Annotated in this window: 33 protein-coding genes; 14 read left to right on the top strand and 19 right to left on the bottom strand. The window is 40.8% G+C overall.

Translation table 11 applies throughout. The features are described from left to right. Window positions 1–13: 13 nt before the first annotated feature. From RH40_RS05540 to RH40_RS05530, 3 genes are all read right to left on the bottom strand, one after another. Window positions 14–853, bottom strand: coding sequence for a hypothetical protein (locus RH40_RS05540; RefSeq protein ID WP_009600418.1), 840 nt, complete (start codon window positions 851–853; stop codon window positions 14–16). Between the two features lie 184 nt (window positions 854–1037). Next, entirely contained in the window at window positions 1038–1388 is a 351-nt protein-coding gene (locus tag RH40_RS05535) for a DUF3147 family protein (protein WP_009600417.1), read from the bottom strand. 68 nt (window positions 1389–1456) lie between these two features. After that, complete coding sequence (locus RH40_RS05530) at window positions 1457–1843, bottom strand: hypothetical protein (RefSeq protein WP_009600416.1); 387 nt, start codon at window positions 1841–1843, stop codon at window positions 1457–1459. Between the two features lie 284 nt (window positions 1844–2127). Between RH40_RS05530 and RH40_RS05525 the strand changes: the two genes are divergently transcribed. Further along, entirely contained in the window at window positions 2128–3303 is a 1176-nt protein-coding gene (locus tag RH40_RS05525) for a hypothetical protein (RefSeq protein ID WP_009600415.1), read from the top strand. Between the two features lie 187 nt (window positions 3304–3490). On the opposite strand, the gene RH40_RS05520 is transcribed toward RH40_RS05525, so the two are convergent. Further along, window positions 3491–10339 (bottom strand): TcdA/TcdB pore-forming domain-containing protein, encoded by a 6849-nt coding sequence (locus RH40_RS05520; protein WP_009600414.1) that lies wholly within the window; start codon window positions 10337–10339, stop codon window positions 3491–3493. A 145-nt stretch (window positions 10340–10484) separates the two neighbouring features. Between RH40_RS05520 and RH40_RS05515 the strand changes: the two genes are divergently transcribed. Together RH40_RS05515 and RH40_RS05510 are read left to right on the top strand one after the other, a co-directional pair. Then, a complete protein-coding gene (locus tag RH40_RS05515; RefSeq protein ID WP_009600413.1) occupies window positions 10485–11777 on the top strand; it encodes a sphingomyelin phosphodiesterase in 1293 nt (430 codons plus the stop codon). Window positions 11778–11916: 139 nt separating this feature from the next. Continuing rightward, window positions 11917–12447: a hypothetical protein gene (locus tag RH40_RS05510; RefSeq protein WP_009600412.1), complete on the top strand. Its 531-nt coding sequence runs from the start codon at window positions 11917–11919 to the stop codon at window positions 12445–12447. Between the two features lie 113 nt (window positions 12448–12560). Here the strand turns inward: RH40_RS05510 and RH40_RS05505 are convergent, their stop codons facing one another. Together RH40_RS05505 and RH40_RS05500 are read right to left on the bottom strand one after the other, a co-directional pair. After that, complete coding sequence (locus RH40_RS05505) at window positions 12561–13322, bottom strand: sulfite exporter TauE/SafE family protein (protein ID WP_009600411.1); 762 nt, start codon at window positions 13320–13322, stop codon at window positions 12561–12563. Window positions 13323–13411: 89 nt separating this feature from the next. After that, window positions 13412–14242: a DUF6279 family lipoprotein gene (locus RH40_RS05500; RefSeq protein ID WP_009600410.1), complete on the bottom strand. Its 831-nt coding sequence runs from the start codon at window positions 14240–14242 to the stop codon at window positions 13412–13414. Window positions 14243–15027: 785 nt separating this feature from the next. On the opposite strand from RH40_RS05500, the gene RH40_RS05495 reads away from it, so the two are divergent. From RH40_RS05495 to RH40_RS05485, 3 genes are all read left to right on the top strand, one after another. Beyond that, complete coding sequence (locus RH40_RS05495) at window positions 15028–15399, top strand: cystatin family protein (protein WP_009600409.1); 372 nt, start codon at window positions 15028–15030, stop codon at window positions 15397–15399. Between the two features lie 88 nt (window positions 15400–15487). After that, on the top strand, window positions 15488–15916 hold the full coding sequence (locus RH40_RS05490) for a DUF3010 family protein (RefSeq protein ID WP_009600407.1): 429 nt from the start codon (window positions 15488–15490) through the stop codon (window positions 15914–15916). A gap of 202 nt (window positions 15917–16118) precedes the next feature. Continuing rightward, window positions 16119–16679, top strand: coding sequence for a DapH/DapD/GlmU-related protein (locus RH40_RS05485; RefSeq protein ID WP_009600405.1), 561 nt, complete (start codon window positions 16119–16121; stop codon window positions 16677–16679). A 381-nt stretch (window positions 16680–17060) separates the two neighbouring features. Here RH40_RS05485 and choV read toward each other — a convergent pair whose 3' ends face one another. From choV to betI, 6 genes are read right to left on the bottom strand one after another with little or no spacing between them, the layout of a single operon-like run. After that, entirely contained in the window at window positions 17061–18245 is a 1185-nt protein-coding gene (gene choV, locus RH40_RS05480) for a choline ABC transporter ATP-binding protein (protein WP_009600403.1), read from the bottom strand. A 2-nt stretch (window positions 18246–18247) separates the two neighbouring features. Beyond that, window positions 18248–19090 carry a choline ABC transporter permease subunit gene (choW, locus tag RH40_RS05475; protein WP_009600401.1) on the bottom strand — a complete coding sequence of 281 codons (843 nt, stop codon included), beginning with the start codon at window positions 19088–19090 and terminating at the stop codon, window positions 18248–18250. A gap of 50 nt (window positions 19091–19140) precedes the next feature. Next, entirely contained in the window at window positions 19141–20079 is a 939-nt protein-coding gene (locus RH40_RS05470; protein ID WP_009600399.1) for a choline ABC transporter substrate-binding protein, read from the bottom strand. Between the two features lie 35 nt (window positions 20080–20114). Next, window positions 20115–21812, bottom strand: coding sequence for a choline dehydrogenase (betA, locus tag RH40_RS05465; protein WP_009600397.1), 1698 nt, complete (start codon window positions 21810–21812; stop codon window positions 20115–20117). Window positions 21813–21836: 24 nt separating this feature from the next. Beyond that, window positions 21837–23297 (bottom strand): betaine-aldehyde dehydrogenase, encoded by a 1461-nt coding sequence (gene betB, locus RH40_RS05460; protein WP_009600395.1) that lies wholly within the window; start codon window positions 23295–23297, stop codon window positions 21837–21839. A 6-nt stretch (window positions 23298–23303) separates the two neighbouring features. Then, complete coding sequence (betI, locus tag RH40_RS05455; protein ID WP_009600393.1) at window positions 23304–23915, bottom strand: transcriptional regulator BetI; 612 nt, start codon at window positions 23913–23915, stop codon at window positions 23304–23306. A gap of 542 nt (window positions 23916–24457) precedes the next feature. Here betI and RH40_RS05450 point away from each other — a divergent pair. After that, complete coding sequence (locus tag RH40_RS05450; protein WP_009600391.1) at window positions 24458–25828, top strand: sphingomyelin phosphodiesterase; 1371 nt, start codon at window positions 24458–24460, stop codon at window positions 25826–25828. Between the two features lie 118 nt (window positions 25829–25946). On the opposite strand, the gene RH40_RS05445 is transcribed toward RH40_RS05450, so the two are convergent. From RH40_RS05445 to RH40_RS05435, 3 genes are read right to left on the bottom strand one after another with little or no spacing between them, the layout of a single operon-like run. Beyond that, complete coding sequence (locus RH40_RS05445; protein ID WP_009600390.1) at window positions 25947–27029, bottom strand: lipocalin-like domain-containing protein; 1083 nt, start codon at window positions 27027–27029, stop codon at window positions 25947–25949. Further along, window positions 27030–29513, bottom strand: a complete 2484-nt coding sequence (locus tag RH40_RS05440) for an ABC transporter permease (protein ID WP_009600389.1) — start codon at window positions 29511–29513, stop codon at window positions 27030–27032. Then, complete coding sequence (locus RH40_RS05435) at window positions 29500–30204, bottom strand: ABC transporter ATP-binding protein (RefSeq protein WP_009600388.1); 705 nt, start codon at window positions 30202–30204, stop codon at window positions 29500–29502. The genes RH40_RS05440 and RH40_RS05435 overlap by 14 nt, the downstream gene beginning before the upstream one ends. Before the next feature lie 254 nt (window positions 30205–30458). On the opposite strand from RH40_RS05435, the gene RH40_RS05430 reads away from it, so the two are divergent. The 3 genes from RH40_RS05430 (at window position 30459) to katG (ending at window position 34726) form a co-directional block, all read left to right on the top strand. Further along, window positions 30459–31310, top strand: a complete 852-nt coding sequence (locus tag RH40_RS05430) for a hypothetical protein (protein ID WP_009600387.1) — start codon at window positions 30459–30461, stop codon at window positions 31308–31310. A gap of 85 nt (window positions 31311–31395) precedes the next feature. Further along, window positions 31396–32295 (top strand): hydrogen peroxide-inducible genes activator, encoded by a 900-nt coding sequence (locus tag RH40_RS05425; RefSeq protein ID WP_009600386.1) that lies wholly within the window; start codon window positions 31396–31398, stop codon window positions 32293–32295. 256 nt (window positions 32296–32551) lie between these two features. Beyond that, window positions 32552–34726, top strand: coding sequence for a catalase/peroxidase HPI (gene katG / locus RH40_RS05420; RefSeq protein WP_009600385.1), 2175 nt, complete (start codon window positions 32552–32554; stop codon window positions 34724–34726). 198 nt (window positions 34727–34924) lie between these two features. Here the strand turns inward: katG and RH40_RS05415 are convergent, their stop codons facing one another. Next, entirely contained in the window at window positions 34925–35407 is a 483-nt protein-coding gene (locus RH40_RS05415) for a hypothetical protein (protein WP_009600384.1), read from the bottom strand. A 23-nt stretch (window positions 35408–35430) separates the two neighbouring features. Beyond that, a complete protein-coding gene (locus RH40_RS05410; protein WP_009600382.1) occupies window positions 35431–36390 on the bottom strand; it encodes a DUF3187 family protein in 960 nt (319 codons plus the stop codon). Between the two features lie 253 nt (window positions 36391–36643). Between RH40_RS05410 and RH40_RS05405 the strand changes: the two genes are divergently transcribed. Further along, window positions 36644–37144 (top strand): hypothetical protein, encoded by a 501-nt coding sequence (locus tag RH40_RS05405; protein WP_206536088.1) that lies wholly within the window; start codon window positions 36644–36646, stop codon window positions 37142–37144. A gap of 16 nt (window positions 37145–37160) precedes the next feature. On the opposite strand, the gene RH40_RS05400 is transcribed toward RH40_RS05405, so the two are convergent. After that, window positions 37161–38333 (bottom strand): alginate lyase family protein, encoded by a 1173-nt coding sequence (locus tag RH40_RS05400; RefSeq protein WP_009600379.1) that lies wholly within the window; start codon window positions 38331–38333, stop codon window positions 37161–37163. A gap of 205 nt (window positions 38334–38538) precedes the next feature. On the opposite strand from RH40_RS05400, the gene RH40_RS05395 reads away from it, so the two are divergent. Together RH40_RS05395 and RH40_RS20270 are read left to right on the top strand one after the other, a co-directional pair. Further along, window positions 38539–39723 (top strand): hypothetical protein, encoded by a 1185-nt coding sequence (locus RH40_RS05395; RefSeq protein ID WP_009600377.1) that lies wholly within the window; start codon window positions 38539–38541, stop codon window positions 39721–39723. A gap of 169 nt (window positions 39724–39892) precedes the next feature. Next, window positions 39893–40084 carry a hypothetical protein gene (locus tag RH40_RS20270; protein WP_081454972.1) on the top strand — a complete coding sequence of 64 codons (192 nt, stop codon included), beginning with the start codon at window positions 39893–39895 and terminating at the stop codon, window positions 40082–40084. Here the strand turns inward: RH40_RS20270 and RH40_RS05390 are convergent. After that, window positions 40074–40628, bottom strand: a complete 555-nt coding sequence (locus tag RH40_RS05390; protein WP_009600376.1) for a hypothetical protein — start codon at window positions 40626–40628, stop codon at window positions 40074–40076. The genes RH40_RS20270 and RH40_RS05390 overlap by 11 nt on opposite strands. Before the next feature lie 468 nt (window positions 40629–41096). On the opposite strand from RH40_RS05390, the gene RH40_RS05385 reads away from it, so the two are divergent. Continuing rightward, window positions 41097–41493 (top strand): BspA family leucine-rich repeat surface protein (locus tag RH40_RS05385; RefSeq protein WP_009600375.1); only part of this gene is annotated, 397 nt, incomplete at its 3' end.

The following is a 41493-nucleotide window of genomic DNA, read 5'->3' as shown; positions in this document are numbered from 1 at the left end:
ACTTGGGTATATATCAGAGTTCTGCACTCATCGCTGCACGATTGATGACTTGATTGAAAATTTCATAAAACTCTTCCTCGTTGTTAAAAAAGTGTGCAATCTTTTCACTAGACATCAATCTAGTTTTGATACTGCTGATTTCACTCTCAGTAATTTCAGAAAAATTCAAACCAACACTGATTAGCTCTGCTTCAATCAAATTCTGAACAATATCTTTTAAAGTATGTTGCGGATAACGCCCTTGCCAATGCTCGGAAACTTTCACCTTGGATTGGTTTATTGAAGAAAGCTGTTTCTTCACGTCTTTAAGCTCTTCGATTATATAATCTTCTTTCGTTACTTCTTTGCTATCAAGCTTAGCGACGGTGAAAGTGCCAAAATGTTTTAGAAAAGCTGTATAGTTAACTTCCGTCTGTGATTTATGTAGGGTCGCCTGAATCTTCTTTGTCAATTCCCCCTTGAACTCTACGATTTTTGAAAAACGAAGGTCTCTGGGGTACTCAAGGTGCTCAATTGGAGATGTATCAAACGAATACGAAGTTTTATCGTCTTTCACAATAATTGTCGGTTTATCGAATGCCAACCTCATCCCCAGTTCAAACATAACATTTGGGTTTTTACCACTGACATCACAAACTACAATAGGATTGCAATATAGGTTTTGAATTATACGTTTTTGGATTATCCCGACATCATCAGCGTTACTCACAAGATTAGCCCAGCACCCTGCCCCCTCAACTGCTTCAGTAAGAATACTCTTTACGTCCAGCCAGTGTTGCTCATTACAGCCATCCAATGCTGAGATTGGCATCACTAATCCACAGCAAAGCTTATCTACTTTATTGTCACTCATTTTATTTCCCCTTGAAGTGCTGACACGAAAGTAATGCATCTAATGGTTCATCACTTTATATGCGTATTAGCAAACAACTAAGTTACAAATTACGAGCGTATGTACCAAGATACACGCAATACTGTATATGCATACAGTATTGCGTGTAAAGAAGATTTTTACGAAATAAATCTGTCAGATTAAGCTAAGCCAAGTTGATCCCAAAGTATTTCAACAACAAAGAAATTAACCAAAAACATGCCACGGAAATAAGTCCACTGCACAGTAGAGTAACCCAAAAAGAAAAACGGCCTAACAAGTATGGGAAAATCAGAAACATTGGAAGCGTTGGAAGCACATACCAAAATGTGTAGAAAGCATGACTGGCCAAACGTCGGTTCCCTTGCCCCTCTATATACATCCAAACTAAAGCAAGTATCGTCACTGTAGGAAGAGCCGCAACAAGTGCTCCAAGCCTATCGCTTCGTTTGGCAATTTCAGAAATGGTGACAATAATAGCTGCAGTCGTAAGGTATTTAATAATGATCCAAAGCATGATGACTCTCCTGTTTACTCAAGTAGTAAGATTCAACGTGAATAGCCTACCTTGTAAACAAAGTTTATTCAGTTCGTTACTCTCGTCACTTCATAGTTTCCATTCCGATAAATGACGGCGTAACTACTATAAGAAGTCCCGGTTGATACATAAGGCCTTGCCTCAACATTTCCATCATCAGTGGCAACCACAGCGGTAATTTTTGTTACAAGGCAGATACCCCGCTCATCATCAGTCCAAGTTTGTCCGACGTGAGTAACATAGGTACTTTGAAAGCAGGCGGCAAATTCAACTCTTCCTGAGACATTGTGTTGAGTTGAATTTGAGATGCTTACAAATGGGTATCCCCAACTTGAATCGCGTTCATTAAAAACTAGAGCTCCTTCTTCAGCAGCAGAAATACTAGAAGAAAATATAAAAATCAGCATGATGGGTAATATATTAAATTTAAACATAAAGCCTCTTATTAAGTTAATTTTTTGCGAACATATCATCAATTTAAAGTATTAAAAGACTTTATTTTTTACATATTTAAATTATTTCCAAAATAATGACAAGCATCAAAATAAAAATATATATTAGTGATGTAAAGTTCAGTTGAAAATTAAATGAACTGACAATATAAACTTTAAGTTGATTATTTTTTGAGACAATAGATAGAATGAAATAGTTTGTATTAAAAATTTCACATGTTAGATTCAATCTTCGACTTTAATTAATAAAACAGAGTGACTTAACAGTGATAAAATTTAATAAAGGTATTGTCTTTTCAATTATATTATCATCACCATTTGCACAAGCAGGAATAATAGCTACATATGGAACAGCAACTCAAAACGCATGTGTAAATCTTCTAGAGCCCGCAAATGATGATATGTTGGTTCAAGTAAAACAGACGATTTGGGACACTGTGGATGTTCTGACCAAAGACTCATTTTTCATCATAGATAAAGGGCAATCTGGCCTACATTGTGACAGTGAAACTATTTCTGATGACATTTATGTTAACGGAAAGGTCATTGTCAATTGGACAGTAAAGAACGTTCATAACGGTACAATTCTCGCCACTTTTAATACCGCTTCCGAGTTTAATGGAGAAGGAGCAAACAATGACTGGAATATTCAGGAAAAAGGTCAATGTGGCAGCGAAGAAACACCTGGGGTATATTTAATTGCCGAGAATACTCACTCATGCGGTCAGATCATAGATGTACCTGATGAAACAACTGTCTCTGCCGTTTTTGTTCCCACCTTAGAGAAGGCAGATAGTTCGACAAAACTTATCGATGTTTCTGGAGGACTTGTAGGCAGTGCTATCGAAGGAAGTGGAGGTGGTGTTATCAACGGTGTAGCCCACAAGTATTATGCTCGATTAGAAAGCGATAGCCAGGCCATTACTCCTTATTATTTCAGTGGCATAGGTCTTTCTCCCGATAAGCTCAGCCCTGGGACAGATTACAACATTAATGTTGCGACAGGCTTATGGTTAGGCAAAAAAACCAATAGATCGTGCCAACGACATAACAAAAGTGGCGTATGTGGAGAACAAGAGTTTAACATTGGCTTAATACCAGAAGCCAGTACCGTGAGATATTCAATTACCTATCTTGGGAGCTGCGCAAGTACACTAGAAAATGGTAAGCGATACGGGACACCACTCTTCAGTCAAGCAACACTCCTCTCGAACAACATGAACAATGGACTTCCGAGGGCAAGAAATGTGAGAGTAAATCGATATAACAGTCCAATCGCAAATAATTCCTTCCACGGAGATAAAGGAGACTGTGATATCAATGAAGAAGGTTACCCCGTTGATTTAGATGGTAATGCTATCATAGGTTGTGGAGAAATGAATCAACATCATAAATGGCCACAGTGTGTAAAAATGGTCGATTTAAATGACTGGTTTGAATAAGAGTTTAACACGATAAGTCTAGCAATATATTAGTGTAAGGGGCTGAAATATCCAATAAAGCCCCTCTACTTGAAAGTGAGTTGACGATTTTGGATTTAGGTGACTAGATCTTAAAATCGTTGTCTTACCGACGAGATTAGCCAATGTCACCTCAACCTAATATATTGAGGTGACTTGGGTATATTTGCTAGATACTTAAATGACTAATTTTGAAAACTCCATCTATTGATAGTCTATCCAATTCTTCCTGTATAAATAATATTTTTATTGCACTAGGCTTATCAGAAATTTTTACTGACATCTTTTTCTTTGATGCACTATCAATATCAGTAATTACTATTGATGTCTTACCATCAACAACAAATGTTAACTCGTCACCACTGTGTTGAACAACTATTTGCTCAGAGCTAAAAGTAGATAAGTCTATTACTGAAGAATAACTGCCTTCATCTACTATAATTTTTAAGTATTCACCTATTAGGTTATTAAAATTATAGTTATTTTCTCGGCCAAATGATGAAAGAACTAAACTGTCCGTATCTTTTATCCCTGAAAAATTCAAATCTTGCGATAACAGTTCGTCAGAAATTAAAGTCAACACACCTTTGGTTCTCACGACATCTTCATAATAGCCTAGTGCAGTAATAATATTACCATTGGCCCCCGAAATAAAAAGTTGTTTAGACCTTGGGCGATAAAATATCTGTTCAAAACCTTGCGATGATTCTCCAATCCAAATCATATTATCTTGAAAATCAAAGGAGAGTACCTGTCCTGTTTCAACAACAATCCAGCGTTGGTCAGTCTCACCGAATTGCACAACTTTTTGTGTGGCGTAGCGGTCTAATAAGCCATTAATATCTTGATGGTTATTTTCGAGCCAGCGATCCAAAACAGCGGTTAGCACTGGAGTCGAGCTCTGACCAAGATTAAAAACCAATCCTGACAAGGTCTCTGCCTTAAATCCATCATGACTCGGGCTAAAGTTTTTCAAGGGCTGATCAAACGTAGTGTCGACAAGAGGACGCTGTAATAACCCATCAGTAATGAACTTAAAGTCAGGAGTAAAGCTGTACATTTGATCAATATCAAACATTTGTAACGTGGCAAGGTTGCCTGAAGTTACATTGAATAACCAAGCCGTACTTTCATCTTTAGAACCAACAAGTTTATATTTATCACTTCCCCACTCTGTTGATAGCAAGACAAACTTCTCTTCATCAGGTAGATACCAGACTGTCAATGGAGCGCCATTATAATCGGTAAGACCGTACAACATTATCTGATGCTTTGTTCCTTTCAGTTTAGAAACAATTTCTGACTGCCAAGAATTTGAAAAATGCTGTAACCATGTTTTATTTAAACCAACAAGGCTAAACTGACCATCTTCCAAAACAAGGTTGATCTCTCCATTTGAACGGACAACATATACATGATCGTGTGCCGATATCTGCTCATCTTTTTGTAATGCCACCCTCTTTATTGAATTTTGATGTTGAATATATAACTCATGTTCATTTTTACTATAAAAGTATTGCGTTTCATCATCGACAAGGATGAGGTTAAGATCTTCAATTGGCCGTTCAAAGCCGATGCTCAGCGGATGGGACTTTCCTTTGACCAACCATACTGGCGTGTAGCGTTGCATCCCAATCTCAATGATATCAGCTATCTGCGGTCGACCTCTCTTATCATTAGGTAAATCAACTAATGGGACATCCATCCATGCGAGATAAGAAGGCGACAATTGACTAGCTTGATTGATACTCTGACTAGATACGGCCTCAAAGAGTTCTCTATCTCCATGTATATCGGTAAGCATAAGACCATTCTCAGTAAGTCTGTACAAATATCTTATTGTTGACTGGTCAGGCATTTTATAGCTTGCCCCGACAAGTATGCTGCCCGCCTCTATCCATGCATCAAAGTCTGCTGAAATTGCCTGTATGACTGGCTTGTGTACAGGGTAAAAAGCAACCAACTTTCCTGTAGATAATTCTGTACGCCAAAGCTGTCCATATTGTTTATTGAAAAATAGCGCTGTTTGCGTTTGTACATCGATTAATTCTGCGTGTTGCGTTAATTCAATAGAAACGTCATTTGTGGCGATAAATCTGTCCTTTGTAACGTCATAGTAGGCTCTACCAACCAGTTCACCTGCATGTTCGAAGTTGTCGACAACGACATAATTACCCAAAATTTGGTGATCTTTGACCATTTGCTGTAAATGATGTTGAATCCCCTCAGCATGTTCCGACAGGTTGTATTCGGTTTCGACAAGTGAAAGACCAGAGTCATTTAAATGCCAAACCTCGCCATTTGATAGGAAGATATTGGCTTCTCGCGATGTCGATAAGCTGAGATCAATTTTTGTATCTCCGAGCACTAGAATGTCTTCTTGGAAACGAGGTTTACCAACATTCACTTCTCTAGCATCAATATTCCAACTCGTTGAATGAAGGTCAGAAACTTGATAGTGAGCCTGAGGTTGAACGAACAGTTCATGACTTCCACCTTGTGAGATTAAATGGTAACTGAGCTTACGCGCTCCAAAACCCCCGACTTTTGGCGTATAGATTGTTCTATTTTGTGTACCAAGATCAATCTCAACTGTGCGATCCACAAATTCTTCTTTCATAGTTCTTATAATGAATTCAGATGGGAAAACATAAAAGTCAAAATCAAAATCACCTTGAGTTTCTAATTTTCTCAATACATCAAAACCCAGGTCTTGGCGGGTTGTTGAACCTGGTAAGATTTGATAATCATAATCAATAAATGACTCACCAGTTGCTGGTAACATAATGTTCGATGAATTTGTCTCGATTGAATGAGAGCCTGAATACCCTAGTCGCTCTCGTATAGAAATGGCTTTACTTTTATCATTTTGAGCGTGTGGTAAATCTCCCGCCCAGAAGAAGTAGTTAAGATTACCGGATCCTGTCTTTCCATGTTTTGATGAGTAAAGCTTCTGGCTCCCAATTTCAATAACACCTTGGCTTAAATCAATCTTTTCTATGACTGCACCGGGGATAGGCAGCAAAATATCGTTCTCAATATCGTAGCGATACCCTCCTTTTTTATAAGCCTGATCAACCGCATGAAAATATCGACCCACTTGTTCTGCATCAAGAGCTATTTTCCCGAAAGCCTCAGCCAACGCAGTAAAACCAACCGCAAGGCCGCCGACAATTGCTCCCGCTTCTCCTAGTACAACGGCTGTCGTAGAAGCACCGACCAAACCTGCACCAATCGCTGCCCCACCAAGCGCTGTGCCTACTGTATTAAAGCCCAATTGAGTGGCAAACACTGCCTCTTGTTGAGTATTTTGCGCATTTGCTAACTCATAAGAGTTCAGGCCTATGTTAACGGCACCAAAAGCAATGCCAATACCTTGGTTGGCTAAACCGGCAATACCACTTAACGTAGTACTCACAACTTCCGTATCCGCTGTCATAGCCGTTTTAAATAGATTGACCATATGCTGAGCATCATTTAACACTCCATGGGTTATCTGTGCAGCCATGACATAACTGTGGATTTCTAATGCACGTCTCAAACTTTCAGAAGCTGGATCAGACACCTGATTCCTCTGCTTCTCTTGAAACCAAGTAATAATTGATTGAACAGCGAAAGCGGCATTCAAACCATCAACACCCTCTGCGTCTTCAAATTGAAATGAATTTAATCGCTCTCCAGAGGCTACATTATGGCTGGTTTTCATACTAGAAAACTGCTCACTCAGATAGTCCCTAACTTTGACCAACTCTGTTCCTGCAACCTCAACTCTTTTTTCTTCAATACCATCAGGAGAAACGAAGGTAATCGCTGATCGCACGGAAGAGACTTCCTCGATACTTGCAACAACAGGAATCCATTCTGGAGGGAGCTGGTGTTCTGCTACAATACTGGCTATGGTTTTGCTTAGGATTCTGGCGTGTTTGTCCGCACTTACCTTGGTCAAGCTTGCCCTTAGTGATAAATCTTGCCTGGACTGTTCTTCAGTCTGATCAAGAACAATAATCGACTCGTCATCTTCGATAGGTGCCAAAGGCTCATCCGTCGTTAAGTTGACGACTTGTTGTCCAGGTAAGATTTCAATGTCTGCCATTACCGATGTATCAATAGAAACCACGCTAAGCTCTGGTCTTCCTGACGTCCCATCGGCTGAATAAAATTCAGCCATGTTGGCAACAATTAAATGAGATTCTAAGGCTTTTTTGAGGGACTTTAACGAGGAAAACTCAACAATAGAAAAGTTAGGATCATAGAAATAATAGCGTTTAGTGCCCATATCATTAATGGCATATAAACCCATAGAATGGCTAGCAGTATTCAGTGCAAAAGATACTTTACCATAGGCTGCTAATTCTCTTTTCACTGCCGTAATAACGCTATCAATATCGAGCCGGCCGAAAAGGTAGCTGCTTTCTTTCGCATCGGAGTTAGTGTGCAAATTTTGCAGGCCATCTAACAATAACTGACTCTCAACCGCTTGCGGATTTGCCGCTCCTATAAACAGTTTATCGGAAAAATTCCGTATCGCCTGCTCACCTCTTGCTGAAGCAACTGACATCGCTCTTACTAATGGGTAACATCGACCACTTCCATCACCCAGTAATGCAAGAACAAAGTCTTGTGGGATACTCGCAACCACCCTACCGCCAATTCGGCTCATTTCTCGGTTAAATTTACTTGTATAGTCGAGAACTTTTGCTGTTTTCTCACTATCCATATGAACGTTGATATATTTAGTCAGAGCACCCTTTTGGCGAGCATTTAATCCATTATCTCCCAGTAAGATTAACTGCTTCTGGGTAATACTCATTAACTTTTCAAACCCAGGTATTTCGACCTCTTGATAATGCTCATACCCATCATCAAACTCTATTTTTTTACTACCGATTAAATTACCAAAATCTCGTTCTGCCGCCAGAAATCTTTGGTGAATCTGATTTTTATTTACATTACCCGTTCGTAAACTGTCGTCGGTAACAATAAGTTGGTCGATCCCTTGTTCAAGTTTCTGCTGGTAGTTAAGCCACATCACATCAATATCCCGAGATAAGTTGACTAAACCAAACGCATTATTATCAAGCTCTACAAGGCTCTTCCTGAGTAAAGCTAATTTCTCATGAGCTTGTTCTTTGTTAGGGTAACCAGGTGTTTTCACTTTACCCAATTCAACAAGCCTTTGACGTGCCAAACTTTTACGCTGCGCAGTAAGCTTTTGTTTTATTTTTGCTCTTAATTCATTCCATTGGGACAAACTAGAGTGAGTATCGACTGACTTCACTTCGACAGGATCGTATGGGAGATCCTCAATATTATCAGTCGAAATACCTAATCTTTGAGCAAGTTTTTTTAATTGATTCTGAGTATCGCTACGACTTTGTTCAAAAATAGGAGATAGATTTTCACCATTGAGCATCACAGGCACGGCTGTCGTTGACGCTGTTCTGCGTACTTCTAAGTCACTAAAACTATTAAATGATTGCTTTTGAACAACACTTTGCCATCCCAACTCGGTATAAACCAAGAAAGTAACATCCATTCCGTGGTCAAATTTAACCGAATCCTCCACTCTATAACCAGAGCTTAAATCGCGCATAGCCACGACATTATCATAAAGCACATACGCATGTGGACGTTTATCAAAATACACTCGATATCGGCTTTGAGAATGATCAACGACAACAATGGTTCCCCCTTCTGTTGTCGCTGAGACAACCATTTGCCCGAGATCTGCTGATTTTTTAATATCAACATAGGTTGGCGTATTGTCTAATATTGGTGACCGCAATACTCTAAGGTCTTTGCTCGCTCTTCCATGCTCTCGTTGAATATTGAGTTGATAGCCATCTGTTCCTCCGCTTATCACAGGCTTACCTTTTGAGGGGCCTTTTTCGGTTAGAAGAGGAGTAACATCAAGCGTATATTTTTTCAAAAATTGTTGTGGTGAGGAAGCAAGTTCATGTGCCGCTTCCAAAGAACGAACAAACTCAGAGCGATAATCAAACGCTTTATCAACTAAAGCAATTTTGCCCTTCTGGTAACCATGCTGCTCTAATTGCTCAGGCAAAAGGATTGCGAGTGATTCATTTTCAATCAAATTATCTAGTATTGCACTTGTTGCGACCGTCGCTCTAGATCCACCATGACTAGAGAATGCCAACCTTGAGCTTTCAGAGTAATTTCTACCTTTGGCCAAAGTAACCATTCCCAGTGGCTGATGTTCAATCCAAGCTTCTTCAGGAATGTACTGGTTGAGAAAATTAAGCACCTTCTGTGCGTTATCAATTTCGGCTCCCTCTAGATATAGCACTGCCTGATCGGTTAGAACTGCGAACTTTGAAGGCGCCATGACTTTCGCTTGTCTAACAATTCCCTCTAACTCACCAGTAAATAGTTTAGAAAGAGCTTCAGTAACTTGAGGAAGGTATTTTTTAGAGAAGTTAAGTGTAATTCTGGATGTAAATAAAGATTCGTTCAAAGTGTCTTGATAAAAACTCGCCGGAACAAAACGCGCAGATATTGCCTGACTAACAAAGAAAGCAGCCGATATTTCGCTAATGGAACGATCGCTAAAACCTTGAATATTGATTTCAAGCTTCGGATCATTTCTGTTTATCTCTCTTAATTGAGTAAACATATTCGTTGCTTCATCAACAGTGAGCTCTTCCAAACCTTGTGGTTTCGTACCTGAATAAGAGTCGTAAAAATCTTGGTGGACTTTATCTCTCAAGATCGCGTATTTTTGACGCGTTTCAATGGACCAACCCTGATCTTGTTTGATGCGCTGCTTTATCTCTTTAACTAGATTTGCGTTGTCACGATTTGATTTAACACTATCTCGCGATTCGCGCATTGCTTGTAAAAAGGTGTTATACCCATTTAAGAATTGTTGTTCTTCAACACCCGTAATTACATTGATTGAGTTTGAATATGAGGGGATATCATTTTCACTGGCTGCAAAAACAAAACACGGCGTAAAGAATATTGATGCTAATGTTGTTGATATAATTGTTTTTTTCATTTTTTAATTAACTACTTCTAATAAAAATATAGAAGTATCAAATTAAACTACTCTGATCAAATATTTCTAGACTATATTTATCAAGAGATTTTTAATTAAAATTAAAAATTTAAATTAAAAAAATATAAATACATGGAGGTTTATAATGCGCAATGCATTAACAATAGTTCACATAATCACACTGCTGTTCATATCTTTTAACCTACACGCAAACACAAATATATACATTCTTAATAATACTGATAAAAAAATAAATATGTTTTTAAATGACTTCCATGAAATATCTACACAATACAACAGCGAAATAGAGCCATATCAATTATCCAAAGTAATGAATATCAGTCGTTACTCTGGCCTTGAAACAGATAGAAAGTACAATATAATTGCATTTTTCGGCTACGAATATGCAGCATTAAATGTTGAAATTTTGGGTACAGTATGGGGTTCGGATATGTCATTTAATCTCATTGATCCCGAAACGACACACATAGGGTTGCTGTATTCAGACAGAACCATTCACCACTATGAGAAAGGTAACTATGAGTATTATATAAAAGCAAGCTACACCGGAGGCTATGACGATATTACCGTCGTCGTAAATGATAAAAATAGCTCGGTTGAATCACAAGAAAATACCATAGATATTATAAGCTACAACACGTGGATGCTCAGTCATATCGGACAAAAGATGGAGACGAGAGATTCACTGATAGCGAAAGAAGTCCGAAATCATGATGTCGTCTTTATGCAAGAAGTTTTCCGTAGTGAAAACGAAAAAGAAATAAAATCTACTATGGGAGATTATTTTAACTATACAAGTGATAAACTCAATGGAGGTGGCAGCAATACCTATGATGGCGGCGTAATTACTTTCAGCAAATACCCAATTGTTGAACAAAATCAACATGTTTTTGATAACTGTAAAGGGACAGATTGCGCCGCAGATAAAGGAGTACTTTACACTAAAATTGTCAAAGATAATCAAAACTACCATCTCTTTAATCTACATTTGGGTTCTTGGGACACCCAACAACATAGGGATGTGCGCATACTCCAGCTAGGAGAAATATTTGTGTTTATGCAGAGCTTAAATTTACCTGATGATGAGCCTATTATCATTGGCGGTGACTTTAACATCAATAAACATAAATTTCCCTTGGATTATATGCAAATGCTAAGAATATTAGGCGTGAGTGATCCCGAACTAATTGGTGAGCTAATTTATAGCTATGACCCTTTATTAAATAACTTTTTTACCCCTAGCGAAGAAGGAAGAGAAAGGTTTGACTACTTATTATATGTAGACAATGGTGCTATTTTAGATAGCAATAGCCAAATAAAAGCACTTCGCAGTTTTGATCAAAGTATTTGGGGCACTTGGGATCTATCAGACCATTTTGCTATAAACGCTAATTTTACTATAAAACACCAAGAGTAAATAAAATATAAAGATAGTTTTATCTTCATGAAGTAACTTATATTGGGCCATCAATCAAATAAAGATACAAGTCTATATTTTTTTGTTGAAAATATATTTCTTAAGTGTTCATATTCACGAGAATTATAGAGGAAAAATAATGAAGAATATAAAAATAGCACAGTGTTTTTGTCTCACCCTCTTTGCCTCAACACTGACTTTTGCTTCTGATAATTTTAATATTAAGGAAATACTATCAGGAGAAAATGTCGAACAATTTGCTTTGGGTGATACTGATGGTGATGGTAGAGATGAAATCATCTATCTTAATAGTTATGGGCAGATGAAAATTGCAGAGAACTACACAAACTCTCGTGATATAACAGATTTATCAGACTCTACTTGGTTTTTAACCAATAATTGGAAACTGGAGTTTCAAGATATTCGCTTCCCCGGTGAAGAAATTAGAACCATATTTAGCTATATTCAGAATGGGCAAGTTTATAAATCTGGAGTGGGTTTAGCCTCAGTAAAAGATGGAAAAATTGAAGTTAATATTAATGGATACTCTGGTAACCCTGCAGTTACGATTCACTATTTATCTATAGCAAATGGGAAAATGGAGGGTTTCTTTAAAGATATTGTCTATTCAAATTCTAGGGTCTACACATTTACTGCAACCAAACAGTAGTGAACCTATCAACGATATACCAAAGTAACCTCAAGATGCTAGGTTAGAACGCAGACTTAATATGGCTAAATATATGATTTAGCCATATTTATCTGCCCCTGGAAACACACTATCTAGTATGTGGAATAGAAAAAATAAACGGTGAGGGAAATACTGGTAATGATGATCCCTACCCTTACATAAGTGGCATCTATGCGACGGGATATTCTCGCTGCGATAAAACCACCGATCAAAGTTCCCAGCATAACGGCCGCCCCGCTCGACCAATCAATTAGGCCATCATAAATAAAAATGACAATTGCCGTCATCGAAACAATTGCCGATATGAGTAGTTTCAGGCCATTCATCTGATGAACATCAGAAAAACCTGTAAGAACCAGATAACCAAGAATAACTATTCCCAGACCAGCATTAAAAAAACCACCGTAAAGAGCGATTAAAAAGAGTAAGAAAACTGAAAGATAACGAAACCAAGGTTCTTCTTTCAGTCTACGAGAAATAAGATCATTAAGGGCTCGGTTAACACGTTCACCCAAAATAAATAGACTTGTAGCGAATAACATTAACCAAGGTATCAATGCTTCAAAATGAGCAGAGGGTATAAACAAAAGGCTGATTGCCCCCAATGCTCCACCCAAAGTACTAAATAAAACAACCGTGGGCAGAAAATGACGAATTTCTTTCAGCTCCTGATAAAAGCCAGCCGCCCCGCTAACGTATCCTGCGCATGAAGAAAACGTATTAGTTGCATTCGCTACAACAGGTGGTAGGCCAACAAATAGCAAAGCAGGAAAAGTAATAAAGCTTCCACCTCCCGCGATACTATTGAGAACACCTGCTAATAAACCGGAGAAAAATAGCAACACCCATTCCATGACGTTTACTCAATAAAAAGTCGTATGAGCTTTAGCCTATTGCTCAAAGACCAAATTAGAAATACCCATATTTCAATATTGTGGACTGCTTAGAGTAACTCTATGAATTTTTCACGCCAAGAGTGAAGACTTTCACGGAAGTTTCTGACTTGCCTATTGTTCATTTTTGACAAAATCATAACGATATATTGATTTGATACCTCACGGTTGTACTCAGTTTTAACTCGTAGCTCCGGAGAATATAATTGCCTAGGTTCAACTAACAATCGATACAGTTGAGCACGCGACACGGCCTCATTTGAACATCTCGCTAGTATAGACTGGATCTCCAGTCTTATTTTTGTTTGGTGTGACACCCAATCCGGAACCGTAATTTTGAGGTCACGACTCCATTGTTGGACACCATCACGTTGATCTTTGGTCAAAGATCCCATCCATTTCTCAATATTATTCTGAATACGCTCACGATACCGTTCACGTATTTCTATATCCGATAACCCCTCAAACTTTTCTTTATATGATGTATGCCTTACACGTATATTATCTAGAAGCTCTTCTTTCTGTTGTATTGAAAGACTACAAGCTAATGAATACAAACTTGGTGCTAGTCTTGCCATCAAACGTCGATAATGATTCCTCAGCGCAGCTTCTTCTGCGCCTATCATAGACGTATTTAACTGTTCAAAATTTAGCTCTGATAATACATCGAGGTGATGAATATAATTTGGTAGTTCTTCTTTGCGATGCCATTCACTTAATACCGCTAATTGATTAACTATGAGCTCCTTTTGAGTTTCATCAAGATCAACATAGTCATCAATATACTCTAATACGAACCAATCCATGTGGTTATAGACAAATTTTGTCCCGCACCCAAAAAGAAAGAAACTTAGAATAATCAGAGTAATTAATCGCTTCATTTTGTCACCCTAGACTCATACCCCACCTCAAAACGCAACGAGTTACTTATATTTCTACTCAAGTAACCTCAAGATGGTAGGTTCAGCTAAAATGGCTCGCTTTACAGACAAGACAACGATTTGAAAATCTAGTCATCTAAGTACATCTGTAAAGACGCGTGTAAAGCAAGACAACTCGCCTTTGGGGACGTGCATTTTGAAGTCACTTGGATATATCATAGTTCTGTCACCGATTAGTGCGCTATTAAATGTCTAAATTTACGCTAAAAGTGTTAAGTAACAATTCTTCAGCTTCCCTAGAGACATGTAAAACTTCTATCCAAATAATGAGATCATACAATAACCGCGAAAACAGGGGCTGGATGTTAGTGCAATCCTTCACTCCTAATAAAGCGAGGCCATAAGAGGCTACTTATATTTCACTGAACTCTGACGCAAAAGATTGAGCGTACGGTAGACTTAATCGACTTCGTGATACTCTTTACAAACGAGTTAGCCTAACTCAATAGCAACTCCAAGTTACGTAAGGTATATACCCAAGTCACCTCAAGATGCGAAGTTCAGCGAGAATGACTTATTTTACAGGCAAGGCAACTCGCCCTTTGGAGGCGTGCCACAACGCCGATTTCATCGTCAAACAACTTGGCAAGAGCCCACTATTCCGCTGCGTTATTTTCCTTGAACTCAACGCTGTGGCATCGCTCTGAAGCCTGCATTTTGAGGTGACTTGGGTATACAATAGTTAGATAGTGTTCCATACACCGAATAAAAGGTTACTCTATACAATGAAAACTTCAGTTATTATTTCAATAATAGCGTCAGCAACGCTATTTGGTTGCAGTAATGCAGCAACCAGCATTTCTAACCAAAAAGAGCAATCCTATATATGTCAGAATAAAGCACTTGCTGGTGGTTGGTCAGCATCTGATGTGACACCTGAGGCAAAGCAAGCCATCGCACTTGTTATTGAGAAAATGGGAGATGACGCAGAATTAAAGCGTATCGATCTAGTGAGAATACAGATTGTAAGTGGAATGAATTATGCGGTTCAATTTACGCTAAAAAATGGGGAACAATGGCATGCCATCGTTTACCGAAACTTAAGTAATGAATACTCAATAGTCGAACCTGCAAAACTCGGTATCTTGTGCCAATAACCTGCAGGTATCTTATATACCCAAGTAACCTAGCATCTTAAAGCTACTTGGGTATAATAGAGCGTCAATAAAAATACTAGGTAAAAACATGAAAATCTGTGGTGTAGAACTCAAAGGTAACGACGCTGTTATCTGTCTTCTCTCTAATTCTGAAGGCGTTATTCACTTACCTGACTGTCGCGTCACAAAACTCAGCATTGGCAATGCAAATGACACACAAGAAGTGCGCAAGTTTCAGTTTTCATTTGCAAAACTCATACAAGATTACCAAATCGAAAAAGTCGTTATTCGCCAAAGGCAAGCAAAGGGTAAATTTGCAGGCGGCGCAGTGGGTTTCAAACTTGAGGCAGCGATTCAATTGATCGATGATTTAAACGTAGAAATCGTTTCTCCAACCCAAATCAAAGAGAGCCTAAAAAGAAATCCACTCGCAGTGACGTTTAAAGACACTGGCCTTAAACAATTTCAAGAGCAAGCATTTACTACCGCATACGCTTGTTCGATGATGCGTAATTAATCATCCTCATACCCACTTTAACTTCAAAGTAGAAACATCCCAGCTCAAGCTTTGCTTGAGCTTACCTAACTGCCGAACTCCTCATTCGGCTCTTTATCAATAAATTTCATGTTTCACGCACCCATTGTTATGTTATAACATAACAATGGGTGCGGCGTGAGCCCACCCTCGTTTAAAATATCTTATAGAGGTAATCATAAAAATGTTGAGAAGAAACCCAAGTGGACACATGCCAACAGTATCGAAAAAATCCTTTGTCGACCCGACAGCAATAATCTGTGGCAAAGTTATTGTTGAAGAAAATGTGTTTATTGGGCCTTATGCGGTTATTAGAGCAGATGAAGTGAACGAACAAGGTCAAATGGAAGCCATCACAATTAAAAAAGACACCAATATCCAAGACGGTGTTGTAATACACTCCAAAGCTGGAGCCGCGGTGACAATTGGAGAACGCTCATCAATTGCACATCGTTCCATAGTCCATGGTCCCTGCACTATTGGTGATGATGTCTTTATCGGTTTTAATTCAGTGGTGTTTAATACTCAAATTGGCGACGGTTGTGTAATTCGACACAACTGCGTAGTCGATGGTATCAATCTTCCGAACCTTTTTCATATCCCACCTATGACTAATATTGGCTCAGAAGAGGATTTGGGTAATATCTTACCCGTTACTCCAGATTTTGTTGCTTTTTCCGCGTCGGTCGTCTCAGCGAATCATGCTTTAGTCAAGGGCTATCAAAAGATGACTAATGAGCTTTAACTTTACGGCTTAACTTAAAGTTAATGCCTATACCCAAGTAACTTCAAGATGCTAGGTTCAGCGAGAATGGCTTGCTTTACAGGCAAGGCAACGATTTGAAAATCTAGTCATCTAAATTGAAAATCGGTAACAAAGTATGTAAAGCAAGACAACTCGCCCTTTGGGAGCATGCCACAGTGCCGATTTCATCGTCAAATAACTTGGTAAGAGTCGACTATTACGCTGCGTTATTTTCCTTGAACTCAACACTTTGGCATTGCTCTGAATCCTGCATTTTGAAGTCACTTGGGTATATCTTTGTATTTAAATTATGGGCAGTTGAATAAATAACCAAATGCCCATAATGCAGAGTTGATTTTCTTAACTAAACATAGCATTCAGCTATGCTACCTCTCTATTTTTAAATTTCCCCAACAATGCGTCATAGAGCTCATGGTCTGTCAAAAGCCCAATGAAATCCTCTTCTTCTACAAGTAGCAAAGGCTGTTTACTACGCTGTTTAAGCTCGATTGCTTCTCTCATTCCAATCTCTGGGCTGACTTTTACTACAGTCATAGTATCGATATCATCAAGACATGTTTGACCATTACTCCAATCCACCAAAGTTTTATTTGAGTCAACTAACTGCAAGCCTGTTTGCCCCTGTTCTACCCATAAAGACTCAGAAGGGTTAATTTCCCACTGATCTTTTCGACAAGCCAACTCATTTTTCGCTTTCATCAACGAACGCCCTTTCAATACGTTGAGAGGATTAGTATGAGCGACAAAATCACGAACATATTCAGTTTTTGGAGACAGAATAATTTCTTCTGGCTGACCATGCTGTATCAATTGCCCCGACTCCATGATAGCAATATTGTTGCCGATCTTAAGTGCTTCGTCCAAATCATGACTGACAAAGAGTATAGTTTTATTTAACTTATTCTGAAGCACAATTAATTCATCTTGTAACTGGGCTCTTATCAAAGGGTCTAGTGCTGAAAAAGGTTCATCCATCAATAAGATATCAGTATCCATAGCGAATGCTCTCGCTAGTCCAACTCGCTGTTGCATTCCACCTGAAAGCTCGTGTGGGAATTTGTCCTCCCATTGCCCTAAGCCCACCATCGAAAGTTGCTCTCTAGCTTTATTACGTCGTTCGGCTTTCCCCACTCCGCGCATTTCAAGCCCAAAAGCGACATTATCTAAAACCGTAAGCCACGGCATTAAACCGAACTTCTGGAAAACCATAGATACACGATGGGTGCGGAGATGCCTTAACGTTGCATCATCACATTGGGCAAGATTAACAACATTTTCTCCATCTTTGATCTCGAGCGAGCCACGGCTTATTTCATTCAGCCCATTAACCGCTCTCAACAAACTCGATTTTCCAGAGCCAGAAAGTCCCATTAACACACAGATCTCTCCTTCTTTCACTGTCAATGAAACATCATTGACACCTACGATCTGCCCTGTTTCATCAATAATTTCTTGACGAGACTTCCCTTGATCAAGTAATTCAAGAGCGCTAGCTGGTTTGTCACCAAAGACAACATCTAAGTGCTTTATTGTAATAGCGTCCATAACTAAACCTCTTTTTGGTTTGGTGTCTTACACAACCTGTCTAAAATGATCGCCACCAAAACTATGGCAAGCCCAGCTTCAAAACCTTGAGATATATTGACCGTGTTTAAAGCTCTAATAACGGGTTTTCCCAACCCATCAGCGCCAACAAGTGCAGCAATAACAACCATAGAAAGAGACAGCATAATGCACTGGGTGACACCAGCCATTATACTCGGCATGGCTGCAGGTAATTCGACTTTAAACAGCAGTTTCATTCGGCTTGCCCCAAATGCTTTTCCCGCTTCTATGAGTTCTTCCGGTACTTTTGTCATACCCAAATACGTGAGTCGGATTGGAGCAGCGATGGCAAAAATAATGGTCGAAATCAAACCAGGTACAATTCCCAGACCAAACAGAACCAAGGTTGGAATAAGATAAACAAACGTTGGTACGGTTTGCATGAGATCTAAAACCGGCCGAAGAATGGTATATAGCCAAGGACGATGGGCAGCCATGATGCCAACAGGCACACCGATCAGTACAGACATAGTTGTTGCCGCAAAGACCAAAACAAAGGTTTCCAACATTTCCTGCCAATAACCCAAATTTAGAATGGTAAGAAGTGCCGCGACAACAAAAACCACCAAAGGGATACTGCGGTGCAAATACCAAGCGATAGCTGCCGTCAATAATATGGGTAAAGCTGGCGGCATCCATTTAAACACATCAACAACAAAATGGATGATGGTCTCCAAGAAAATAGAAATAGCATCGAAAAAACCAGCGCCGTTTAACGTTAGCCAATCTACACCAGCCTCAATCCATTCACCCACAGGGATTTTATTATTTGTAATAAAGTTCACTATAAAGCCTTCATGTTAGGGCGATAGAACAATACCTACCCCCCATCTACTTATACATTTGATTTTATGTAGCTACTAACAGCCTTTGCTGCGTCTTTTCCGTCCAACGTTTTGATACCTTTTAGCCAAATTTCCACTTGACTTGGATTGTTATGTAACCACTGCTGGGCAGCTTTAGCTGGTTTCATGTTCTGATTCAAAATCGCTTCCATCAGTTCATTTTCCATCTCTAAGCTAAACTCTAAATTTTTCAGCATTTGACCGACATTTTGACATTCAGATAAATAATTACTGCGCACATTTGTATAGACATTGGCGCCACCATAGTTCGGACCAAAGAAGTCATCACCACCAGATAGATAGGTCATTTCAACATTACTATTCATTGGGTGTGGAGCCCACCCAAGGTAGACAATCCATTGATTTCTTCGAGCAGCACGACTCACCTGAGAAACCATTCCAGCTTCACTTGATTCGACCAACTTAAAATCTTTTAAGCCAAACGCATTTTTGTCTATCATAGATTGGATAAGACGATTCCCATCATTACCGGGCTCAATACCATAGATGCGGCCTTTGAACTTGTCGGAATGCTTAACTAAATCTGAGAAATTCTTTACTCCAGCATCATAAACATACTTGGGTACGGCCAATGTATATTTGGCACCCTCCAAATTTGCTCTTACTGTCTCCACCGTACCTTCATCGCGATATTTTGCGATGTCAGCCTCCATCGTCGGCATCCAGTTGCCCAAAAACACATCAATATCACCATTCGCCATCGACGAGTATGTTACCGGAACCGATAGGAGATCTGTCTCTGTCTGATAGCCCATTCCTTTAAGTAATTCAGATGTCACCGCTGTCGTAGCAGTGATATCTGTCCAACCAACATCAGCAAAACGTACCGTATCACACTGGTTTGCATTGACATTCAGAGCCACGGCCAATATTGCCGAAGTGGCTATTGTCCTTTTGATTTTTAACATAATCATTTCCTTGTATTTATTACTGATCGTTTTATTTAAATCTGTTCAGCAAGCCTTTTAGGAGAGTTGAGACGCTGTTTCTCCCTCCAATTAGGATCTATCCAGACTTCTATTTGCTCACTTTTTAGTAACGGTTTGGATAGAATCATATCGGCCACTCGCTCGGCTACCATAATAGTAGGGGCATTTAAGTTTCCATTAGGAATCGTGGGAAATACTGATGAATCCACAACCCTTAAATTCTCAACTCCCCGAACTCGACATGATGAGTCTAATACCGCCAAGGGGTCATTCTCCGCCCCCATTTTACATGTGCAGGAAGGGTGATAAGCGCTCTCAACATTTTGTTTAACCCAAGCATCAATATCTTCATCGCTTGTTATGCTGATACCCGGCTGAATTTCATCCCCACGGAATTTATCCATTGCTGGCTGCTGGAGAATTTCGCGTGTTAGTCTGATACAGTCTCGCCAATCTTGGCGATCTTGCTCTGTAGAAATGTAATTGAATGTGATATTTGGTTTTACACGAGGATCACTCGACACAACCTCCACTTGACCACGACTTTCAGGCTTATTAGGCCCAACATGAACTTGAAAGCCGTGCCCATCAAATGCAGCTCGACCATCGTAGCGCATTGCCGCTGGCAAAAAATGGTACTGAATATTTGGCCACTTTAATCCCTCGCGCGAGCGAATAAATGCACACGACTCAAAGTGATTTGTCGCACCAAGCCCTTTGCGAGTCAATATCCACTCTGTACCAATTTTCGCCTTACTCAAGAGCCCTAGTTTGCTATTAAGAGTGATTGGTTGTTTGCAATGATATTGAAAATAAACTTCTAAATGATCTTGGAGGTTGCGTCCAACTCCGGGCAAATCGATAACTTGTTCAATTTTTGCTTTGGATAAAACGTCTTGAGGCCCTATACCAGAAAGTTGTAGAAGCTGTGGCGAACCGATAGAACCAGCACTAGAAATCACTTCTTTTAAAGCATTTACATCGTGAGTTTTACCATTTTTTTCATATTCAACCCCAGTTGCTCTGTGGCCATCAATATGTACTTTATGAACCACAACACCTTTAACTAAAGTCAAATTTTTACGCTTGAGGGCGCGCCTTAAGTAGGCGTTAGAGGTAGATGCACGTACCCCCTTATCCACCGTCATATGCATTGAACCGAAGCCTTCTTGCTGATAACCGTTATAGTCATCCGTTTCTGGATAGCCGGCGTCTTTTCCTGCCTCAATAAATGCCTTGTAGAGAGGGTTAAGCTTCATATTATTTCCAGCACAGGTTCCAACGGGTCCCTGTCCCCCTCGGTATGAATCTCCCCCCTTAAACCAAGATTCTGCACGCTTAAAATACGGTAAGCAGGATAAGTAACTCCACCCAGTGGCTCCGTTTTCCTCCCACTCATCAAAGTCACAAGCATGACCGCGAACATAAACCATTCCATTAATAGAAGAACTACCTCCCAAAACTCTCCCTCGCGGGCAATGAAGCCTTCTTCCATCTAGACCCATTTCCTCAGACGTTTCAAACTGCCAAGCATATCGCTCAGTATTCATCGGATAAGAGAGTGCTGTGGGCATTTGAATAAAAATACTTTTATCCGTACCTCCCGCCTCCAAAAGTAAAACGCGATATTCACCACTTGCTGATAATCTGTCTGCCAAGACGCAACCGGCAGAACCTGCGCCGACAATAATAAAATCGTAGCTGTTTTCCATCACTATTTTTCCCTGAATCGTTTTTTACGCGTAAGGACTCTCATATCGACCCAATTCGATTAAAATGCTCTTCGTCTGTGTATAGTGAAGTAGAGTTTCTGGACCATTCTCACGCCCAATTCCCGACTGCTTATAACCTCCAACGGGCATCTCTGCTGGCGAGTCACCCCAAGTATTTACCCAACAAATTCCAGCTTGAAGCTGATGGATAACACGATGGGCTCTTTGTACGTTATTGGTAAAAACACCAGCAGCTAAACCAAAATCGGTACTATTTGCTCTTCGAATGACTTCAGATTCATCATTAAATTTGAGCACTGACATCACTGGACCAAAGATCTCATTTTGGACATGTGGCATGTCATCAGTACAATCAACAAATACCGTTGGTACAACAAAGTTCCCACTCTCTAGTCCGTGATCTTTTAGTTGGTAGCCACCCGTCAAAAGCGTCGCCCCGCAATCCTTAGCACTATCAATTGCTGACAGAACCTTACCCAAGTGCTCTTTTGAAATGAGTGCTCCTATTTGAGTCTCCATTTCCATTGGATTCCCAGTGATAAGCTTTTCAGTACGATTTTTTAACTGGTCAATAAATTCGTCATAGATAGATTCATGCACAAAGACGCGTGTCCCATTTGTGCAAACCTCGCCTTGGGTATAAAAATTCGCCACCATGGCTGCAGAAACTGCATCATCTAAGTTTGCATCGTCAAATATAACCAGCGGCGATTTTCCACCGAGTTCCATAGTCACAGGCTTTAATGTTCTCGCACAATCAGACATGACCTGTTTACCCGTACCACACTCACCAGTAAAAGAAACCTTCGCAATATCATTGTGTGCTGTTAACATTTGACCGACTCTATAGTCACCTTGCACAACATTAAAAACGCCAGCAGGCATCCCAGCCTCACTAAAGATTTCTGCTAACTTCAAAGCTGACAAAGGCGTCTCTTCTGAGGGTTTAAAAATCATGACATTTCCTGCGGCAAGTGCTGGCGCAGATTTCCACATCGCGATTTGTATCGGGTAATTCCAAGCCCCTATGCCAGCGCAAATCCCCAATGGTTCGCGACGCGTGTAAAAAAATTGAGATGTGCCCAGCGGTTGCTGCTCTCCCTGTAGTGTCGGCGCAAGCCCTGCAAAATATTCGATTACGTCAGCACCGGTTTGAATATCAACACAGATTGCCTCTTGTAATGGTTTGCCAGTGTCAGAGACTTCGAGCTTTGCGAGCTCATCATTTCTCTCCCGTAAAATAGCAACCGCTTTTAGTAGAATTCGGCTCCTTTCCACTGCTGTCATTTCTGACCAAACCTCAAAGCCCTTTTTCGCCGACTCCACTGCAAGGTCAACATCATGTTGACTCGCTTGCCCTAATGTTGCTAGAGGTTCACCATTCGCTGGATTATAAGTGGTGAAGTATTCATTGGAACTTGCCGAGCAAAGGGTGCCATTGATATATAAAGATTTCATTTCCATGTGAACTTATGACTCATATGTTTGTTTTTGAGAATAAAAGGTAAGTTGTTTATCAAGATAATCATTGATAATAAGTCTCGCTTTTCCTACATCGATACCCTCAGGGCTTAGAGTACCCCTCAGCCATAAACCATCGATAAGAGAAGCAATACCCATAACAATAATGTCTGCTTGCTCTGGCTCGAACATAGCTTTCAATTCAATCTTAAGGTGCGAAATTAGCCGTTTTTCATTGACTTTTTGTAGTCTTTTCAACTCAGTGTCGTGTGCCGAATAACACCAAAATGCTAGCCATGTATTCGCCACCTTTCTTCGAGCTTGGTAACCAACAAAGTTCCCATCAATAATCGCGTTTATACGTTGCACGTGCGCCGTTTTGGGTAAATCGTTCAGCTTAGCAGTGACCGTTGATGACAATTGCCTGAGTATCTCACGCATCGTTTCTTGTAAAAGCTCGTGCTTACCACCGAAATAATGATTAATGATTCCTGAAGACACGCCAGCTTCTCGACTAATCAACGAAATGCTCGCAGAGTGCAAACCAACTCTATCTATGACCGTCATTGTCGCTTGAACAAGTTGAGGCTTTCGAATATTTGGCATTCCTACCTTTGGCATTCAAGGTTTCCTTCGTTTTTAATTGAACGATCAATTAAATATAAAATGCACGAAAATTACTTTGTACTCAAATGATATTTTTATGAACCCCTGCACTTTGTCACAAAAAAATAACAATAAAAACCTCAAACATGTAACAGTAATTTGGACTAGTCTTCTCTCTCTATTTATTTAAAGCCTCTAATAATTTGAGTAAAATTAGGTAACGTTGCCATTAATAGTCGTTATTCATTCCCTTGCCTCGCTAGACTGGGAAGGCCCTAGCCGTAACACCACACTCTATTAATAAATTAATTAATTTATTAGTGTACTAAAAATAATAACATCATCTAATCGTCACCTTATCTTGAATCAAGACCACTGATTTATCGATAAATTTAAGAAATAGTAACTTACAAAAAATCACATAAATTAACATATGAAACAATTTGATCACATTCAAAATCCAGAGCACAGTTTTTATTTTCCAGAATTGCAATCGGTTGCTTATGCGGAGTAGGTTACTTTTAAACCAACATGTAAAATAAAAACAAGGAAGAAAAATGACAAGAAAGTTAATTATGGTGGCACTGTTGTGGTTGATGGCATTTCAGTCGATGGCAACATCTGCTTACTATATCAATCGTACCGACTCCCCCATTCGGGTAAGTTTAATAACTGACACGACAGCACCTGTCGAAGAAGGCAACCAATATCATTTACCTGAACATAACCCTCAGGGTGTATTAGTCATTCAACCCTACCAAAAAGTAAAACTCGCGACATTTAATCGCTACTACGGAATTGAGAATGGGGCCATCTACAATTATTACTTTCATGTGTCGAGACAAAATGAAGAAGGTGAATGGTATTGGACATCCGAAACACCTCTTGCTCAGCTCAAATTTGAAGGGCATGGGGCTGGTACCCATTTATCATACGGCTATAAAGATATGAATTTAAAGACAGACTACGACCCATATGTCGTGAAGCTACACGATCAAAATGGTAATCATACTGAATATGGGATGAAAGCAATATACACATCAGGTTTTGATGATGTTGAATTTGTGATTGCCGAACATCACGTACCCATGCCTGAAGAACGCAGCAATGCAATATCTGTTGGAACTTATAATCTTTGGATGATCCCTGCCGTATCTTCCGATATCACAGAACGAGCAAACCTTATGGAGCACAGCCTATCAGGTTATGATGTGCTAGCACTCCAAGAGGCCTTCGCATCAGACAGAGATGCGTTATTTGACTCTTTATCAAGGGAGTACCCATATAAAACCGACGTCGTTGGTGGAGACAGTATGGCCATGTACGATGGAGGCGTAGTCACCCTAAGCCGGTACCCCATTCTTGAAACAGACGCGATCATTTTTAACCATTGTTCTGGGACAGACTGCCATGCAGATAAAGGGATCGTATACACAAAAATCGATAAGAATGGGCAAATCTATAATATTTTTAATACCCATTTGGCCTCTTTCAGCACACCAGAAGCCAAAAGACTGCGTCGTTTACAACTCGGTCTTCTTCGAACTTTTATGCTGACAAAACAGATACCGAGCAATGAAGTCGTCATCTTTGCAGGTGATTTTAATATTGATAAAAATAGCGACTTTTTAGAATACCTGCTGATGCTCGCAACATTGGAGGTTGATCCCCCTGCCTATGACGGTCATAGAGAGGCCACTTTCGACCCCACTATTAACCGCTATGCCAGAGCGAATTACTCCGGTGGAGAGACGGTAGAATATTTGGACTACGTTCTTGTAAGTTCAGAACACCTTAGGGCGAGAAAAAATATTAATACAGTCCAACTCAAACAAAGAGTCAGCTATGCGACGTGGGATGATTGGCATTTATCGGATCATTTCGCAGTCAACGGTGAGTTTGAGTTCGATCCAATTGAAACTGAATAAGTCGCAAAAATTTTCCTATGGCGGACAATAGTCAATGTCCGTCATTTAAGATAGCGAATAGAAGGTTATCAAGCTCTTTAGATACAGGCTCAAAGTCAACTCAAGATCTACGATACCCTCAGTATCCCGTTAACTCCATATAACCAAAGCCCTGATGGGAACCACTTATAACAGTGGGTCCCTCCCAGTAAGAAATGGTTAGAGGCATTCTGGCAAGAGGGTTCAATGCGCTTATCTCAAGATCAACATCTAACGATGGAATGATAAGTTGCCAGAGAGTCGGGTAACTTTGATCACCTATCTCTGTCATTGCCTTAGACTTTATTTTTATGTCTTTTTGTTCAACACGCGTATGGGAGCCATCTCTTTTCATTAACCGGGCGTAAGTGTATTCAGGAGCTCCCTTTTCTCGTAGTTGGAATACGACTAACGCAGTATCTTCACTGAGCCGTAGAGCAAACCAATCCCAGCCTTGCTGTGTTTCGAGCAAAAATTGAGAACTCCACTCTCTGTCTAACCAGCCCGTCCCTGTGACTTGATGCCGCTGCCCTTCAACAATGACCTCTCCACTCACCTTTATAAAAGGCTGACTAAAATAATATGATGCAACCTTACCATTGATACTCTTTTTGCTAAAACCAAGATTTCCTTGTTTTTGATAAGGGGCAGATGCCTCTAACAAGAGCTTGTATGACATGTCCTTTGTTTTCACGTTTACAACAGCTGGAAAAGGCTCAACACTCTCTGCACGCCAATGCCAATCATCAATATAGACAGAAAAGGGGTTGGCGTTTACTCCTGCAACATTTGGATGTGAGCGCGACCAGCGTTCATCAGCAACATGTTGTTCTTTTGTTGTGATAGCACTATGAGCCATAAACATTTGTTGAGTTTTCCACTGAGTTGAGGCTCCGTCCTGATTTGGTACTTTGGGAGAAAGTGCAACTCTAAATTGTGTCCACTGAACACCAAGAGACTGCCCTTTTTCATCAACCAGATTGGCAGTGAAATACCACCACTCATGTTTGAACGCATCATGGCTAGCATGGTCACTTGGCAGGTTAACCTCTTTGTCGGGGACAACTTGTGCAAAATTAGAGTTAGTCTGACTCATCCAATTGCTATCACTGGGTTCATTATTTTCACCGCAGGCAGTCAAAATGAGTGTTGCAGCAATAAACGCTGCCAATCTCATGAGCATTTATAATACCTCACTCTGTAAACTTACCATCAATGGTCTATTCACCAGCCGCCAAATAGGAAGGAGAGTTGCAGTTATCGACACAACTAGCGTCATAAACACAATAAAGAAGATATTAGACCAACTCAATATAAACTCTAAGCTCCAACCAAAAGCCCGTAGTGTGATAACTTCTGTCAGTACGTAGCCCACAAAGATACCAATAGGAAGCGCAATGAGTAATGTAAATAATACCAAAAACAAAATCTGACCGACCATCAGCGCCATCAAGCTTTCACGTCCAACTCCTAAAGCAAATAAACGTGCTATAGCAGCTCTTCGAGCATCAATAAGCATCAAGCAAGTCGTGAACAGACCCACGACAGCAACCATCAAGGTAATTACATTTAGAGCTCGCGTAATACTGAATGTTTGCGCAAAAATCATCAAAGCAATCGATTTAATCTCTGCCTGATCGAACATTTGATTGGGGTTTAGGTCAAGTCGTTTGATCAAGTCATCTTTCAGCTCATTTATGTTGCTAGAAGTACTCAATCCTAAACTGTCGGGCCGCTGATTAAAGCCATTTTCAAACCAAATCTTTGGAGCTATCATCACTTCTCCGTTGGGTGAGCCATAGTCATAAAAAATGGCACCAACCTTGACGTTGCTCTGTTTGAGCGCATCAATGGTAATCGTACTATTGAGGTTCAAACCCAATTTAATCGCTGTAGGCTCACTAATCGCAACCATATCACCAGAGTAAAAGTGGCTCCAAAACTGACGGGCTCTTTCTTTAAACACCGTCGTTGCTTCTAAACTAGCCTTGTCTTTACTCGTTATAATAATCGGTAAACCCAGCAGAGTGGCTTCAGCAGAATATTGCTTATAAACCTTTTCAACGCCGTCAACGCGCAATAGCTGCTGCTCCAGTTGGGAAATAGTCTCGGCAGGTGCACTAATATACATATCAGCATGAAGCTTTTGATCTAGCCAGCTTTTAAGTGTCGATTCAAAACTCCCAACCAAAGTACTCATACCAATACTGGCCGTGACCGCCAACAGCAAAGCCATCATGGCGTGAGACATGGGACTGATAAGTTCTCTTAACTCATTAAACAAATACTGCCAAAGCCCTACCCTTACTCTTTTCTCACATAGCGAGGTCAAAAATAACAGCGAATATGGGATATAAAGAGGAATAGCAACGATAAGTACACCCAACCAAGCCATAGTCCAACGGTGGTGTTCACTTTGCCACAAACCAGCAACCCCAATTCCAGTAAGCAACAAAGCACAGATAACTAATTGGTGACTGCTCATTGAGGCTGGCTTTTGATAAAAACCGGTATGAGATGACAAAGGTTGATTTATCGCTTGCCTAAAATGTTGCCAGCTGGCCACAAGAAGAGTGATGGATGTGAAGGCTAAAGCTTGGAAAAACCAAATCCCCTGCCACTCACCAGGAAGCAACGTTGCACCATAGAGCTGCTCGAGTGTCATCGCCACAGTAGGGTAAAGTACATGACTTAGCTGGATGCCCAGAACAAACCCTAAGATTGTGCCGATCGCAACCAAAATTGCCAATTCAGAAAGCAAGGCATAAACCAATGCCGTTGGCGTTACTCCTACTTGCTGGAGCTGAACCATAAGTTTTTGTCGTTTGATTAAACTGTATTTAATCCCATTGTAGGTAATAAAAAGTCCAACAATGAAAGCGAGTAAGCTCATTGCAGTTAAATTTAAATGAAAGCTATCTGTCAGCGTGCCCAATTCGGCCGCTTGATTGTTCATGATCCACTGGCCGTCATCTCCGACGATACCTGCCACGTGTTTTACATCTTTTTCAAAAATAGCGATATAACTGAGCTTGCCGGACGCATTAAGTAGTGTCTGACCAAAACTTAGGTCTGTTAGCATTCGACTGCCCAGTCCCACCTCGTCTGGAACACGAACGATGTCAACCGAAATATCATTGAAGACCGAGCTCTCTAATCCACCCATTGAGCTTACTTGAGCAGAACTCATCAACACAATGGGTTCACCGCTTAAAAGATCACCTAGCGGCATACCTGTAGAAAAAAGAGAAGAGTCATAGCCACTTTGCGAGGAGCGGCTTTGGGATAGTTGTTGACTATTTATCGCGGCCACCAAGTCAACCGATTGAAGTCCCCAACGCCTGCCTGTTTCATCACGAACTTTGCCTTCCAAAACCGGGAGTAAATTGGAGATGCCTGCTTTGCGCAATGTGAAATAAACCTCTTCTGAAAAGTATTCCCGACCAACCGCTGGAATGATCAAACTTTCCGCACGTGCGCTAAGCGGCTCTGTTGATTGAGCATAACTTCGCTTAGCATTATCGTTAATAGCCTGAACCGAAACAAATAAGGTCACAGCTAAAATGATGCCAAGGAGAATGGCTATCGCTTGCACAGGAGCATAGCGATAATGCGAACAGAAAACTTTCAATACTTGTTTAAGATGGATAGCATCAACACGCATCATCGAGTCGTCCACTTTCCTTTGTCCTGATTTCAAGACTGCCATTTTGAATGTGATAATGGGCATCCATAAATTCCGCCCAATCTTGACTGTGGGTGACAAGTAACAATGTGGTCTTGTTTTGCTCGGCAAGTTCAGTGAGCAATTTCATAACTTCCTGCCCTGCGTTTTGGTCCAAGTTTCCAGCTGGTTCATCGGCTAAAAGAAGCATAGGTTTGTGTGCAAGCGCTCTGGCTATAGCAACACGTTGTTGTTGGCCACCAGACAAGGTAGCTACATGCCGTTCAAGGATCTCCCCCAACTCGAGAGCTTCAACTAGGTGATCGCACCAATCGTTCCAACCTAGGTCGTTTAAGGCCAAAGGAAATTCAATATTGCTTCTAACATTGAGTGGTGTAAGGAGATTAAACTGTTGAAACACCACACCTAAATGAGCGCGACGAAATTGACTCCACTGAGCCATTTTCCAATTGTCCGTTTGCTCACCATTTAGCAAAAGTTTCCCAGCAGTAAGCGGTTCAAAACCAGCAATGACATTAAGAAGAGTGCTTTTACCACTTCCACTAACGCCTGTTAAAGCAACTTTAGCCCCTGCTTGTACTGAAAAATCTATATTTTTGAAAACAGTCAGAATTTCTTTTCCATCTTGAAACTGTTTTTCCGCATCTTTCAGTGCGACATGCGGTGTATCCATTTGGTCATCCTAGCGCTGTTAATTTTATTTAATCGATGAAGCCTTCACTTTTCAAATTGTAGACAACAAATTGAATATTGGTATTTCCTCTACCCCCATTAAATACGTTACATAGATCCCAGAAATCTGTTCTCTCTTGATTAACGAACAAAAGAGAAACGCTACATTTATGTTCATCAAATACTACAAGTTTCTAAGATTTCATTTTATTTGGTTATACTTTTAATACGCACAAAATATAGAAGTGTGAAAAAATGAATAGCAAAAATATATATAAAATCCACCTAGACAAATATCTATCTGCGCGCAGTCCCTTAGAGAGAGAGCAACTACTAGGGCAACTAACAGACTTTGAGCGTTACCAGGTCGAGAGTGAACTTCAAAGGCACATCGGCGTGGGCGAGGATTTTTTCAGTTTTGAATCTGCCAAACGTCAAAAAGATCCCATCTATGATAATCTTCTGAACCAAGACATTCCATTGTGGCAAAGAGAGTGCTCGCCATTCTCTACACCCAGTTACACAAAAGCTCATCTGAAAAACATTAATTTGAAAGCACCAGCTGAATATACAAACCAGTATATGGGAGAGCCAATAAAGCTTTATTATCAATCCTCTCTGGTTTATGGCCATTTATATTCCGCCGTTCACTACATCCTTCACGCCGTCATGCAAAACGTAAAAGCTTGGGGGGATGCAAAATATTGTCACGCTATTAATAATGAGTTAAACGACATACATGCGAAACGTAAGCACAATTTAATATCAATGGGTACTGTAAATACTGATGACTACAGCCAGCTAAAGGCCTATTTTCAGAACCATTATTCAGAGTGGTTTAGTTTGCACTACATGGATTGGTTCTTAGAAGTTAATGAAAACCTAAATCATCAAACACCCAGTACTTTTGTGCGGGAGTTTAGGGATTCTCAGAACCTACCGCACGTTGAATTCATCTGCAAAAACCAAGGTTCTTTAAGAATGGTGAGACCTCATCATTTCGTTCAAGATGTAACAAAAATGCTGTCCCCCAATCAGTATTTAGATTATGAGATTGATAAGTTAACAGGGAAAGTAGTGAAACAATGCCTTAAAAAGGGCTGGTAGTCACATTCAATGTTAGACAGAATCGAACATTAAATGTATCTGACCTAGACTCAAAACACACAGTCCACTAACTCTGACGAGATCTATGCTCTCGATAAAGCAATTATCCTACGCGTTAGCCGTTTCTAAAACCCTTCACTTTCGCAAGGCGGCTGAACTGTGTCATGTCAGACAGTCAACACTGAGCTCAGGGATTAGCGAACTTGAAAATCAGCTCGGCATTAAAATATTTGAACGTGATAATAAAAAGGTACTGATAACACCTCTAGGTCAAGTTGTACTCGATAAAGCAACAGCCATTATGCTCCAACTTGATGATCTACAACATTTAAATCACAGCCATCGAAAACCCTTATCTTTTCCATTAACGGTAGGAATGATCCCAACCATTGCACCTTATTTGCTACCTAGGTTATTGCCTGAATTAAAGAAAAGCTACCCCAATGCAAAAATCGACATAGTGGAGGAGCAATCGCATATTCTCTTAGACCTAGTCCAGAGTGGCAAAATTGATACTGCAATCATCGCCACCCCATTTCCTTGCGACGGTTTACTTACTCTCGAGTTTTGGCAAGAGGATTTTTACTGGGTTAGTTTAGAAAAAAATAAGCCAAATAAGGCAGTTGAAATTGCTGCAAAAGAGTTACTTGATAAAGATTTAATGTTACTCAAAGAAGGTCATTGTCTAAAAGATCATATCCTTGATGTGTGTCAGCTTTCTGAACAAATGTCTAATCAAGAGTTTCGTGCCACGAGCCTCAACACTCTTATTCAGATGGTCATGAATGACATGGGAACTACACTTATTCCAGAAATGGCACTATCTCAATTAGTAACTCACTACCCTGTCCTCTCTGCAATTCATCTTAATGAACCCAGCCCTCATCGACGCATTGTTTTTGCCTTCCGTCCCAATTATGTCGACATTTCTAGTCTACAAGCCTTAGCCAAGATTGCTCGACAATCTCTAATGCATACGCATTAACGGGATCAGTCAATGTACTAACGTCCATCTCGTCAATCGATTTTTTCGAACGTTATATTCATTTTTATCATTTGTACAAATTGGGAACTCTCTCCAATACTTCAATGAGAAAAATGTATCCTTTGAATGCATCTTCAATTGGTAACAGATCTGCATTTGAGTGAGTGATTTGTCCGTTGTAAACGAAAGTGCTCATCGGTGCCATCCGCATGAAGAGATACAAGATCAACACTGAGCAAGTAAATGGAGAGTTACCATGGCACAAGACAAAGCGCAAACTGCCGGCAAATGCCCAGTTATGCATGGTTCAATGACGACAACCGAACGGGCAGTTAAGCAGTGGTGGCCCAAATCACTCAACCTTGATATTCTTCACCAACACGACGCTAGAATCAATCCAATGGCACCCGACTTCGACTATAAGGAAGAAGTCAAAAAGCTCGATTTTGTGGCACTCAAAAAAGATCTCATCGCTCTTATGACTGACAGCCAAGATTGGTGGCCTGCCGATTGGGGTCATTACGGTGGTCTGATGATACGCATGACTTGGCATGCAGCAGGAACATACCGAACTACAGATGGCCGCGGAGGCGCAGGTACGGGCAATCTACGTTTCGCTCCCCTGAACTCCTGGCCAGATAACACTAACCTAGACAAAGCTCGACGCTTGCTATGGCCAATAAAAAGAAAGTACGGCAACAAACTCAGCTGGGCAGACCTAATTGCCTACGCTGGAACCATCGCGTACGAGTCTATGGGGCTGAAAACGTTTGGTTTCGGTTTTGGCCGCGAAGATATATGGAATCCAGAAAAGGATATTTATTGGGGTTCAGAGAAAGAATTTTTGGCTCCCTCCAATAACCCAAATAGCCGATACTCAGGGGTCCGTGATCTAGAAAACCCATTAGCAGCGGTAACACTAGGATTAATTTACGTAAACCCACAAGGCGTTGATGGGCAACCTGACCCAGTCCGAACTGCCCACGACGTAAGGACAACATTCGCGCGCATGGCGATGAATGATGAAGAAACGGTAGCGCTCACCGCTGGCGGACATACTGTCGGTAAGGCTCATGGTAACGGTAACGATGCTCACCTCGGCCCCGAGCCCGAAGGTGGAGAGGTTCACGACCAAGGCCTAGGGTGGCTTAACAAACGAACTCGAGGCGTTGGTAATGAAGCGGTGACAAGTGGCCTTGAAGGAGCTTGGACCACTGAACCCACTAAATGGGACAACGGCTATTTTCACCTACTTCTCAACTACGAGTGGGAATTGAAAAAAAGTCCTGCTGGTGCTTGGCAATGGGAACCCATTAACATCAAAGAAGAAGACAAGCCTGTCGATGCAGAAAATTCTGGGGTTAAACAAAACCCGATTATGACCGATGCCGATATGGCGATGAAAATGGATCCAGAATATCGTAAAATTTCCGAGCGCTTTTATAAAGATCCCGATTATTTCTCAGAAACTTTCGCAAGAGCTTGGTTTAAGCTCACCCACCGTGACATGGGCCCCAAAGCACGCTATATCGGTCCAGAGGTGCCAAGCGAAGATTTGATTTGGCAAGATCCCGTTCCTTCGGGAAGCACAAGCTACGACGTTAATGCGGTGAAAAAGAAAATAGCAGACAGCGGACTGTCAGTCAGTGAACTGGTAACAACAGCATGGGACAGTGCTCGAACCTATCGAGATTCTGACAAACGTGGTGGCGCCAACGGTGCGCGCATCCGTCTTGCACCGCAAAGGTCTTGGGCTGGTAATGAAACTAACCGACTCAATAAGGTGCTTGGAATACTAGAGGGAATAGCAAGTCAGACAGGAGCCAGTGTGGCTGATGTAATTGTACTTGCAGGTAACGTCGGTGTAGAACAAGCAGCATCAGCAGCAGGTGTTGACATAACCGTTCCATTTTCACCAGGACGCGGCGATGCATCCCAAGATATGACAGACGTAGAATCATTTGATGTCCTTGAGCCGGTGCACGATGGCTTTAGAAATTGGCTAAAACAAAGTTACGCCGTCACGGCAGAAGAGATGATGCTTGATAGAGCTCAGCTCATGGGCCTCACCGCCTCTGAGATGACGGTACTGGTTGGTGGGATGCGTGTAATGGGAACAAACCATGGAGGCACCTCGCACGGTGTGTTCACCGATCGTGTAGGACAGCTTACCAATGACTTTTTCATTAATCTAACTGATATGAATTATTCTTGGGATCCCATTGATGACAACCTGTATGAAATTCGTGACCGTCAATCAGGAGACACAGTATGGACCGCGACCCGTGCAGATCTTGTGTTTGGCTCTAACTCAATTCTGCGGGCGTTTGCTGAGCTCTATGCTCAAGATGACAATCATGAGAAATTTGTACATGATTTCGTCTCCGTTTGGACCAAAGTCATGAATGCAGATCGATATGATCTAGCATAGGCCTAAAATAGAAACGTCAGAGAGAACCTCTGACGTTTTTTTTTATACTAGCTCTCGGTGTCGTCACAAGTGCTTCAGCTTTACAGTTGAATCGTTGAGCGTTACTAGGACACTATTATCTAGTGACTCAGTGTATTACCCTATAATTCTTAAAGTTAATGGGTTTTATGTACTGTAAAGTGAGTTGGATAGATTAGCTTACCATTCTCCCAACTTTTCTAGGCTGAGCACTTCCATGGTTTGCTCGGGCGTAGTGTATTTACGATTGATGAACTGAACAGTGATCTTGTCACAACTTGAACCTAAAGAACCTTGCGGAATGCTCTCACAAACTCTCAGATTGTAGGTGTCGTTACCTAGGTTATCGATGATATCGTATCGAATAAGCTCTTGATCCCCGTTAAAATAAGGCTCATTGGCATCAATACAACCTCTAAAAGAGTTTCGAGTGAGAAAAACACTCGCTACAGCATTATCACCATTGAGTTTAGTCATTAAGCTACCAATGCATCCAACTGGAACGACTCCCTCTTTGGTAACAAATTGACCTTTATCGACAAAATACGATTTCTTTTGCTGTGCACACCCCGATAGGGCAAGTACACCAATGACAAGCGCTAACCAAGACTTCTTAATCACGATATTCCCCAATTCAACAATATCTCCAAAAATCAGACCCACAATTGTTCAATTGGTTTCACTCATTATAGAAAAGAACGGATCCCAAACATAAATGCAATGTCAGTTGAATTATCCGCAAGCCCCATGTTTTCGACTGTTGCAAGCTCTAACACCGTATTGCCAAGATTTAGACGATAGCCAAGAACCACCTCTGTTGAGGGCTTGGAAAACGCGCTGTCATCGCTCAAAAAACCCTCATACCAGTAATATTCCAAGTGAACTTCATGAATACCGCCAAATTTGAAACCATAGCCAATCGCCAAGGTCGTCGTGGTGTCTTTGACATGCGCATCAATAAGTATCGTGTCATCATCACGATGAACAAGCCCTGCTGTGGTGAAGATAGAATGGGGCCCTGCCGAGTAGGAATAGTTAATTTGTGCGCCCTGTTCAAAAGCAGAATCTTTGAAGGGCCCATCATCGACATTTTTGTAGTAGAGGCTACCACCCACTGCAAGCGCATGTGGACCTGACATAAATAAATGGTACTGCATATAGCCATGCAGCGCTCGGACAAGCGTTTCTCCCTTAAAATCGTGAATTTCGTTACCATAAATACTCGAAATATTAAATTGGTGCTTAGGAACCTTATCTCTGCCATTTTGATCGATACTGAACATATCGTGAAAATCGATCGTGAGCGTATCGAGACGGTTATCGGCAGCATAGGTGTATTGAAACTTCAGCTCTGCTTGTAGGTTTTGTGTAACATGCCAATTCATCCCGGCAAAAACATGATTTTGGTAGTAATCCAAATCAGCCACGGCGCTATTAGCCCAAATGCTTGCAATGGTTCCCGAAGCAAATAACTCAACGCCATTGTTACTGATAGGAAACGCAGATCTCAATTGATTTTCAAGACTGATGGATTGTTCTGGAGACTGCGCGTAGATACGTAATGGCATTGGGCTGTCTGCCGCAGCCACTTCGTTTGAGAGTAAAATGCTAAAGGGAACAAACAAAGAGAATCTATAACTCATCATATTTTGTCACCGCCCATTCTTCGCTTTTCTTAACGTTTGGTCGCCCTAATTCTTAATCTAGGTAAAAGTTAAAAAGGTGATTTTTTAGATCATCATCACCTTTTAAACATGGCACAAGCATAACTTTTCGCGGTGCAAAGTATGTAAATATGTGATGTTAATAGAATATATAATGCAAACTTATGAAAATGACATGAATTAAATTTTTTTGTGCTCAACACCAACACGGAATACAAGACTGGAGAAAAACAAAATGTTTCGATTAAACAGGGTTTTACTTAGGTCTACAAACTCGGTAGGATTTCTCCATGTCAAACCTCATGAAATAACAGCCATGCAATTTAAACAACTCAGTATCACTGCGCTACTTTTAGCGTGTAGTCCACTCGTGATAGCCAAGCCCGTCGCCCTTTGCCAAGACCTTTCAGGTATTTGGCAAGCACCTGATCAGAGCCATAGTTATGTAATGAATATCTCCCCAACTGGAGAGGTTTGTGGTGAAAACTGTGTCGTTTTCAATGTTAGCTATACCCTTGATAAGCAACAAACTAACCAGCTTATCTGTCATGAAGGCCAAGCAGGAGAGAGTGGCAAAGTACCTATGGTTCTCTCCTTTGAAGGCAAATATGGTGGTCACTCTATTGGTACCTATAATAGAGAGCTAAATTTGTTATGGACAGGCGTGCTCGCTAAAGATGCACAAAAAAATTGGCAGCCAAATATGAAAAGCTACTGGTTTAAAAAGGTAAAATAGTCAATTTCATCAAGGCTTAACGCTGATGAGTTAGAGACTCCCACAAATAGTGGAAGTACCCTTCGGGCCGTAATTCAATATTATGGTCCATCCAGAACTTAACATTTGGCATCGCAATATTGTGATCTTTAGTGTAGTGCTCATAAGCAATCAACAAGGTCCCCGTTAAGCCCCCTTTCCTTTCGACGCTTTTTCCACACACAAGATCTAATTGACTGTCTGGTTGATCTAATGATGCTTGAAACTCGAGTGCAGTAATGAACCTCTCTTGGCTTTGTACAAATAAATCTCTTTGTTGGATATGCGCCGTTTGAGCAGTATTAACATAGCCTGCAATACCATAAGCGGTATGCTCTAAGTCGCGACAAGTTTCCTGTGTGTGCCCGGAGACCAATGGTGTGTATTTGCTTTGAATATTCCAATACGTTTTTAGTCTCGCTTGTTTGGCTGCGTATTGGCACTTATTTAACGCAAAAGGCAGTTGACCATCCTTCTCTAAATAAAAATACAAAGGAAAATATGTTTGGTAACGGATAATTGCAGATTCAAATAACTCGCTATCTTCTAAAAATACGGCAGCGCTAATTTTCGCCTCTGTAATAACGGCTTGCCAATTACCAAAATAACAGTCGGTATTATACTCATCGATATCGGCAAGGTAGCGATCTCTAATCATGTTCTCAAACTGGACAACTTGTCTGTTGGGCCATGGGTAAGAATAACGAATGATCTCGGCAGCGCGAGTCCAAACAGCAAGAGCCCAAGCTGCCTGCAGTGCTTGATTATATCCGCCGTGTTGACCAGTAAAATCATCAGACCAAGCGTTTAAGATCTGAATTGCATTCTCAGCATAGCGTGTATCTTCACTGTAGTACCATAGCAAAGCCTGAGTGTACGCAGCCCTCGCATCGTTAATTTCATGTCGGCATCGATCGTGTTTACCTGCACCATCAGGACCACCACAATTCAACCCCTCCCACTTGGCATTTGGCTGATGATCCAGAGCAGCTAAAGCATGATTTTTCATCACCAAATAACGACTGAGCCATGGCTCCTTATTGGCATTTATCTTGTGCTTGACGTAATCAAGCTGTGACTTATCAAGCAATATTCCGGGATGAATAAACGCTTTGGCGAAACCTTGTGGGCAAACAAGAAGCGCCAGTAAATACAACACAACTCGCAACATTGTTTTAACCCCTTAGGCTTGGTTAACTTTGACCGATACACTCACAATTTGACGGCTTTAATATAGCTGTGTAGAGAAAGTGACTATGGCATTTTTAGGCTGACTCTAAAGAGTACAAGCAGAGCCTACGCCATCATACAAAATGCCAAAAGTCTCGTGTCAAAAAAAAAGCAATTGGTTCAATAATAAAATATCAGGAGTCACGATGGCTAAAGCACACTTACTTGAATGCGAAAAATCCAGTTCTCTCTATGAAGGAATTATCTCATCCGTTACACGCTACAAAGGCAAAGTACCTAAAGACTATCTCCGAAACAGAATCAAACAAATTCAAGCCTGCAACCCATGGATTAAAGCAAAGTTAGTCTCAGATCAAGAACAGAGTATGATGTTTGAACTTCCTGAAATAGAGCAAAGTGATGTTGAGATATTAACCGTAATCGATATTCCAACACTGCTTGGTAGCGATAAAGGCGTCGATGATCTTCTTGAGGAAATATCTCAGGCAAAAAATAGCCAGAAGTTTCGCGCCTTTTTTGCCAGTTCAGGGCTCTGCGCCCTTGACCACAATCTCGACCTATTTAAAGTTTTGCTTTGCGAAGCCCCCCAAGACGATGAATTTGCTGTAATTGTTTCTATGAGTCATGTTTTGGGTGATGGCGCTACCTATTATCAGATTCTGAATATGCTTAATATTGATGCAGAGGTTAGTTCCCTTCCTTTTGCAAGGCAGCAAGATTTTATTCGCTTTGTACCAGACCAAACTGAGCCGAGTTGTCCAGATGAATTACAAAGCCATCATTTTTGCAAAACCATAAATCGAAACTATCTTGAGCAAATCAAACAAGAGGTAAATCAGAGAGTCGCACCTGATTGGGTCTCCACTCACGATGTATTCACATCGCTCTATTTTAATAGCCTGAATGTTGAGCTGGCCGTTATCCCTGTCAATGTTAGGCGCTATATCGATTACCTCAGTGACACGCAAGTTGGTAACTACCTTAAACCTCTGCATATTCGTAGCCAAATAGGATTCGACCCATCAGATATTCGAGAAGCACTTAGCGATTTAGCTAAGCAACCTCACGAACTACATAGTGGCTTTTGCGACCTCACAAACAATCAATGGCAAGACGAAGAGCGGCTGCAACTCTGTAGCAAAGGTTTGCTTGCTAGTTGGATTCAGTTTTATCGACCACTTAACCTAGGTAGCGAGTTTAAGCACATCGAACATGGCCCCTTCTACCCACCATTTTATACATCACAGGTCACAGGGTTATTTGATCACCACGCAATATTATTTCAATCGGATATCAATACGTGGAAAGTCAGTATGCGTAGCCGACTGGCAGAATTACCTGACTTTGGTGACTTGTTTCTACAAGATTAGGTGATATGCAGGTGAAATATATTCAATATTTCACCTGTTCAATGATCGCCAAATATCAAGAAATAACTTGGGTATCGAAGATTATACCCAAGTAACCTTAAGATGCTAGGTTCAGCGAGAATGGTTTGCTTTACAGGCAAGGCAACGATTTTCAATCTAGTCATCTAAATTGAAAATCGGTAACGACGTATGTAAAGCAAGACAACTCGCCCTTCGGGAGCGTGCCACAGCGCCGATTTCATCGTCAAACAACTTGGTAAGAGCTCACTATTCCGCTGCGTTATTTTCCTTGAACTCAACACTGTGGTACCGCTCTGAATCCTGCATTTTGAAGTCACTTGGGTATAGTATTATTGCTTAAATTGCGATTTCAGACCAATTAGCATCGCTTTGATATCCGCTTTTAGGCCGACCGCGTACTGCCCATCATTGACGATAAGAGGAACGACGTCCGTCGAGTCAACAATTTCTCCCCCTATAGCCATTTTGAGTTTAATGACTGCATAAGCCGCACTCTCATTCTCTTTTACTATGCCGATAAATTGGTACTGTGATTGTTCTAATATATCTCGCATTTGTGGCTGACTCATAACCCCTTTTAAAAGCTGAGCGAAAACTGACTGGGGATTCGCAGCTTTTAGGTTTTCTAAAGTCTTGAATTGTGGAAATAGATGTTTCGCCACCTGATCATATTGATTCTTGTCTTTCGTCAATTGGCCTATTTCTACGATAGAGTGCTTAAAGTCTTGGAGTGTTTTTTTATCGAGGAATGAGGCAGCTTTGTTATAATCACTGGCAATTAGCGCCTGCATATATTGGTCAACAACAGCTTTGCCATCGTTTGCAAACACGCACTGTGAGAAAAAAATCAGTAGCGTCATCACGCCCATTCTTATTACATTCATTTAGTTATATTCCAGATTAAAGTTAATAGCCTGCCATCAGGTGGACAAGCTCGATATTTTTACCCAAACCTTGTAAAAGATAACAATATAACACATTGATTATTAGTATGTATTTATATTATCACACATCGCATAAAAGGTGTTTTAGAGCATTCCATAAGCCAATAAAGTCAACAAACTATAGAAACTTTGCAACAGGCAGCCCACTAGGGCAAGACCGACATCACTGGCCACAGTTTCAATAAAACACCCTTAATTTAAAGCCGCCTTATGCGGCTTTTTTAGCCTTAGTGCCTTTTGTGTAAATATAAACCATTATATTTGCAGCCTATCTCAAAGCTTTGATGATTCAATCATTTACCGCCTTTTCAATACCCCTTCGTTATTTATAATTCACCGAAGCTATCAGTAGTAACTCTCTGATTTATGGGCAATATGCCCTTTCTCTGTTTCAGCATAAGGACCGCAATGAAGACCCTTCAATCTCTCGGGTGGAGCACTTTACTTCTCGCTACCTCCGCCGCCGCACAAGACACGGTGAAATGTCTTGATAAACCCATCAACAGCACCTTCAACCATCAGGGTGACACCTATCTGGTTGTTAACGATACAGGCATTAAAAACCAAGCCCAGCTCGATAAACTGGAACAAGGTCAAATCCGCTTTTGTACTTCTCATGTAACTAATATGAATGGCCTCTTTAAAGGAAGGGAGCACTTTAATACTAATATCAGTGACTGGGATACCTCCAAGGTAAGGTATATGCATGAAATGTTTAAAGGCGCCTCCGCCTTTAACCAACCCATCGGGAACTGGGATACCTCCAAGGTTAAACATATGTGGAGTATGTTTTTAGGTGCCACAA

It is taken from the genome of Vibrio caribbeanicus ATCC BAA-2122, from assembly GCF_000165125.1.
Classification (GTDB): domain Bacteria; phylum Pseudomonadota; class Gammaproteobacteria; order Enterobacterales; family Vibrionaceae; genus Vibrio; species Vibrio caribbeanicus.
The sequence above is the reverse complement of the archived record's forward strand: the minus strand, read 5'-3'. Positions and strand labels throughout refer to the sequence as shown.

Coding starts and splice junctions, on each gene's coding strand:
- betB (WP_009600395.1), bottom strand. CDS start 23,297: ATGGAAATGAAATCTTTATATATCAATGGCACCCTTTGCTCGGCAAGT.
- RH40_RS05485 (WP_009600405.1), top strand. CDS start 16,119: ATGTTGAGAAGAAACCCAAGTGGACACATGCCAACAGTATCGAAAAAA.
- RH40_RS05435 (WP_009600388.1), bottom strand. CDS start 30,204: ATGGATACACCGCATGTCGCACTGAAAGATGCGGAAAAACAGTTTCAA.
- RH40_RS05520 (WP_009600414.1), bottom strand. CDS start 10,339: ATGAAAAAAACAATTATATCAACAACATTAGCATCAATATTCTTTACG.
- katG (WP_009600385.1), top strand. CDS start 32,552: ATGGCACAAGACAAAGCGCAAACTGCCGGCAAATGCCCAGTTATGCAT.
- RH40_RS05445 (WP_009600390.1), bottom strand. CDS start 27,029: ATGCTCATGAGATTGGCAGCGTTTATTGCTGCAACACTCATTTTGACT.
- RH40_RS05390 (WP_009600376.1), bottom strand. CDS start 40,628: ATGAATGTAATAAGAATGGGCGTGATGACGCTACTGATTTTTTTCTCA.
- RH40_RS05540 (WP_009600418.1), bottom strand. CDS start 853: ATGAGTGACAATAAAGTAGATAAGCTTTGCTGTGGATTAGTGATGCCA.
- RH40_RS05470 (WP_009600399.1), bottom strand. CDS start 20,079: ATGTTAAAAATCAAAAGGACAATAGCCACTTCGGCAATATTGGCCGTG.
- RH40_RS05425 (WP_009600386.1), top strand. CDS start 31,396: ATGCTCTCGATAAAGCAATTATCCTACGCGTTAGCCGTTTCTAAAACC.
- RH40_RS05440 (WP_009600389.1), bottom strand. CDS start 29,513: ATGATGCGTGTTGATGCTATCCATCTTAAACAAGTATTGAAAGTTTTC.
- RH40_RS05535 (WP_009600417.1), bottom strand. CDS start 1,388: ATGCTTTGGATCATTATTAAATACCTTACGACTGCAGCTATTATTGTC.
- RH40_RS05510 (WP_009600412.1), top strand. CDS start 11,917: ATGAAGAATATAAAAATAGCACAGTGTTTTTGTCTCACCCTCTTTGCC.
- RH40_RS05400 (WP_009600379.1), bottom strand. CDS start 38,333: ATGTTGCGAGTTGTGTTGTATTTACTGGCGCTTCTTGTTTGCCCACAA.
- choV (WP_009600403.1), bottom strand. CDS start 18,245: ATGGACGCTATTACAATAAAGCACTTAGATGTTGTCTTTGGTGACAAA.
- RH40_RS05430 (WP_009600387.1), top strand. CDS start 30,459: ATGAATAGCAAAAATATATATAAAATCCACCTAGACAAATATCTATCT.
- betI (WP_009600393.1), bottom strand. CDS start 23,915: ATGCCAAAGGTAGGAATGCCAAATATTCGAAAGCCTCAACTTGTTCAA.
- RH40_RS05410 (WP_009600382.1), bottom strand. CDS start 36,390: ATGATGAGTTATAGATTCTCTTTGTTTGTTCCCTTTAGCATTTTACTC.
- RH40_RS05490 (WP_009600407.1), top strand. CDS start 15,488: ATGAAAATCTGTGGTGTAGAACTCAAAGGTAACGACGCTGTTATCTGT.
- RH40_RS05450 (WP_009600391.1), top strand. CDS start 24,458: ATGACAAGAAAGTTAATTATGGTGGCACTGTTGTGGTTGATGGCATTT.
- RH40_RS05405 (WP_206536088.1), top strand. CDS start 36,644: ATGTTTCGATTAAACAGGGTTTTACTTAGGTCTACAAACTCGGTAGGA.
- RH40_RS05395 (WP_009600377.1), top strand. CDS start 38,539: ATGGCTAAAGCACACTTACTTGAATGCGAAAAATCCAGTTCTCTCTAT.
- RH40_RS05495 (WP_009600409.1), top strand. CDS start 15,028: ATGAAAACTTCAGTTATTATTTCAATAATAGCGTCAGCAACGCTATTT.
- betA (WP_009600397.1), bottom strand. CDS start 21,812: ATGGAAAACAGCTACGATTTTATTATTGTCGGCGCAGGTTCTGCCGGT.
- RH40_RS05515 (WP_009600413.1), top strand. CDS start 10,485: ATGCGCAATGCATTAACAATAGTTCACATAATCACACTGCTGTTCATA.
- RH40_RS05530 (WP_009600416.1), bottom strand. CDS start 1,843: ATGTTTAAATTTAATATATTACCCATCATGCTGATTTTTATATTTTCT.
- RH40_RS05505 (WP_009600411.1), bottom strand. CDS start 13,322: ATGGAATGGGTGTTGCTATTTTTCTCCGGTTTATTAGCAGGTGTTCTC.
- RH40_RS05500 (WP_009600410.1), bottom strand. CDS start 14,242: ATGAAGCGATTAATTACTCTGATTATTCTAAGTTTCTTTCTTTTTGGG.